Genomic DNA, 49,764 nt, shown 5'->3' on the forward strand with positions numbered 1-49,764 from the left:
CATCACGACGATCCACACCGCTCCGGCAAGCCAGGAGTGCGTCGACTGCCACGAGACGGCCGACGTCCGCACCATCCACGGCGCGACCCAGGCCGCCTCGTGCGTGGTCTGCCACGACGGGCGCACGCTGCCCGCGACGACCCAGTGCACGAACTGCCACGCCTACTCGCCGGTCGACACGAAGCACTACCCGACCGCACCGCATCTGGCGGTCACCGCTTCGGGCTGCAGCAACTGTCACAGCCTCGACCTCAAGACAGAGCACTTCAAGTCCTCGGCAGGGCCGGTCTCATGCGTCCAGTGCCACGAGACCTACGTGGACGCCTTCACGGCACCTTGGGACAAGAGCTGTGAGAAGTGCCATCCGACGAAGCACGGACAGCAGCAGAACAAACACCGATCCACGCGCACCGACTGCGCCGGAAGCGGATGCCACGTCGTCACCGATGTGGCAGCAATACACAGCGCTCTGGCGGATGGCGGGTGCAGCGCGTGCCACAAGAGCGCGACCTCGCCTGCCACGACGACCGACTGCGGAGCTGCCGGATGTCATCCGACCGCCACTCCGGGACACCACGAGTCACACAATGCAGCGACCTACAACCCGACAGGGTGCAAGGGCTGTCACTTCATGTACCTGGATGATGAGCACATCAAGCTCGGGATGACCTGCGACACGTGCCACAAGTCCACGAACACGCTCGTGAAGAGCGCAATCGCGAACCGCGACCGAAAGTGCCTCACTTGCCATCCGACCTCGCCGCACAACCAGCGCCAGGCCTACGAATTCGCTCCCGGCAATGCGTCGATGCACAGGGTGAGCGCTGACCTGCCCGGCATGCGGTCGACCTTCTACGTGAATGGCGGGACGTACACCTGGTCGCTCCCGCCTGCGAGTAGTTTCCTCAAGACGGGCTACGCGATCAACTCGATGGTCACGTGCGACTCTTGCCACACATACAGCGGCGCAGACGGACCGCACGGCGCTGCGATGAAGGTGAACATCGACCCTGCTTATCCCACTGTTTGGACGAGTTCAAAGCTCACGCGCTCAGGCAATGGCATGAACCCGTCGACGATCATCTGTGCCAAGTGCCATACGAACCTGGGCAGCTCAAATGGCGTCCACAACGACGGCCATCACGCGGGCGACTACTGCAATTCCTGCCACGTGAGCATCCCGCACGGCTGGGGCCGCCCACGGCTTATCGGCTACACGACCGACCCGGCTCCCTACAAGGCCCGGTCCGGCGGACTGATTGCCATGAAGCTCAAGAACTACTCGTACTCGTCGGGTTGGAACGAGAGTGACTGCTACGCGGGTTGCGACGACCACGAGAAGACGGTCAGTCCCATCTGGCCGAATTCCGGCACCGGGACTCCTCCTCCCACGACGGGCACTGTGACCGGGCGCATCACGGATGCAGCCACCGGTGCGAACCTGTCCGGAGCAAGCGTGTCGCTCTCTAGCGGAGCCACGGGCACAAGCGGCAGCGATGGCATGTACACGCTCACGAACGTCATTGCGGGCACGTACACCATGACCGTCAGCAAGAGCGGCTACGCTACGAAGACGCAGAGCATCACGGTGAACGTCGGCCAGACGACTACCGCCAACGTTGCTCTGACTACGAGTGCTTCCGGTGGGAATCTTGCCCTCGGCAAGACGTTCACAGCTTCACGCTTCGAGAGCTCGACCTACGCCCCGAACAAGGCCGGAGATGGTGACTCGGCAACGTACTGGTGGTCCAGGCGCGACGGCAAGAAGGACGACACCGAATGGCTGCGGGTCGATCTTGGTTCTAGCCTGAGCGTCTCGAGCGCCGAGATCCAGTGGTTCGGCGACTACTTTGCCAAGGAGTTCCGCGTCCACACCTCGACGGACGGTTCCACTTGGGTGAAGGTCTACGAGACGAGTTCGGGCTCGAGCGGCACGAAGACCGTCACGTTCAGCTCGCGTATGGCGCGGTATGTGAGAGTTGAGTGCCGTCGGACCGGCAACGATCGCGACACCGGATATGGTATCGCGGAGCTGCGGGTCTTCAAGTAGGGCGATAGGTCAACGGTAGGAGGGCTTCCCTGCCTCTTGCACGAACGTGGGGTCGGCAGCAGTTGTCGGCCCCACGTGACGTTTGCAGGGTTCTCTCGCCGACTCCGTGGCATCTCGGGCTTCCGTTTCGGCTCGTCCGAAGCCGCTGTTCTTGTCTTAATGCTGCTTCAACGAGCGGCTGCCGCATGATAGACTGAATGCGGCGTCCTCCGCGTCCGCGAAGCGAGGAATTGAGGCGGACGGCGCTTTGTGCTGGACCCAGGAGGAGCCCGGTCTTGACCGATCCGGAGGTCGTCATCGACGACATCGAAGCAATCATCGGCGATGATGCGCAAGGCGGCCGCAAGCGGCGCTCCAAGCGAACGCTGCTTCTGTTGCTCCTGCTTCTGCTCTGCGGGATAACGTCGATTCTCGACGTCTGGGTCGCGCGCGAACCCAACCGGGCGCGCTTCGTTACCCGCAACCTCGAATGCCTCCAGTGCCATACGGAGCTCATCCCTGACTTCTCCAAGTCCGCGGTGCACAACCCGTTCATGCTCAAGCAGTGCACGGTTTGTCACACTCCGCACGGCAAGGAGGTCGAGCGTACGACGCTCGCGGGGGCGTCCCGCACGTGGAAGCGCGCCCGCACGCTCATCGAATGGTTGCCGCTGAAATGGATCATCAGCGCATACGACAGTGTCGCCGGAGTGACGGACACGGATTCGGGCGGCGAGGTCATCGGGAAGCAGACCGAGCAGCTCAAGGACTCCGAGTCCCATCTCGTCGCACCCGAGACCGAGCTGTGCTGGATCTGCCATGGTGATCTGGGTCCGAAGCTCTCGATGTCCTACCAGCACGCGCCGTTCTCGGGCGGCTTCTGCACGGACTGCCACGACCCGCATGCCTCGGACTTCCGGGCTTTGCTCAATCAAGATGAGCGCGACTTGTGCGTCACCTGTCACCCGATAGGCCCCGAGCTCGCTCGCAAGCAGGTGCACCCACCTGTCGAAGGCAGGTTCTGCACGAACTGCCACGATCCCCACGCTTCGGACTGGCGCGGGATTCTCGTGGCGCGGCAGAGAGAGCTGTGCTTCCGCTGCCACCCGACGGTCGCGCTGCTCAGCCTCAAGGCCGTGCAGCACAACCCGTTCCTCTACGACAACTGCACGGGATGCCACGAGCCGCATGGCTCGGACTACATTCCGTTGCTCATCGCGAACCAACCCGGTCTCTGCTACATGTGCCATCCGGGGATACGGAACGACTTCCTCAAGAAGAGCCATCATCCGGTCGACACACTCAAGCTCAACTGCGCCGACTGCCACAACCCGCACGCGGCTGACTACAAGGCGCTGCTCATCGCCGAGGACAACAAGCTGTGCTACGTCTGTCACGCCGTGGCGATCAAGGCGACCTATGAGAAATCCGCGCACGTGGATACACTGTGTATCGAGTGCCATACGCCCCACGGCTCGGAGTTCGCTCCCATACTCCAGGAGCCGCATCCGGAACTCTGTTTCAACTGTCATCCGTGGGCTCGCAACAAGAACAACCACCCGTACCGCCCCGACCTCTACTACGACACCTACGCACGCAAGCGAATGACATGCGTGTCAACGTGCCATGATCCGCACGGAACGCTGTATCCAAAGATGATCCAGCTCCCGTACGGCGTGAAAGGGTATGGCCACGACAATCTGTGTCTCGCATGTCACAAGGGAGTCGGGAAGACATTCTGATCTGCAGCGACCATCTTGCACGTGTACCCCACGAAGGGTGTGACCCCGCGTGACCCGCATCTCGTTCGATGGTTGGAAGGATCCGGCCAGACGTTCCCGCTACGTCATCTGGACAGGCGTCAGCGTGCTCGTGCTCGCGGCGGTTGTTGTTGTCGCGCTCGGGGTGACCTCGACCTACTGGTTCTGCGCCAACGGTTGCCACAAGGTGCAGGACGACACGATCACCGCATACAATCGCTCGTCCCACTCGGAGATATCGTGCATGTCCTGCCACATGCCCGCGAATTCGGGGCCGGTGACGTTCCTGCTCCACAAGGCCACGGCGCTCGGTGAGCTGTATCTCACGGTGACTGGCGGCTACGAGCTCCCGCTCAACGGGGAGTCGGCCGTGGCGCTCGAGATGCCCTCGGCGCAGTGTACGCAGTGCCACAAGGAAGATCGCGTCGCTACGCCCTCGGCCGGGATCATCATCGACCACGCCGTTCACGCCGAGAACGAGGTCACGTGCACCATCTGCCACAACCGCGTCGCGCATCGCGAGGACTTCGATCTCGAACTCACTGACCCCAAGACGGGCGAGCCCAGCCGCAAGCACGACGACTTCATGGAGATGACAGCCTGCTTCCGCTGCCACAGCCTCGAGAAGGACGCCCGGGCGCCGGGTGCGTGCTTGGCGTGTCACTCGGCCGACTTCGAACTCAAGCCGGCGAACCACTTCGAGCCTGGCTTCTACCAGCTTGGCGGCGAATCCGAAGGTCACACGAAGCTTGCGAACGCGGCCCTTGCCGCAACCGGCGAACCCACGGCCACGGCCGAACCAACGGCGGCACCCGTTGCGCACGAGGAAGGTGAGCTGCCCACTGTCTCGAGCATCTTCTACTGCGAGACCTGCCACGCCAAGGAGTTCTGTACGAATTGCCATGGGCTCCCCATGCCACACCCGACGGACTTCAAAGAGGGCCACGGCGGATTGGGCAAGAGCAAGCCCAAAGTCTGTGCGAACTGTCATGCGACCGGCGGAGAGAGCACGCAGGGTCTCGAGTTCTGCAATTCCTGCCACCACCCCGAGAAAGACCCGCTCAGGTCGTGGATCAGCCAGCACTTCGTAGTCGTGCGAGAGAAGGGCGCCCAGTCTTGCTTCGATTGCCACAATCCGACATACTGCGCCGAATGCCACGTCAGGTCCATCCAGTAGGAGGGTTCGCCGTGATAGCGTCCGGTATCCTCTTCCGTGTCATGAATACCGAAAGGCCCTGCCATGTCTACTGACCCGCGCGAACGCCAGGTGCGGCGCCTGTTCTTTGCTGCGAGCGTCCTGATCATCATCGTGCTCGTGACCGTTGCGGCCGGCGCCTGGTACCTGCTTGCCGCGCGGGCTCCACGGACCCAACTCGAATCCGACCTCGTAGCGGCGCGCGCGGCGGTGCAGTCCAAGCCGCAGGACCCCATCGCGCACGAGGACATGTCGTTCGTCTACGTCCGCATGGGACGGCAGAGCTCGGCCATCGATGAAATGAAGACGGCCGTGAAACTCGCACCCGACAACCCTCGCATAAGGACGAATCTCGCCTTGCTGTACGGTCGCTACGAAATGCACGAGGAGGCGATTGCTGCCGCCAAGGACGCGATCAAGCTCTACGATCGGGCAGCGCCGGCCTACTTCGTCCTGGGGAAGAGCTACGAAGCCCTCGGAAACCTCACCGAGGCGCGCAAGGCACTCGAGCGGGCAGTCGAACTTGAGTCCGCCGACGCAGATTCCCGTTTCGCTCTCGGCCAGGTGCTTCTCGACCTGGGCAAGACCAAGGAAGCCGCCGAGCAGTTCAAGATCGTCAAATCGCAGGTGGCGGAGTATCCGGGCATCGATGAAGCGCTCGCCAAAGCCGGCGTCGAAGCTGCGGACACCGCCAAGTGACCATGAAGGAGCACAGCGTGTCGGATTTCGACGGAATAGGGACCATCGAACAGGATCGTGCCGCCGACGAGGACAAGCGTCTCAACAGGCAGCGTCGCGCCCTCCTTGCTGTTGTCGTTCTGCTGCTTCTGATCCTCTGCGGCACGATGTCGGTGTTCTTCTACCTCGCCCGCCCCATCCAGTCCGTCGATCAGCCTCCTGCCGAGGAGGGGTGGACCTTCAAGACGTCCATAACGTCGTGGGGAGCAGGACCGTCCGACCAGCTGCTAAAGCCCCAGGGAGCTGCATACGGCCCGAACGACGAACTGGTAGTCAGCGACTACAACGTGCGTCCGCGTATCCTGGTCTTCAAGAAGGGAGATAACGTTCCGGACCTCGTGTTCGGGGAGTTCGGCAGCGAGCCCGGGCAAATCGGTGGTTCGTGGTCCCTGGCGGTTGATTCGCAGGGAAACATCTACTCTGCGGACAACCGCAACTCACGTGTGCAGGTGTGGAACGCGCTCGGGGAGCGCTTGAGGGAGATTCCGGCGCGTCACCCACAGACCGTCCGAGTAGTGGACGACGCCCTGTACGTGGGCGAACAGGGATCGGTGGCAGTCTTCTCACTGGAAGGCGACTTGATCGATCGCTTCGGTGAGTTCGGACGCAAGGAAGGCCAGTTCGATCGCATATCCGGTCTCGACGTCGACGCCGATGGAAGTATCTACGTGGCGGACGGCCCGCTGAACCGTGTGCAGAAGCTCGACAAGGCCGGCAAAGTAGTCTGGGTTGCAGGTACTGTGCCGACGAGTATGAACGAACGCGAGCGCCTGTTCGACTTCGCAGCCGATGTGCGGCTTGCGGGAGACGGGAACCTCTATGTTCTCGAGGGCCTTCGCAGCCGCGTGGCCGTCGTCGATCCCAAGACCGGCAAGGTGCTCAGGACCCTTGGCGAGCGTGGGCAGGAAGACGGGCAACTACTGCAGCCCAAGCAGCTGGCGCTGGACTCCACGGGTCTGACCCTCGCGGTCACGGACACGTTCAACGACCGCGTGCAGATCGTATACCTGGGTTCAGAGTCTCTTCTCGACCGCCTTGCCGGGCCGCGCCGCGTGGGCGAGTGGCAATCGTGGTTCAGCCCGCTCACAGTATGCGGTATCCCGCTGGCCCTGATTCTTCTCATAATCATCCTCGTATTTGTGTCAGATCGTGTTGCACGTGCCCGGAGAGACGGGTACAATTCTGATGGAAGCTAAAGGCGCGGGGAAAGCGCCTTCGGCAAGGACTCATTGCTCGGCGCGTGAGCGCCGATAATAGCCATGAGTACATCAACGCGGAGGAGGTGAACTGCATGAGGAAATTTCTGTTCTTGGCCCTCGTGTTCGTTTTCGTGATGGCGTTTGCCGGCGTGGCTGTTGCCAACCCGGACAGCTGGAACCCACCCGGCCCGACCTACCGTGACCCGGTGACCACTGGTGCGTCGCCCGATTCGCCGCACGGCAGCTATGCCACGACGAACGACGAGTGCGAGATTTGTCACAGCCCCCACCAGGCCGGTACCGCTGGTAGCACGTACAAGTTGCTGCGCGGCAACAACGCCGCGTCTGCGTGCGACTACTGTCATGCCAACGGTGGCAAGGCCGGAAGCCCGTACATCGTCTATGTCGTTGGCGGCGTGAACAAGATCAACGACCTGAACGGGCACGAGATCGACGCGTATACCGGTGAGGTGCCGGACGATCTCACCAACGGCGTCGACACGGTTATCGGGGCGACACTTGACTGCTTCGACTGCCACTCGGTCCACGGTGCGCGCACGCTCACCACCGCTCAGTTTGGCGGCAGCGTCAACGGTCTGACCGCACTTCAGCTGCCGACCGCCGCGATCCTCAAAAGGGCTCCGGGTGGGGGAGCTAATGCGACCAACATCAACGAGTGGTGCGATTCCTGCCACACGGCCAACCTGGTGACGGTCATCGACGGCATATCGCACTACATGGGTACCCGCGGTGCAGTCCTTTCCACTCGCGGCAACATCGAGCTGGCAACCGTCGACTCGGACGACTGTTCGGATTGCCATAATCCTGATGGCATTACGGGCGACGACTACGTCTGGCCCCACAACAGCCGTGGTGAGGGTCTGATGGAGTGGACGTCGGCTGGCGGCGGTCCGGGTGTGGGTACTCCTGTTACCCGCGCTACCATGGACGCCAACTGCCTTGCGTGTCACAGCGGCATCATCGGCAGCATCTACTAGGTCTTGCTCTGATATGTCGCATCTGTGGGGCCCCTCCTTGCGAGGGGCCCCACTCCTTGTGGCCTGTTGCGCACTCCGTTCGTGCCGAATCTCCGGCCGCTCGGGAGTGATAGAATCGCTCGACGCGTCAATCCGTTCGCCAATCCTCACGGGACGGTCGTGGTGGAGGACCGCCAACACGAAGAGCTCCCGGACGGGGAGCCCAACAGCATGAGTCTGTCATCGCCCCGGCGCCGCCGGTTGACGGTGGCTGCATACGCGCTTGTCGGCGTCCTGGCCCTTGTGCTCGTCGTCCTCGTTTCCGTCGGTATCGGCGGGGCAACCGGTGCCGGGTGCTCGTGGTGCCACCGCGAGCCCGCCCAGGTCACCGAGGAATCCTCCAGCGCGCATGCGGCCGTTGCCTGCGCGCGCTGCCACTCGTACGGCGCAACGGGCCGGGTCAGCCTGGGCGTGCACGGGATCAGCGCATCGGTGCCAGGTGTTGGCTCCTCGGCGGTTGGTCCGGTACGGCAGGGGGCCTGCCTGGACTGTCACAAGGACGTGCTCACACGTGTGTCCGAGGGAAATGGTCTGAGGATGGACCACCGGACGTGCGTTGGGCCGCACGAATCGTGCGCCGGCTGTCACGGAGGGTCGCTACACGAAGCACTCGGCGGTCCGCCGCGCGTCGTGACCATGGACGAGTGCCTGGTCTGCCACGTCTCGATCAACCGAACCGAAGGCTGCTCGCTGTGTCACGTCGGCCGCCGCGAGGACGCCGGGCTACCTACCCCGTGGAAGGTCACCCACGGCATGGAATGGGAGAAGACCCATGGTGCGGGGGATCTCAGCACGTGCCGCTATTGCCACTTCGAAAGCGATTCGTGCACGGGGTGTCACGTGGACATGCCACATCCCGATCGCTGGCCATCGCTCCACGGAAAGGGCGTGGACAAGGCCCGCGCCACGTGCACGCCGTGCCACCAGAACGCATTCTGCGACAGCTGCCATGGGATGGACATGCCGCACCCGGCTGACTGGCTCCCGACCCACCCCAAGCACACCGACGGATACGAAGATCCGTTGTGTACCCGCTGCCACTTACGGGAGGACTGCACGGCCTGCCACGTGGCGCACACGCATCCGGGCAACATTCGGGGCAAGGAGGGTGCGCGGTGAACCTCCAGGGCTTCGGGCTTAACGACCTTCTGAACACCGTCGTCAACGTGGTGCGAGATCCGACGGCCAACCTCACTGCCGCCGTGCTCCTGCTCGCTGCGCTGACCATCGTACTGCTGATTCTCGTGCTTCTTGCGCTCGCTGTGATCATGCGTCCGGCCAGGACCGAGCACGCTCCACTGATTCCTGCTGAGAGAAGCCCGGAGGACTTGCGAGGACTCCGTCACCGGCGCGATATCGTGGCCCTCGGCATCCTTGCTTCCGTGGCGGTCGGCCTCGGGATCGGGTACGTGCAGATCGTGCGCACGGGCGCGTGCTTGAGTTGCCACGCCTCGAGCGCGGACGTATCGACCTCGTGGAGCGAAGGCGCGCATGCAGGCGCGGAGTGTTGGGACTGCCATGGCGGGGGAACTATCGCCAACGGTCTAGTGGCGCGAATGGAGTATGTGCGCTGGGTACGCTCTCCAGTCGACCCGGCCAAGTCGACTCGCCGTGCGTCGGTGGTGGGCGCGGCGTGTTTGAGATGTCACGAGGATGTCCTTGGCGAGCTTGTCGAGACTACGGACCTCAAGATGAGCCACGCCGAGCCGTACGACGCCGGCTACGAGTGCACCGACTGCCACAATCAGGCCGGGCACGCCGTGCGCTTTCCTCGCAAGGGCTCGCGGATGGCCCTGTGCCTGGACTGCCACGACGGGAAGAAGGCGGACGCGACGTGCACCGTCTGTCACGTCACGGATGTCTCGCGAATCTCCGGAACGCCCCCGGAGCGTTTTCCGAAGGTCGAACTCGGCCCACCGACGGACTGTCGGGGGTGCCACTCCATCAAGACGTGCAACGACTGCCACGGTCTCGAGATGCCTCACCCGCGGCAGTTCGCTACGACGGGCGCCCACGCCAAGCAGGCGGGCTTCGAGAAGCAGCGCCTATGCACGAAGTGCCACGACATCAAGGGGTTCTGCAACAGGTGCCATCAGTTCGGCGAGGCGCACGGTGGAGCGTCCTGGCGCGCGGAGCATGGATCGCAGGCGAACGCGGTAGGGCGGGCATCGTGCATTGCGTGTCACCACAGATCGAAGGACTTCTGCGCGCTCTGCCACAAGTAGGTCGTGGCGCCCTGGCCGTTCAGCCTGCGTCAGGATGAGGCGCATCACGGTAAGGCTTCAGGCGTGCGTGGTACACTGACCTCCATTCAGCCGTGGACCCGCGGTTCTGCCTGCGCCGCATCCCATGGGACCCCACGTCGACAGAGAGTGCCTGGGTCTATGTCGCGCGTCGATCTTGTCCTGCTACACGCTCCTAGCGTCTATGATTTCCGCGAGACTTCGATCATGTTCGGACCCGTTTCGGACATGGTGCCGTCGACACCGATCTTCGAGATGTATCCGCTCGGCTTCACGACGATCGCCGAATACATGGAACGGCACGGTTTGCGCGTCCGCATCGTGAATCTCGCCGTGTTGATGCTCAACCGGCCCGATTATGACGTCGAAGCGGCTATTCGCGACATGAACCCGGTGGCGTTCGGGATCGACCTGCATTGGCTGCCGCACGCTCACGGGTCGATCGAGGTCGCCAAGATCGTCAAGAAGCTCCATCCGGACACCCCGGTGATCTTTGGCGGGCTTTCGGCATCGCATTTTCATGAGGAACTCGCGTCCTACGACTGCGTCGACTATGTCGTACGAGGTGACTCGACCGAGTACCCGATGGCCCGGCTCATGTTCGCGCTGAAGGGGAAGGGGCGCGTCGACGACATCCCCAACCTGACCTACACCACGCGCGACGGTTCAGTGGTCTCGACGCCGTTCAGCTGGGTGCCGGACGACATGAACGACATCTCGCTCGACTACTCTTTCAACATGAAGGCCGTCATCCGCTATCACGACATGATGGGCTTCGTTCCGTTTCGCGATTGGCTGCAGTACCCCGTCTGCGCGTCCCTGACCTGCCGCGGCTGCACGCACAACTGCGTGACCTGCGGCGGAAGCGCGTATGCGTTTCGCAACCACTTCGGTCGCGAGAAGGTGGCCTTCCGCGACCCGGAGTTGCTGGTGCGCGACATAGAGCACATCCAGCGCTACATCCCGGGTCCGATCTTCGTGCTCAACGACTTCCTTCAGGCGGGCCGGGACTACACGGCCGCGTTCATTCGCGGACTGTCCAAGATCAAGCTGCGTAACCCTATCGGGTTCGAGTTCTTCAAGCCCCCGCACGAGGAGTTCTACGAGTTCCTGAACGAGCACTTGCGCGACTACTCGGTCGAGATATCGGTCGAAAGCCACGACGACGCCGTGCGCGCTGCCTTTGGCAAGCATCACTACACGACTGCCCAGGTCGACGAGACCGTCGCCGCGGCGCTGCGCAACGGGTGCAGCCGGTTCGACCTGTACTTCATGACGGGCATCCCGACTCAGACCCCCGAGTCGGTTCTCGAGACGCCCGACTACATCGAGTCGCTCTATTCAAAGGTCGGCAACGATCCGCGGCTGCTGTGCTTCTCCTCGCCTATGGCTCCGTTTCTCGATCCGGGCTCGATGGTCTACGACAACCCCGAGAAGTACGGCTACCGGCTACTCGCCGACACTCTCGAGGAGCACCGTCAGCTGCTCGTGCAGCCGTCATGGCGCTACATCATGAACTACGAGAGTGAGACGCTCTCAAGGGCCGAGATGGTGGAGACGACCTACGAGGTCGGCATGCGCCTGAACCGCCTCAAAGGCAAGCTTGGCATCATAGAGCCGCAGGTTGCAGCCCGGACCGAGGAGCGAATATCGCAGGCGCGCGCCGCCATGGCCCGGATCGATGCCATCTTGGCCGAGGAATCGCCGGCACGAGACCGCAAGCTGGCTGCTCTGAAGACCGAGATAGACCGCCTCTCGGAATCCACGGTGTGCGAGAAGTCCGAGCTCAACTGGCCCGCGCACGTGAGCCCCTGGAATGTCTGGAACGTCGTTCTGTTGTGGCTGCATGAGGAACTCGCTAACCTGTTGAGACTGCGGCGGCCCGTGGCGGTCCTGCAGCCGACTGGCGAGACCTCGGAGGCCTGATGACCGAGTCCGGCGAGGAGCCGAAAACTCCGGCTCCCGGCGAAGCGACAACCGAGCGCGTGCATGGGATCTTCTCCGGCATCGCCGACAGCTACGACCTCTTCAACCGGCTCTCCAGCCTGGGCGTGGACCGGTCGTGGCGGAAGACGGCCGTCGAGGCCGCCCACCTCGGTCATGACTGCCGCGTGCTCGACATATGCGCGGGGACCGGGGACTTGACCTTCGAGCTCGCGGAGCGGGCGGAACCGGCAGAGGTAGTGTGCACGGACTTCGTTTCCGAGATGCTTGCGGTTGCCGAAGGGAAGGCCAAACGCTACACCGGCCCGACGAAGCTCACGTTCTCGGTTGTTGATGCCCAGGAGCTGCCATTTCCGGATGAGTCATTCGACGCCGTTACCGTCGCCTTTGGCGTGCGCAACCTTCCCGATCGCGCCGCGAACTTCCGTGAGGTCATGCGCGTACTCAAGCCCGGCGGGCGATACGTAGTCCTGGAGTTCTCCCGGCCGCCACTTTGGCCTTGGCGACTCCTGTACCATTTCTACCTCCGAACCGTCATCCCGACCCTGGGTGCGGTGCTCACCAGAGATCGCGGCTCCTTCCAGTACCTGAACGATTCGATTCTGCGTTTCCCGAACCAGGCGTCACTCGCGGCAGAGCTGCGAGCTGCTGGTTTCTCGGCCATCACATGGAAGAACCTCACCGGGGGCATCGTGGCCGTGCACACTGCTGTGAAGTAGGGCGCTCGCGGACCTCAATCGTGCAAGCTGCGGTAAGATAGGCTCTCCACCGTTTCCAGGAGGAACACGATGCTTCTGACCGCACGCTATGTGCTTCCAGTCGCGACACCGCACATCGAGCATGGAGCCGTTCTTGTTCGCGGTGACGAGATCGTAGAAGTCGGAGAAGCCGACGCCGTTCTTGCATCTCATCCAGAGGAGGAGGTCGTTGACTTCGGTCTCGCCGCGCTGATGCCGGGCTTCGTCGACCTTCACACCCACCTGGAGTTCTCCGCGATGCGCGGGCTCGTCGATGATCTTCCCTACTCGCAATGGAAGCTCCAGCTCATGAGTCTCGAACAGCGTCTGGACATGCAGGACTGGGATGACGGCGCGCTGCTCGGGGCACTCGAAACACTCCAGTCCGGCATCACGACCGTCGCTGACGTCAGCGACTCAGGGGCATCTGCGCGAGCGGTGACTGCCGCGGGCATCCGCTCCTTCGTCTACCGCGAGGTCTCGACAATGGAGAAGGCGCGCGTTCCACAGGTCATGCAGGAAGCCTCCGAGGACCTGGCCGCCTGGCGCGACCTCGACACCGAAGGGCTTCTGACGGTCGGTCTGGCGCCGCACTCTCCGTACAGCTGTCATCCGGAGCTGTTCTCGCGCGTGGCGGAGATGGCCACCGCCGAAGACATGCCGATCTCGACTCACCTGGCGGGCTCGAAGGACGAGTACGACTTCGTGAAGTACGGCAGCTCCAGGTTGGCGGTCGACTTCCGGGCTCTATACGGCGACGACCAGGCCGGATGGCTGCCAACGGGCGTCAGCCCGGTTCGCTACGTGCTCCAGTGGGACCTCTTGGATGCTCCCAACGTTCTTGCCGTGCACTGCACCCAGGTCGACGACGCCGACATAGAAGTCCTGGCCGATCGCGATGTCGCGATAGCGCACTGCCCCCGCTGCAACGCCAAGCTCGGCATGGGGATGGCGCCCCTTGGCAAGTTCCTGCGCAAGGGTATCCGCGTGGGCATCGGCACCGACTCGCCGGCTTCGATCAACACGATGGACATGTTCGACGAGATGCGCATCGGACTGCTGTTCCAGAGGGCTGTAGCAGGCCACGAGGAGTTCTTCGTCGCGCACCAATTCGTCAAGCTCGCCACTCTTGATGCCGCCCGCGCTCTGCGCATCGACGACCGGGTGGGATCCCTGGAACCCGGAAAGCAAGCCGACATCATCGCGGTCGACATGTCACACAGCCACCAGATACCTACCCAGCAACCGGACAGCACGCTCGTGCACACGGCGAATCAGGAGAACATCCTGTTCACGATGGTTGCGGGGAGGGTTCGCTACAACCGGGGCGTGTGGAGCACGCTCGATCCGGAGCGCCTGGGCGCGCGCGCTGACGAGCTCCGGATCAAGCTCCGCGGGTAGATGCGGGAGACGGGCAGGGTATCCAGTGTGCTTGACGGGGTGGTTGACGTGCTCATCCAGCCATCCGAGTCGTGTGAATCCTGTGGAATCTGCAGTGAAGGTGCGGGCGGACTCCGGCTCCTCGAAGGTGTCGATGACCCCCTCGGTGTTCAGGTCGGCGACTCCGTGCTCGTTGAGACGCCTGGGGCTGCTCGACGACGCGCGCAAGTCCGGCTATACCTCATCCCGGTTGCTGCCCTTGTGCCGGGTTACCTGGCCGGATTCTTGCTCTCGACGAGGATTGGCATCAACCCCGATGTCGGCGGCGCGCTGTGTGCCCTGCTCGCCGGAGCCGTTGCACTTGCGACCGTTCCAGACAAGGCGGCGGGCCCCCAGGATGGTCCCGTGGTCCGTGCTATAATCGCGCGAGGTTATTCGCCCGATCCCGCAGGCGATGCGGGTTCGCAGGACAGCATTCCGAACTAGGAGGACACCACACGTGAGCGATCAGGACTTCTTCTTCGACGAGGACGAGAAGCCGGCCGACGGGACCGTCGAGAAGCCTTCGGGCTCCACGAAGAACGCGTCTGGGGCAGCCCGCGCGAGTCGTCCGGCGGCAGCGGCTGCACCGGGCACCGCGCAGAGCGTGACGGTTACCGTGGCCGCTCTCATCGGAGTCATCTCGCTGCTCGTCGGCATCATCATCGGCATCCTCATTCCCGCAGGTGGATCGACCGTGAGCACGCCGACCGTCTCTCCGGGTGCGGCAACCGCACCGCAGCTGAGCCCCGAACAGCTTGACAGCGGCGCACTGCCCGAGGGACATCCATCTGTCGGTGACACGGGTGCTGCGCCAAGCGGTGAGGAAACGGCGCCAGTCGAAGACACCGGCAACTAGACACATAGTATCGCCGCGTACGGGCCCCGGCGGCATGACATCGGGGCCCGTACGCGCGCTATGACCTTTGGAGGCACGGAACCGTGGCCCTGAACAAGAAGCAGACCTCGCTAGTCACGAAGATCGGCATCGGCCTCGTGGCCACGCTTCTCGTGCTGTCGTTCGTGCCCTGGAACTCCGTGGGGTTCTCCGGTTCGGGCGGCACGTCCGGTGATTCGGGGACGGGCAAGCTCGATACCATCGCGGCGAAGCACTCCGCGGCCATAGCTGCCTACGATCAGGCTCTTGCGAGCGAGCCTACGAGCTACACGGTGCTCGTGAACCAGGGCAACAGGTACTTCGACTGGGCGCTCGATGTCCAAGGAGCCGTCGCAAGTCAGGCGTCGCTCACCGGTGCCGACCGGCCCATGTGGTTGTCGGCCACGAGCTACTACGAGCGGGCTGTCGCCGTGAAATCGGGCGACCCGTCCCTCACCACCGACCTTTCGATCGCCTACTACTACACCGGGCAGACCGACAAGGCGATTCTGACCGTCGAGCCGGTCTTGGAGGCGAATCCCGATTTCGCCCAGGCGTTCTTTAATGCCGGGGTGTTCTACAACACCGCCGGGCAGTCGGTGAAGGCCGTCGCTGCCCTCACCAGGTATCTCGAGCTCGATCCGCAGGGAGCGTCCGGCAACAGGGAATTCGCAGAGCAGACGCTCAAGGAAATCGCTTCTCCAAGCACTCCGGCGACCACGACGCCCTAGTTCTAGTTCTCGGTGCCGAGAACCGCTTTCGCATCGCTGACGGAGCCGGCCGTCGAGAAGATGCCGTTCAGGCGCGTAAGCGACAGGATGTTGTCCACGGTCTCGTTGGTGACGAGAACAAGGCGTCCGCCTTGCGCGCCGTACTCCTTGGACAGGCTTAGAAGCAGCCCGAGACCGGAGCTGTCGAGATACTCGAGCTGGGAGAGATCGACTATCGTGGACGGCGGGTGGGACTTCAGGATACGGTCGATGTTCATGCGAAAGGCAGCGCACTCGCCGTAGTCGAGGTCGCCGCTCAGTGTGAGCTGCCAATAGGACGTTTCTTGTGCAAGATCTATCGTCAGAGACATCGACGCCCCTTCGTGAGGTGTTCAGGAGAATGGTACCCAAATAGGTGTCCAGTGTAGCGCAGCGGGCTCCGGTCTCTTCACCGGTCTCTTCACGCGGCGCAGGCAGGTAGCTTGGTTCGAGCGGATATCCCACGGTACAATGCGTGAAGTGGGTCAAACAGACCGGAAGGCGAGACTCCCGATGGAACTCGATATCTCCGTGGAACTTGACGGCACCACATGCATCATGACACTCGAGGGCGAGGTGGACATCTATACCGCTCCGCGCCTCAAGGAGAGTCTGATCGAGAACCTGGAGTCCGGGTGCGCGAACGTGCTCGTTGACCTCGAAGGAGTCGGATTCATCGACAGTTCCGGCCTGGGAGTGCTTGTCGGGGGGCTGCGTCGTGCCAAGGAGAAGTCCGGCACGGTACGGCTCGTGTGTACCCGCGAAAACGTCCTGAAGATCTTCAGAATCACCGGCCTCGACAGGGTCTTTCCTATCTTCGCGAGCGTCGCTGAGGCTCGCGAGTTCTGAGTATCCTTGCAGGGGGGCATCCCCCGGCATAGACTGCTTTCCACGGCCTTCGGGCGCTACGGTCGACCGGCATCGGACCGATGGGAGTGTGCACGCCAGGTGTTCGGCATCAGTGGCCTTGAGTTGATGATCATCGTGGCGTTCGCGCTCGTCGTCTTCGGCCCGGACAAGCTGCCTGAGATGGGCCGAACGGTCGGCCGGTTCATGCGCGAGTTCAAGCGCACTCAGGAGAGCATGGAGGCGATGATCCGCGCCGAGGTGTATGGCGAGCGCCCGACAGAGGCCAAGAAGACTCCCGCCGCGAAGCCCGCTCCCAGCGCCATGGAGTTCGAGGACGAAGAGGAGGAAGAGGAGTAGCGCCTCGCGCCTCCGGACACGCATATGCCCATCGGACCCAAGCGCATGCCCTTCCTCGACCACCTCGAAGAGTTCCGCAAGCGGCTGGTCATTGTCGTGATCACCATCGCAGTGTCCTCCACGGCCCTGTACTACTGGTCATGGGACATGCTCGATATCATCCTCAAACCGATTCTGCCCTACATCGGCAAGCTCAACGTGTTCGGCCCTTTCGAATCGTTCACGTTTCGGTTCAAGGTCGCATTGTACGGAGCCCTCGTCCTTACGAGCCCGATACTCATCTGGCAGGTGCTGGCGTTCTTCCTGCCTGCGCTCAAACCCAAGGAGCGACGCTACTTCGTTCCGACTTTCATCGCGGGCGTTGTGCTGTTCATAGCTGGAAACGCATTTGCGTACTACGTGATCCTGGATCCGGCGTTCAAGTGGATGCTGGGGCAGGTGGCGGGTGGGTCCGTCGAGGTCTTGCCCGATGCATCGAAGTTCCTTTCGGGCGTCACCCTGCTCATGCTCGGTTTCGGGCTTGCTTTCGAGTTGCCCGTCGTCGTCTTCTACCTCCTCCTATTCGACTTCATCTCCTACAAGAAGCTTCGCGCAAGTTGGCGGGTCGTCTACGTTCTCCTCATGCTCGTGGCGGCCATAGCCACTCCCGACTGGTCGCCGGTGACGATGGGCGCGCTCTTCGCGGCACTCATCGCGCTGTACGAGGGTAGTCTCGGACTGGCACGCCTGGTGCTGGCGAAGCGAATTGCGCAGCAGAAGGCGATGGGTCTCTAGGACCCTGCCGAGGAGGCTCCATATGCACGAGATGGGTATCTGCAACGGAATCCTTGCGGCCGCGTTCGACGCTGCCAAGGAGCAGGGCGCGACACGCATCACCGAGATCCACATCAGCGTTGGAGAGCTCTCGGAGGTCGTGGACTACGCGCTCCAGTTCGCCTTTGAGTCTCTGAGTCCCGGGACCATGGCCGAGGACGCAACACTGTTCATCGAGTCCATATCGCCCAGGTCGCGCTGTTTGCAGTGCCAGACGGAGTTCGATCACGGGCGTTTTGACGCGATCTGTCCGGAGTGTGGCAACCCGTTCAACGAGGCCATCCAGGGCCGGGAGTTGCGCATCGACAGCATCGAGGTCGACCTTCCCGATGAGGAGTCCGAGACGGACGCCGGGTCCGAAACCCCTGCGAAGGAGCGGTAGCCGTGGAAATCGACATCTCGAAGCCGATTCTGGACCGCAACGAGAGGCTTGCTGCCGAGAACCGGACGCTCTTTGACGAGAAGGGCGTCTTCGTCCTGGATCTCATGGCAAGCCCCGGCGCCGGCAAGACCTCCACGATACTTGCCACCATCGCCGTGCTACGCGACCGGTACCGCATCGCGGTCATCGAAGGGGACATCGCCAGCAGGGTCGACGCGGAGAAGATCTCCGCCCACGGTATCCCGGCCGTGCAGATAAACACCGGCGGCGCGTGCCACCTCGAGTCCGACATGATCGGTCGCGCCATCGCCACCCTCGATCTCGATGAGCTCGACCTTATCATCATCGAGAACGTGGGCAACCTCGTCTGCCCGACCGATTTCTACCTCGGGGAACACGCCAAGGTGATGATCCTGTCCGTGCCGGAGGGCCACGACAAGCCCTACAAGTACCCGAACATCTTCGCCATATCCGAGGCGGTCATCCTCAACACGTACGACACGCTCAGCGTGTTCGATTTCGATGAGGACGAGTTCCGTACTGTCGTGCGGTCGCTGAACGCCGCGGCCCCCATCTTCCCGACGTCTGCAACGAAGGGCGACGGCATCGACGCCTGGGCGGAGTGGCTGGCCGGGCGGATCGAGGGTGTCCGGGCGGCCGAGGCCTAGCACGCGCGTGTCCTTGGCAGGGGAGAGAGTAGGCATGGAGGGGCGATGATGGACCGCAGCGAAGCATTCGCGCTAGTGAGCCAGGAGATTCCGAACCGCAATCTCGTGAACCATTGCGTGGCGGTCGAGGCGATCATGGAGGCGCTGGCGGTCCACTTCGAGCTCGCCGAGGAGGAGCAGCGGCGCTGGGCGCTCACCGGCTTGCTGCACGATCTCGACTACGCCGAGACTGCCGAGGATCCCGATCGCCACGGCTACGTGACGGCGGAGATGCTCGGCGACCGGGTGGACGACGGAATCGTCCACGCGATCCTTGGTCATGCCGAGAAAGCACCTCGCGAGTTGCCTATGGACCGCGCACTCTACGCTGCGGATCCCACGACGGGTTTCATCGTTGCGGCGGCCCTCGTGCGACCCGACAAGTCCCTTGCGAATGTCGAGGTGCGCTCTCTGAAGAAGCGCTGGAAGGAGAAGGCGTTTGCGCGCGGCGCCAGCCGCGATCAGATGGCGACATGCGAGTCGATCGGGCTTTCCCGCGATGACTTCCTTGAGCTTGCGCTTCGCGCCATGCAGGCCCGCGCGACGGAAATCGGGCTCTAGGGCTTCGGCCCCGCGGAAAGACGCCGGATAGGTTCGGGGTTGACCGCGCAGTATATACTTCCAAGAATGCTGCCGCCCGACCTTCGAACGGACACCCTGTATGCGACTCGTTGTTTCCGAAAAGAACATAGCCGCCCGCCGTATCGCCGAGATTCTGGCGGTGGGCAAGCCCACGGCCGAAAAGGTCTACAACACGCCGGTCTACAAGTTCAGGCGTGATGGTGAGGACTGGGTCTCCATCGGACTCAAGGGCCACATCCTTGGCGTGGACTTCCCCGAGCGGCTCGTGCACGAGAAGGGTGCCTGGTACGCCGAGTGGGAGGAGGGCGTCCGGACGCCGACGACGTTGCCGGAGAGACTGGCAGCGCCGCCCTGGCCGGCACCGGTCAGGAAGCCGTTCTCGGCCGACGGCGTGGACCTCAAGCAGTGGAGGTTGCAGTCCCTGCCCTATCTGGTCTGGACGCCTGTAGGGAAGCATCCGACCGAGAAAGAGATCGTCCGGTCGCTCAGAACACTGGCGAAGAAGGCCGACGAGGTCATCATCGCCACCGACTTCGACCGCGAGGGCGAACTCATCGGCGCGGACGCGCGCGGCCTTGTCCGCGAGGTCAACTTCGACGTGCCTGTCTCGCGGGCACGCTTCTCGGCGATCACCAATGACGAGATCGAGCGCGCCTTCGGCGACCTGGGGCAGGTGTCGGACGAGCTCGCCGCAGCCGGTGGAGCGCGTCAGGACATCGACCTCGTCTGGGGCGCCGTGCTGACACGCTATCTGACCAAGGTGCGCTTCTCCGGAGTCGCTCGTCCCCGCTCCGCGGGACGCGTGCAGACCCCGACCCTCAAACTCATCGTCGACCGGGAGTTCGAGCGCGAGGCGTTCGTGCCGGAGACATACTGGACCGTGAAGGCGGTCTTCGCCAAGGACGGCGAGGAGTTTTCGGCGACGCACGCGACTGAGCGCTTCAAGAGCGAGGACGTCGCGACGAAGGCGCTCGATGCCGCCAACAGCGTTCTCGGCGACGGGGCGAGTCCCGACGGCGGCAAGGGTAAGGGCAAGATCGCCGAGGTCACGACCTCTCGCCGCACGGTGAAGCCGCCGACGCCGTTCAACACCACCGCGCTGCTCACCACTGCCGCCGCAGAAGGAATCGCGCCGGCGCGCACGATGCGTATCGCCGAGTCCCTATACATGGACGGCCTCATCTCGTATCCGCGCGTGGACAACTCGGTCTACCCGCCGAGCCTTGATCTCATCGGCATACTAAAGACGCTCGACGCAGTCCCCACCTATCACGAGCACGTCGGGCGACTGCTGAAGCGCGGCAAGCTCACGCCCACGCGCGGCGCCAAGGAGGCGACCGACCACCCGCCGATCCACCCAACGGGCGCAGCCGATCCCGAGAAACTCAAGCCCGAGGAGTTCAAGCTCTACAACCTCGTGGCGCGGCGCTTCATGGCCACGCTGTCGGACCCGGCGATTCTCGAGTCCACGAAGGTTGGTATCGAGGTCGGAGGCGAGACCTTCAACGCGCGCGGTGACGTCGTCGTGACGCCGGGGTTCCGCGCCGTCTACCCGTACGGCCTCAAGAAGGAAGAATTCCTGCCGGCGATGGCGGAGGGCTCGGTCGTCGACTTCGGTGGCGCGAGCATGGAAGAGAAGCAGACGCAGCCGCCGGCCCGCTACTCACAGGGCAAGCTCATCCAGGAAATGGAGAAGCGCGGGCTCGGTACGAAGGCCACCCGGCACGACATCATCCAGACGCTGTATGACCGCCGCTACGCAAACGGCGATCCCATCGAGCCCACGTGCCTTGGTCGCACCGTGATCGAGGCGCTCAGTCAGTACGCCGAGCGCATCACGACACCCGGCATGACGGCAGAGCTCGATGCCGAGATGGATGCCATCGCCAACGGTCGCGATGAGCGAGCTCGGGTAGTGAACCACTCCCGCGAGCTTCTTGCCGGGGTGATGGAGGTGCTGTTGCCGCGCGCCGAGGACGTCGGCGAGATGCTCAAGGCCGCTGCTACCGAGGACGCGAAAGTCGGCACCTGTCCCAAGTCCGGGCACGACCTGCTCATCAAGAGCTCGGCCAAGACAAGAAGCCAGTTCGTCGGTTGCGCGGGATGGCCCGAATGTGACGTCACCTACCCGCTGCCCGAAGGTGGTATCGAGCCCGTCGAGGAAGCGTGTCCCGAGTGCGGCACGCCCCAGGTCAAGATCGCCCAGTTCAAGCGCAAGCCTCTCGTGCGCTGTCTCGACCCCCAGTGCGCGACGAACAAGGTCCCTGAGACCGCGCTCGGCGCGTGTCCGGTCTGTGCCAAGGACGGTCGCGAGGGTCTTATCACACGACGCGTCTCCCCGCGCACCCTCAAGCAGTACGCCCGATGCACCAACTACGATACCTGCGGGAGGTCCTACCCGCTGCCCCAGAGTGGCGACATCGAGCCGACCGGCGAGATCTGCGAAGCCTGCGGGTCGCCGGTCATCGTTGCGATAACGCGCAAGGGCCCGTGGCGCGTGTGCCTCGACCCGGAGTGCCCGACGAAGGACAAGGCCGCCAAGGACGCCTCCAAGGCCGCCAAGGGCGCGAAGGGCGCCGCGAAGGGCGGCAAGGCCAAGAAGCGCTCCTCGTCCTCGGCAGGCAAGAAATCGTCCTGAACGGGTGAAGCCCGGCCGCACGCGGGCATGAAGTAGGTGTGGACCGCCCCAGACGTTCGGACGGGGAGCAGTCATGCGGATCGGAGTCGTCCAGCACACGCTTCGCGCATCTGCCGAGGAAGACGCACGCGCGCTCGGTCTTGCAGCACAGGCTGCGGTCGATGCGGGGGCGGAGCTATTGGTCTTCCCCGAGGTCTTCTCGCTTCACGATCATCCCGCTCGCGATGTCCTCTCCGCCGAACTCGAGCAGTTCTCGGACAGCCTGAGCTATCTTCTTCCACACGTGGGACCCGATTCGCGTTCGTTGAGGTTCGCGGCTGCAGAGCTTCCGGGCATCTCTGGCCGCCTTGGACGCGTGGCGCTGCTGTATGGCGATGCGTGCATGGACGCAGCCGAGCTTGAGGCGGCCGCCGCGGAGCGGCCGGCGGTGCTCGTCATGGCGCCGCGGAGCGAGTCCGACCTCCAGGCGGAAGCGGTGCTCGAACTTGCGCTGAAGCTGTCTGACTCGGCTGCAGGACTGGTGCTGGTCGCCGAGCCCGACGGGGCGGAACCCGGCGAGCCGGGGCATGGCGGGAGCGTGGTCATTCTCCTTGGCCAGGTGCTGGCCGAGGCCGTTGGCGGAGACGACCTGCTCGTGTTCGACGTGCCCGAGCCGGTGCCCCAGCCGACTCCCAGGGAGCGGCTTCCGGCCGTGCCTCCCATGCTCGCCCAGCGCGTCGCCCACCATGCCGGCCGCAAGCTCGCCGTGGACTATCCGGCGGAGCTTTCGTAGCCTTGCAGCATGGTAGAATCACCTAATCAGTGTTGGCGGCCCGAAGAGGGCCGTCCGCGCGTCAGGGGGACAGTCCGTTTCGCGAAAGGTCGTCGATGACGTATCCGAAGGTCACCGTGGTCGGAGCCGGTCAGGTGGGTGCCACAGCGGCGTTCCTGATGGCGACGAAGCAGGTAGCCGATGTCGTTATGGTCGATGTCGCCGAGGGACTGCCGCAGGGCAAGGCGCTCGACATGATGCACGCGAGGTCGGTTGAACAGTTCGGCCCGCGTGTGAGCGGGACGAACGACTACGCGGACACCGCACGCTCGGACGTGGTCGTGATCACGGCGGGCCTGCCGCGCAAGCCCGGCATGACCCGCGACGACCTGCTCGCCGCCAACTCCGCTATCGTGCGCTCGGTCGTCGGCTCCGCGCTCGAAGCGTCCCCGGACGCGGTGCTCGTGTGCGTCACGAATCCGCTCGACATCATGTGCTACCTTGCCTGGAAGCTCTCGGGCCTGCCGGCGACCCGCGTCTTGGGTATGGGCGGCGTGCTCGACTCGGCGCGCTTCGCCTACGCGATCGCCGAGGCGACCGGCGCGCCCATCGCGTCCGTGCGGGCGCTCGCGTGCGGTGCGCACGGGGACGCCATGGTGCCGCTTCCCGGGCAGTCCACGGTCGACGGGCGCCCGCTTGCAGAGATACTCTCTGCCGTCGACATCGCCGCTCTCGTCGAGCGCACGATCTTCGGCGGGGCGGAAGTCGTGGCGCTGCTGAAGACCGGGAGCGCCTTCTACGCGCCCGCCGCGTCAGTCGTGAGCATGGTCGAGGCGATTCTCGGCGACACCGGCGAAACGCTGCCGAGCTGCGTTCACCTCTCCGGACAGTACGGCATCGATGACGTGTACATGTCCGTGCCCGCGACGCTCGGACGAGAGGGTCTGCGCGCGGTGCCCGAGCTTGCGCTCTCCGCCGAGGAGACCGAGGCGCTGCGCGCTTCGGCGGCCACCATCGCCGAAGCTCTCGACGCGATGGGACTGCGGGGCTGACGTGGTCGACTCCGCCGCCATCGCTGTAGCAGTCCGGGACGCCATCCGGCGTGCCGCGACAGAGCTGCGACCCGATGTGGCCCGGGCGCTTCGGGATGCCGCCAACAGCGAGCGTTCCGAACGCGGGTGCGCGGTCCTTGGCCAGCTCATTGAGAACTGCGAGATCGCGGCGCGAGATGCGGTGCCGCTTTGCCAGGACACAGGCACGGTGTGGGTGTGGATCGAACTCGGGGCCGAGGAACACGTCGGCGGCGACCTGCAGGGTGCGATCGATCGTGCCGTCGCGGAGGCGTACGCGGACGGCGCGCTCAGGATGAGCGTGTGCCGTGACGCGCTGCTGGACCGGGCCAATACGGGAGACAACACGCCGGCGTTCGTGGACGTGACCGTGCGCCCGGGCAAAGGCGCCCGCGTGCACGTGATGCTGAAGGGCGGCGGCTCCGATAACGCGTCGGCGCTCGCCATGCTCGACCCGTCGGCGGGGCTGGACGGGGTGCGGCGCTTCGTTCTCGAGACCGTGCAGGCCAAGGCGAGCGGCGCATGCCCGCCGGTGGTGGTTGGCGTGGGGGTAGGGACGACGTTCGACAAGGTGGGCTCGCTGGCCAAGAAGGCGCTCCTGCGCGCGGTCGGGGAGACCAACCCGGATCCGCGTCTCGCGGCGCTTGAGCGTGACCTGCTTGCCGAGATCAACGCGCTCGGCATAGGACCCGGCGGACTCGGCGGCGACACGACCGCGCTGGCGGTACACCTGGCCAGCGCTCCCTGCCACATCGCCGCGCTCCCGGTCGCTGTGAACATGGGATGCAGCGCGGTCAGGTCGGTGAGCGTCGATGTCGGCTGACATGCGGCAGGGTAAGGGCCTCGAGCAGGCCGGGACGACCGTCGGGGTCTCGGCAGGCGCCTACCGAAGGCTTGCGCGAAACCCCAAGTTCCGCCGCCTGTGGCTCAGCCAGTTCGTGAGCGGGACAGGCGATTGGCTCGTTATCGGCTTCCTGATGCCGCTCGTGACACGGTTGTCAGGCGGCTCGTCGTTCGCAGTCGCCGGCATTCTCATCGCCAAGATCATCCCGGCGCTCGTGTTCTCCTCGGTCATCGGGGTGTTCGTGGACAGGTTCGACCGGCGCAGAACGATGATCGCGGCCGACGTGGTTCGCTCCGTGCTCGCGCTGGGGCTCATCGCCGTGGCGGGTTTCAGTCCCGGACTGCAGCTCGCGCTCATCTACATCGTCGTGCTGCTCATGGAGACCGCGTCGCTGTTCTTCTTCCCGGCCAAGAACGCGCTCATCCCGTACCTGGTCGAAGATGACGACATGCCTGCGGCCAACGGGCTCTCGTACACGACGCAGCAGGCGAGCATGCTGGTGGGACTCGCCGCGTCCGGCGCCATTCTCGCAGGGTTCGAGGCGATCGTGCATGCGGTGATGTCGCTCGATATCGTGCTTGTGGACACGCTCATCGAGTTCTTCAAGCCCGCGCTTCTCGGCCCGCGTGCCGGCGTGTTCCTCGACTCGCTCACCTTCCTCATATCCGCCGTCGCGATCCTTGGCATACGGGTCAGGGCGAAGGCACCTTCCGAGGACGGCGCTCTCGACCTGTCGCTTGTGGGCAAGGACGTCGTGGAGTCGTTCCGCTTCCTTGGCCAGCACGGCGAACTCAGGGGCTTCCTTGTGACGATCGGGATGGCGATCCTCGGAGGCGGGACGATCATCCCGGTGGGGCTCACCTTCGTGCAGCAGGAGCTTTCCGGCTTTGGACCGTTCATGGGCCGCAGCGAGCTCCTGCAAAGCCTTGCCGCTTCGCCCCAGACGTTCATGCTCGTGTTCCTTGCACTAGGGATGGTCGCCGGGGCGCTTGTCGTCCCCCGTCTGGCCGGTCAGCTATCGCTGCAGCTGCTGTTCCTTGGCGGTGTCGCCGGGTTCGGCGTGGCGATGTTCGGTTTCGCGAGTTCCGGCACGTACGGCGTGGCGGGCATCTTCGCCGCAGTCGCAGGACTGTTCATCGCGACCGTGACCGTGGCAGGGAACACCTACGTGATCTGTACCGTCGCCGATGAGATCCGCGGGCGTGTGTTCACAGCCCTCGAATCGGTGATTCGTGTCTCACTCCTGCTCTCGATGATCGTCATGGCCCCGATAGGCGACTTTGCGGCGAAGATCGTGAGGCGCATCGTGGAGTTGCAGGAGATGAATCTCAGCAACGTGACGGTCTCGGGTTCGCAGGTCGCCCTGCAGCTCGCGTCGCTGATCGTGCTGGCTGCGGCCGTGTACGCCTTCCGCACCCTGAACTGGCGGACTGCTCAGGAGCATGCCGATGCGTGACCCGGTCGACATACGGCTGCCCGCCTCGCGAAAGCAGCTCGCATCGCTTGCTGCCGGTGATACGGTGGCGCTCAGCGGACCGGTGTTCACGGCCCGCGACACGACCCACGCGCGGCTGGTCGCCGAGCTTGAGGCCGAAGAGCGACTTCCGTATGGCCTGGCGGGTCAGACGCTGCTGTACGCGGGGCCGACACCCGCGGCGGCCGGACGTGCGGTGGGCTCGGTCGGGCCGACGACTGCCAGGCGTATGGATTCGTACACACCGGCTCTTCTGGAAGCGGGTATCGTCGCGATGATCGGCAAGGGCGCTCGCGGCGCCGCCGTCATCGAGGCGTGCGCGCGTCTTGGGGCGGTCTACTTCGCAGCGGTGGGCGGTGCGGCCGCGCTGCTTGCGACCCACGTCCGTGCTGCGGAGATCGTCGCCTATCCTGAACTCGGCACAGAGGCGCTGATGCGCCTGGAGCTCGACAAGTTCCCTGTCTTCGTGGCGATCGACACGGCCGGCCACGATCTCTACTCAGAGGCGCCCGAGGACTGGCGTGGGCGCGCCGGAGCCGGAGTTGGTGAGCGATGACCGCCAGGGGAGTTCTCATCACACTCGAAGGCGGCGAGGGCTGCGGCAAGTCCACGCAACTCAGGTTGCTCTCAGACAGGCTGCGGGCGGCGGGATTCACCGTCACCATCGTTCGTGAACCCGGCGGTACCGCCGTGGGAGAGGCCGTGCGATCGATACTGCTGGATCGGGATCATGAAGGACTGGACTACCTTGCCGAACTTCTGCTGTACGAGGCCAGTCGTGCTCAGCTCGTCGCGCAGGTCATTCGACCGGCGCTGGCCTCGGCCGGTATCGTCATATGCGACCGCTTCGCTGATTCCTCCACCGCCTATCAGGGCTACGGTCGAGATCTTCCGCTCGATGAGGTGCGGGCACTCAACAGGGCAGCCACAGGAGGTCTGGTGCCGGACCTGACGATCGTGCTCGACGTCCCGCCCGAGGTCGGCCTGGCGCGAGCGTCGAGGGAGTCACAGCCCGATCGACTCGAGGCGGAGTCGGTGGCTTTCCACGAGCGTGTTCGCGAGGGCTTCCTCGAGATCGCCGCCGCAGAACCGGAGCGGACGGTTGTCGTGGACGCGAGCGGTTCCGTCGCCGATGTCGCAGCGCTCGTATCGAAGGCGGTTCGCTCCATACCCGTCATCGGAGTGGTCTTCGGAGGTACGGACGAATGAGTCGCCCTTGCGTCTGGGACGACATCATCGGCCAGCAGAGGGTCGTCGAGCACCTGAGGACCACGGTGACCACGGAAGCCGTCGGTCATGCCTACCTGTTCGTCGGAGCTCCGGGAGCCGGGAAGAAGACAGCGGCGAAGGCGTTCGCATGCGCGCTCTACTGCCACGACGACGGATGCGGTGCCTGCTCGACGTGTTTTCGCATCAAGAAGGGCTTCCACCCCGACGTCCACATCATCGGTCCGGAGGGTGCGGCCACCTACATGGTCCCCCAGATCCGGCAGGTGATCCACGATGTCGGTCTGAGGCCCGTCGACGGCGACCGCAAGATCTACATCATCGAATCGGCGGACACGTTCAACGACTCTTCGGCCAACGCGTTCCTCAAGACTCTCGAGGAGCCGCCGGACGACGTGGTGATCGTGCTGCTTGCGCCCTCTTTCGACTCGGTGCTGCCTACGATCGCGTCCCGCTGCCAGATCGTGCGTTTCCGCCGCATTCCACCTCAGACCGCCGAGCGCCTGCTTGTCGAACGGACCGGCGCGCAGCCCACCGAAGCGCGCGCCGCTCTCGCCGCGACCGGCGGCGTTCTGTCCCGCGCCAAGGAGTTCCTCGCGTCGCCCTCTCGCCGGGAGGCGAGGACCGCGATGTTGCGGGTGCTGAAGGACCTTCCCGTGATGGACGGCCACGACGTGCTGCGCAGCGCTCGCGAACTGCTTGCCGCCGTCAAGGCGCCGCTTGAGGAACTCAAGGAGATCCACTCTGCCGAGGCGCGCGAGCGCCAGGAGTTCCTCGGCACGTCGCCTGGAAAGGCGCTGGCCGACCGGCAGAAGCGGGAACTGACCGCGCGCGAGAGGGAGGGCGTTCACGAGGTTCTGAGTATCGCGGAGAGTTGGCTGAGGGATTGCTTGGTCATGTCACAGGGCGTGGGTGAGTTCGTGTCGAATGACGACGCTTCCGACGCCATGGAGGAGGTGGCTGCGATCATCACTCCTGCGGCTGTGAGCAAGGCGATAGCGGCTGTGAGGGAGACTCGGCGGCGCATCTCGTATAATGTGAGTCCCCAGCTGGCCGTCGAGGCCATGCTCTTCGATATCCAGGAGGTTCTTACGTGCCCACGGTAGTGGGAGTCAAATTGCGTCTCGCGACGAAGGTGCTCTACTTCGATCCTGCAGGCACAACCCCAGATACTTCCGACCACGTTGTGGTCGAGACAGAGCGAGGTACGGAGATAGGTCAGGTCGTTGAGGCGCCGCACGAGGTCGCCAGCGCCGACCTTCCCGCTGCGCTCAAGCCCGTCGTGCGCGTTGCCGACGAGGCTGACCTGGCGACCGCAGCCGAGCTGCGCGAGCGCGAAGACGAGGCGATGCCCATCTTCCGCGAACTTATCGCCAAGCACGGTCTCGACATGAAGCCGATCGACGTCGAGTACCTCTTCGACGGTGCCAAGGTCATCTTCTACTTCTCTGCCGAGGAGCGCGTCGACTTCCGCGAGCTTGTCCGTGAGATGGCTGGCCGCGTGAAGGCGCGAGTGGACATGCGACAGGTCGGAGTGCGCGACGAGGCCCGCATGGTCGGGGGCCTAGGGCACTGCGGACAGATGCTGTGCTGCGTCAGGTTCCCCGGCGAGTTTCAGCCGGTGTCGATCCGTATGGCCAAGGAGCAGGACCTCCCGCTGAATCCCTTGAAAATCAGCGGCCTGTGTGGAAGACTCATGTGCTGTCTTCGCTATGAGTACGACGCCTACAAGGACTACAAGTCCCGGGCACCCAAGCGCGGAGCGATTATCGAGACCCCCATCGGAGCTGGCAAGGTCGTTGATCTCAACACCCCTCGCGAGACCGTGACGATGCGGACGCAGGAAGGCACGACGCTGACGGTTCCGCTTTCGGCGATGGAGTGCGGCTCGGGCAAGGGTTGTCCATGCGTCGTTCGCCAGGAAGCGCTCGAAGCGGCGGGTGTCGCTCTGCCGGCCTCGATCGCGGCTCCGGCACAACGCGAGACTGCCGAGGAGAAGCCGGCCCGAGATCGCGGCAGGGGACGGCAGTCGGATCGGCCTGGCAGGCGGCCGGAGAAGTCCGGCCAGAAGGCGGCCCCCAAGCCGGTGGACAAGCCGACCGAGGGCAAGAGCGAGCGCAAGACCGAGGGAAGGACCCAGCCAAAGGGCGAAAGCGAAGGGGCGGCACAGCCGAAACCCGCAGCCCGGAGGCGGAGGCGTCGCCGCAAGCCATCCGGCGGCGAGGCCACACAGGACGGCTAGAACGATAGTGCGCCGACGTAGCTCAGCTGGTAGAGCAACGCACTCGTAATGCGTAGGTCAGGGGTTCGAGTCCCCTCGTCGGCTCCAGGTAGTTCACCTGCGGAAACACACCGTTTCGGCAGATACAAGAGGCCCGCAGGATTCACGTCTGCGGGCCTCATGCGTACTATCCGTGCGCCTATTTTGCCGCACGGGCCTCATTCCGGGCCTCTCCGAGCGCTTCCACGGCCTTTCGTTTCCGAGTGTCGAAGGCGTGGGCGTAGGTCTTGAGCAGAACGTCCGGGGAGTGCCCTGTCATGGCCGCGATCGTCACGGCGTCGAATCCGAAAGCGATCATCTGCGATACCCAGGAGTGCCTCAGAACGTGCGGCGCGATGTGTCCGAGCGTGTTCCGCTCCGCGACGGTCCTGAAAGCGACCGAGAACGCCTCAGGAGTGATGAGAGGTTTACCACCACAAGATGAAGATCGTGTCACTTGTGGAGCGCGACGGAGGGCGCCGCTCGTTCCATGTTGACAAGGTGAATCCTGCAACCATCACGCCCATCCGGTGCAACAACATCCTGGCTGAGTCACGAGTCCATACTGACGAGTCCTCGATCTACTGGCGGATACGGGTGGACGAGAGGTACTATCTCTTCATCAGTTCAACGTATGCCGACTCGGAGGCAGAGCTTCGTGCCGTGATTTAGGCAGTCATCGAACTGGACTGCATCCCGGTTGACATGGAGCTGCCTCCTGCAGCGGAGCCTGGGGTTGACGTTGCCGCCATCAGAGGGAGGAGCAATCCATGAGGATTCGAAACGGACTCCGCAGGCGTGCCGCCCTAACCTCCGTGGTGATGTTCTGCGTCGCACCGTTGCTGCTCTCCGGCGTAGCCAGCTCGGCTGCGCTCGACCCGGCCTCCTCGACCCTGCTGGGAACCACGACGCGCGTCTCTGTGGCCTCGGGTGGTGAACCGGCAAACAACGTGGCGATGCTCTGCTCCATCTCTCACAACGGACGATACGTAGCATTTGCTTCGAATGCTTCCAATCTAGTCCCCGGCGACACGAACGGGACGTGGGACATCTTCGTCCGCGATTCCCTGATGGACGTCACCAACCGCGTCTCCGTGGCCACGGGCGGTGCTCAGGCAGACTACATGAGCTGGGACAACGCCATCTCCGCCGACGGCCGCCATGTTGCGTTCACCTCACATGCGAGCAACCTTGTCCCCGGGGACACCAACGATGTCCTAGATGTGTTCATGCGTGATATGCGATCCGGTGAGACCACCCGCGTCTCGACAGCCTCCGACGGCACCCAAGGGAACTATGCTTCAGGAAGCGCCGGGGGGTTCAACGGTGAGGTCGCGATCAGCGCCGACGGCCGCTATGTCGCGTTCTCCTCTCAGGCCTCCAACCTCGTTTCGGACGACACCAACAGTGCCGAAGACGTCTTCGTGCGAGACACGCTTGCGGGCCAGACCCGCCGCGTCTCAGTGGCGTCGGATGGAGCTGAAGGAAACGCTCAGTCGGGCAACCGCGTCGGCCTCGCCATCTCCGCCGATGGCCGCTACGTCGCCTTCGCGAGCGGCGCCACCAACCTCGTCCCGGGCGGCACGACGAGGTACAGTGTCTTCGTCCATGACACCGTGGGCGGTGTGACAAGGGTGGTCGGACCGCTGATCGGACCGCCGGACGGTTACGGTTCTGCTACTGCTGGTCTGGCCATCTCCGATGATGGACGCTACGTGGCATTCGCATCTACTGTTTCCGACCTCGTCGTCGGCGACACGAACAACGCCCAGGATGTCTTCGTCCGCGACATGCAGGCCGGCGCCACCACTTGCGTCTCGGTGGACTCCGATGGCCATCCTGGAGGCGCACCCTCCGGCTACTACACCGGCATCGGCATCTCCGCCGATGGCCGCTACGCTACCTTCGCGAGCTACGCATCGAATCTCGTACCCGACGATACAAACCACGAGATGGACATCTTCGTCCGCGATACGGGGACCGCTACGACCACTCGTGTGTCGGTAGCATCCGACGGTACACAGGCCAACTACTGGTCTGGTGGGGGAGACGCTGTGTACTGGATCACGGGTGGCCCTGATATTTCGGCCGACGGCCGCTCTGTGGCGTTTCTGAGCAGAGCCTCCAATCTCATCCCCGGCGGCACGAGCGGCATCCAGGCCATCTTCGTCAACGAGGGCGTACGAGACGGTGACTTCTTGCTTTCAGAGGAGTCGTCGACCACGACGAGCACCGTCGCCACGCTCCGTTCAAGGACGGCGACAGCGGATGCTCTGGCCGCCAGCGGCGACCTCACCGGCACCGTCGAATTCGAGGGCCTGGAGCTCGTCACCGTCGAGACCGGTGCTTTCGCAGACAAGGGATTCGTGAGCGCCCGATGGCGCGCCACTCTAGAGGGCGTTGAGTACACGGGGGAGTGGTCGGCACTCGTTTCGTATGAGGAGGGCGCGAGGAAGTACCGCTTGCGAGGGATGTTCGACGGCGATCTGCGGGGCACGGTTGACGGGTATCTTGCAGAGACGACGTCAACCACCGGCGTATTCGACCGATACACAGCGACGTGGCGGCTCACGAGCGGCGGCGCCCTCCTCGTCTCGGCAGCCATCGGCGTCGAGGGCAGCTTGTCGTATGACGGACCTGCGACTGACTATCCATCGACCGAACTCGACATTGAGCAGATCGCCATGCGCGGCTCGGTCTACGGATCCAACGGCGGGCCGCTCGGCGCCACGCTCACAACTGCCCGAATCACGGACCCGGCCAGTCCGTTCACCGGCAAAGGCTTCACCATCATGTCGTACGTCTGGGGCGGAGGTTCCGGCCAAGGGTGGGCAACCGTCCGTCCAGATTCCCTATATGCTTCGACCGAGGCAAGGGGGATGCTCAGCGGACCGCTTGCGGGAAGCATCGAGGGACGCTTTGACGAAGGTACATTCCGGGGGACGACTCAGCGAATCGATGCGGGCCGTCCGCCTCAGCCGGAGCTTAGGGCGAGGATTATTGGGCCGGAGCGTGTCAGCCCCGGCCAGACGGTAGACTACGTCGTGGAGCTGCGCAACGACGGCTTGCTCCCGGCGAAGGACGTGAGCGTCGTCCTTCTGCCCTCCGGCTTGGGCGATCATGTCTCGTCGACTGACGGCGGCGTCTACGATGGCGTGCTGCACTCGGTGCGATGGGATCTCATCGAGGTTCTGCCCCGCTCGACCGTTCGTTTCTACTACCGCACGACGATCATCTGGGGTTTGCCGAACGACGCCCCACTCGGATTCAGCTCCGCGGCACTTACGCACGACGGGGCAGATGCGCTGCTCGCCCACCACACAGCGCCTCTGAGCCGCGAGCAGATGAGCGCCGGAGAGCTGCTCTGGGGGGTTGCAGGGAATGTCGTCGGCGTTCCGTTTGTCGCTGTCAGCGAGTTGTTCGGGGTCAGCCAGCTGATGCCCGACGCCGTCTTCTACTACATCGCGAAGCGGCTCAACATGGCCATCTTGGAGGCCGACGAGACCAATCTCGACTCCCTCATCAGATATCGGGATGCAGTGCTGACGCTCTTGAATAGCTGCAGATACGATGCTAGCTACATTGCCGATCACTACCCCGCTGGCTCCACTCTCAGGAGCATCATCATTCAACTGAGGCAGGATAGCGGAGTCACGTCACTGAAGGCCGACACGTTCTCCCACGCCAATGCCGCCCGTGACCCCAACGCGATGTCGGTCACTCCGACCAGCGCCATCCTGCCCGGGACCATGCTCGAGTACACGATCGACTACGAGAACGAGGGCGAAGGCACCGCCTACGGCGTCTACATCACCGACGTCCTCGACGAGGACCTGGACGATTCGACGCTGTCGATAGGCGGTGGGGGCACGTACGATGCACCGACTCGCACAATCACGTGGTTCATCGGCGAAGTCGGCCCCAGTGAGAAGGGCCAGCGCACGCTGAGCGTCAGCGTGGAAACAAGCTGCGTCTCGGGCGACGAGGTCATCAACTACGCGACCGTGCACTTCCCGAGCGTGCCGGAGGTGACTCCGACGAATCCGACCGTTTCCCGGGTCGAGACCACGCGTCCGACTACCCCGACGGTCGTCGATGATGGCTCATACACGGCGACAGAGACCGTTGTGCAGGCGACTTGGTCGGCCGCTGATCCCGAGTCGGGGATCGCGGAGTACCAGTACGCGATCGGCACGGCGCAATACCCCGCAGCTGGCTGGAATAGCGTGTCGGACTGGACTTCCGTTGGGACCGAGACCGTCGTTGCCGCGCAAGGGCTGTCTCTCGCAGATGCCGGCGTCTACTACGTTTCCGTCAAAGCGCGCAACGGCCTCGACATGTGGAGCGACGTCGGGGTCAGCGACGGCATAATCGTGGACGTCTCACCGCCGGTTCCGGCTTCTGACGCCACAGCTTCCTACATGGGTGTCGCCACCGTCCACATCACCGCCACAGACACAGGTTCGGGCGTGGATTGGATTGAGTACGTGCTCGACTCGGCTGCCCCCGTCCGTATCGACGGAGATGCTGCCTCCTTCACGGTCTCTTCGGCAGGAAAGCATACCGTGGCCTACCGGGCGGCGGACGCCGCGGGCAACGTTTCCGGCACCGTGTGCAAGACCTTCACGGTCGCCACGACGGCTGAGGAAGCCGAGCGCGTTTCGAGCAAGACGCGCTACTCCACCGCGGTCGCCATAGCCCGCAAGGGTTTCGACACCGACCCGACCACTCCCGGGACGCAGTGGGGAGGGGTGACACACGTCATAATCGCGTCGGGCGAGGACCGTGCGGCGGCCGACCCGCTTGCCGCCTCCGGTCTCGTCTGGGCATACGACGGCCCGCTGTTCCTCGTCTCTTCAAGAGATGTGCCGTCCGAGGTCGAGCAGGCCGTGGCCGAGATCAAGACCCAGGCGGGAGGCACCGTCACCGTACACATCGTAGGCGGCCCCGTGTCCGTGCCCGAGGCGCGCTACACCGAGCTGTCCAAAGCCGTGGGAGGCGGGCTCGCCAAACACAGGCTGCTTTCCACTGGGGGAAGATACGACATGGCCGCAACGATCGCGCGTGAGATGCGGAAGGCCAACGGCGGGGTGGCTCCAGAGGTCGTGCTCATCGCGAACGGGGCTGACCCGGCGAAGTTCTTCGACGCGCTCGCGCTCTCGCCGATAGCCGCGGCAAAGGGATATCCCATCCTGCTCGTCTCTGCAGGCTCGGTGCCTTCCGCCACGATGCGGGTGATCGACGAGTTCGACCCCGATCTCATCGTCATCGGCGGCGGGGTCAACACGGTGACCTCTCCCGTCCAGAAGGCGCTTGCCAAGAAGGCGCCTACCGAGCAGTGGTACGTCGGCTCTCGCTACACCACCGCCATCCGCATCGCCGACAAGGCTGTGGCGAAAGGCTGGCTAACCCGTACCATGACGGGCATCGCGGCCAAGCTTCCTGATGCGCTTACCGGAGGCGGCGTGGTGGGACGCGAGGGCGGCGTGTTGCTCATCACCGATGGGGGGAAGCTCACGGGCGAGGTTGGCAGCTGGCTTTCGGCTCACAAGTCGGAGATTGCGCGATGCTACGTCTTCGGCGGGCCGAACTCGGTGACGCAGGGAGTGCTCGACGCCATCGAGGGGAAGCTGGACTAGTCCTGGCACTGCAACGGTGCGCATCTGCAAACAAGACTGCAAACATGCAGGACACAACGAAACGTGCCTTGACGGTGCCAGACGTGACGAAGCTTCAGAAGGCGCCGTGCTAGACGGTTCTAGACGTGTCTACACAACACCAGACGTGACGGAGGGACAAGAACTCGAACACCGTTACGCCGGTTACCCCGGTCTCGAGGGTTCGAATCCCTCCATTTCCGCCAGGACGAACGCAACGGGCCGGAACTCCTGGAGTGCCGGCCCCGGCATCGGGCGGCGCGAGATAGAATCAACATGAACGGCGCAAACCCGCCGCCCATGCCGTGACACGTTAGCAGTATGCCGCCACTCGCACGCAGGCAGACTGTCCCATGGGCTACGCGAGGATCTCGGCCACGCGACCCCGCATGGCAGCCTCGAACTTGGCCCAGGAGAGATCGCTCGCAGGTTGGCTGATGCAATCCGCTGTCAGTCCCCCGTCGCCGGTTACGAACCACGCGGCGTTGTAGAGACGCCTGAGCACGAAACGTCGACACATCGTGACGGCCCTGTCCTGGTAGGAGGAGTTCTTGAACTCCTCATCGACGGGGAAATGCGACTGGCGCACGCTCACGGGCGACCTCGAGCCAGGCTCATCCTGCATCAGGAACACGTAGCCCAGCCACGGCGGCTTCACGCCCAGCAGGCCCTTCTCCGCCGCTTCGAGCAGATCCGTCGCGTTGCCCACGGCTTCCTCGGCGCGGTTATTCATGTTGTTGCCGTAGCTGCCCAGAATCGACTTGAGCTCGATTGCCACCACCACGACGCCGTCGTGAACGGCCACCACGTCCCAGCGTTTTTCGGGCCGGTAGTAACCCGGCAGCTCCACTCTGCTGTCGCGATAGATGCTCGACACGGGAAGCCCGGCGTCCAGAAGAACGGACTCAGCCAACTCCGCGAGTGGATCAAGGTGTTTGCCGCTGGTGACCCCCGCCCTCAATCCGGGGTCGGTGCTGCCTTTGTCGCGGGCTCTCTGTGCCGCCTCCGCCCGCACGCTCCAGCAGCGGACAACGGCGTCCTTGAAGTCCCGACTCGGCATCGCATCCCTCTCAATTGGGCACACCGTTGATTCCATACGCCTCCAGCGAAGCGGCGGTCGCCGCCGCGACATCGCGCTCCTCGAACGCTTGGCCCAGCCGCACCTTCAAGTCGAGTGGTATGTCTTCGGGTCTCGGAACACGGATGAGCCGCAGGTACTGAGCCTGAAAGCGCAGGGTTCCACCTCTCATGCGAACAGCGTACGACGACACGAAGAACTCAGCCACCCGCGAGAGCAACAAGCCTCCCAGCACCTTCAGATCCCATGCGTCTGAGGTGACCCAGTACAGGTTGTGGTGCGGGTAGTAGCTGCCTTCATCCAGCACCGGCTCGATAGTCATCTTCATATCCTGGAAGAGCAACTTCGGTCGCTCACGCAGTCCGGGCATGACCTTGTCGATCGTCCGATACCAGCGGCCTCCTTCGCTCTTCTTGGCAATGTGCCGCTTCGAGAGTTGCGGTTCGTGTGTCTGAAAATACGACCTGAGCTTCGGGTACTCCTGCAGCGGCACGAGCGTGCCATCGGCCGCCCACGGATTCACCAGCCACGTTCGATGCCCCTCGACACGGCCGGAGGTGATGTCGCCCGTCTTCACCAGGGGCAACAGGCGATCGGATTCGACGGCGCTCGCATCGGACGTGACGAAGACATTGTCTGCGCCGGTCGCAATGCCGATTCCCACCTTTGCGCCGGTCTCTTCGAGAAGCGGGAAGCGCGCTTCGAGTTCACGTAGCAGAGTCAAGCTCTCGGGCGTGCCTGTGGGCCAATGCGCATCGGTATGGAACCAGTCGCTCAGGACCGTAGCCGCGAAGTCGGGGTCGCGAACCGGCTCGCCTCCGTTGTTGGACCACGCCTCTAGGCGGCTGGCCGCACGGGCATCGAAAGTGGGGCATGCGATCGCATAGCGGACTCTCGCCTGTCGGCCCCTGCCAATAATCGTCACGGCAGGATATGCAGAAACCTCCTCGGCGAAGGCATCCACTCCGTGCATCTCGTAGACTGCCCGGACGTTGTACTCCTCCGTGACCAAACGGCGCAGCTTCTTGCCGTATCCGTTGCGCATCCAGCGATCGGCACAGATGAAACAGAGGGCTCCGGCCGGCTTCAGCGAACTGAGACCGACCTCAAAGAAGCCAACGTAGATGTCGCTGCCTTCCGTCATAGTTGAGCATGATCCGACGTATTTCGCCCTCAAGTCCCTGGGAATAGCCTCAGCTCGGATGTACGGCGGATTGCCTATGACAAAGTCGGCCTCATCTCGGTCGTGGCATCGCAGCAGATAGTCGTCGCATGTGACCCAACGCTCCGCCAGCGAGATAGCCACCTTGCGTGGCCATCCCTCCTCGCACAGCCACCTCTCGACCGCTGCTCTGCATGTCTCGACGTGCTGAGTCTGCAGGTCGAAGGCACGGATGCCATCGGCAGCATCGGCAATGTCCAGACCGCGCAAATGACACGCGGCAGACAGGCGTTCGACCATCGGCAGGAGGAAGGCGCCGTCGCCACACGATGGTTCCACAGCCACGCAGCGAGAGAGATCCCGATCGGGCGTGTAGCCACAAAGGTCGAGCATGAGCTCAACCATCCAAGGTTTCGTGAATACAGCACCATGCTCTTGAACAGACGCCATCAAAGCCTCCACATCGTCACCTCATAAGAATAGTCTGAACCCACGCACTTACAACTGCCGAGCATGGCACTGGGCTCTTACCCGCGGCTTACCGAGGTCTTCCAGGAACCGCTCGTGGCAACTGCTAGCCAGGAGATCAACTCGACTCGCTTCGCTCGCGAGTTGTCTCCAATACGTTGGACGGACCCGGGGCAGGATTGTTGTCCGGAGGATCGAGGGCGAGCCTGCGGCCTACATTGGAGACCTCCGGTCGACTCGGTTGGCGCACGTATGATCATAGTCAGCCCAGCAGGACGAACGTGAGGAGGGTTCATGGAGAAGAGGACCCTTGTGGTCGTGGCGGCGATTGTGGCGGTTCTTCTTGGCGTGATGCTTGGCACGGGTTGCCGTGGGGTGGTCGGCGACCAAGAGAGCAAGCCTGCGCCAACCAGCGTGGAGCCACCGGCGGACAGCGTGGAGCCACCGGCAGACGAGAACGCAGGAGCCGACATCGAGACTGACGAGGGCGTGACAGCTGGCACGGAGCTCGCCGGTCTTCGGCTGTATCCGGATTCAGCCCAAGCGACCTACACGAAGTTCGACTTCAAGGAAGGAGACGCTCAGATTCACATCCAGATAGACGTTGTGGCAGACGGGACCGAGCAAGAAGTGATCGCCTGGTACCAGGGCAATCTGGCAGCCGAGCTGGCGCGACGGGGGTGGACGGCCAGCACCATCGAAATGAACGCAGTACCTGGAGACAGCAGCGTGCGGGAGACGTCGATCATGTGCAACAAGGACTCGGACAGCTTGGGGGGTACGTTCGTGAATGTGTTCTTTGAGAAGTCGACAGGCACGAAGACGCCTGTGACAATCGTGTATCAGGGGCCGATGCCTGCTAACTAGGCGCCCGCCTGCGCACCGCACCGGTCGTCACGAGACCGTGCCGTCCAACAACGGCATCCAGACGGACGGCGCTGCGCGCCGCCGCTCATGCCGAAACACGTTATGCGCACACGGCTCAATTGGGGAGGGGAAGATGACGCAGCACCAGGACGGACAGGCGGAAGCCAGGGAACGCGGCGAGGTTGTTCTCCCGCCAGCTCTTCGACCACTTACTGAAGCCGCCCGGAATGCGTACGAGACCTGGGTGGCTGCTCGAGAGGACGATTCGTTCTTCTCCGTAGACGGCCTGGACGTGGCAGAGCTGGGGCTACGCAAGGCCCTGGAGGAGCTCATCGACGAGGCAACGGCTGTCGGCGTCGATCCGCTTGGGATGTCGGCGGCTGCTCGCCGCGCATTCCCAGAGGCGGTCGGGATCATCGAGCGGATCGTCGCCCAACCTGAGCGGACGGCTTGGCCCGACGCGGAGGTGAACGCAGATCCTCGACTGGTGGGCATTGGCGGATGGCTGGTTCTGCCAGCGATTGGACTCGTCTTGGGTCCGATCGTGAACCTCGTCATGTTGATGTCCGGAGGAGGGTCCGTGCCACAACTTGCTTTGCGCGGAGGGTGGCTGCTCTTGGCAGTCTTCGCTGCATTCCGCTTCTTCGGCAAGAGGACCGATGCGCCGCTCTTCATGATCGCCATGTATGTTGCGGGGTTCCTCATTGGGCTCATGCCTACAGCGGAACAGGCCGCAGAAGTGCGAGCCTTCACGCTCGTGCAAGGCTTCATAGGTAATGGCATTTGGATTGCGTACTTCGCGGTTTCCAGGCGCGTGAAGGTAACGTTCGTCAACTGATTGCACAACGTATTCCTGCGGCGTAAGCATCCTCGGCCTGAGGCGACTGCATTCCGAGTGCTACGCGCACCGCCAATCCGGGTGGTGCTACCCGAACCTTGGGAGGGCCAAGTCCGAACCGCCGTAGTCAAATGGAGACCACACGCGGGCCGCCGGTGCTAACCAGAGCTTCGACCTGGCAAGACTCGGCACGGAGAGCTACGCTCTCCCAAGGCGAGGCGGTGCCTCGCCTTGCAGGTCAAGCTCAAACACGTTGGGCGCAACAGGGGGAAGGAGGCACCGTGTACTCGGGAACGGACGCCGTGGTCGATGTCATTCTGTCCATCGGGTTCCTTCTGTCCATTTGGGGAGTGTGGATCGCGCTGTCCGGCAAGTCCATGGTCAAGGGGCAGCAGTTGACCGCTACGCAGGCACGCACGCAGGCGGCGTTTCTGATTGCGCCAACAGCGGTGAACTTCTACGTGACCTTTGCCGGACTCAGAGGGGTGCTCGGCCCAGTAGTAGCCGTGTTGGTCGTAGTCTGCTTCGTGGCTCAGATTGTCTACACGAACCGCGCGGTTGGAGACGTGACTCTGGACTTGTTCGATGACTTGACGCCAGCGGCCCAGCAGCCTGATCCACAGCCGGCGACAAGCCCGATATCGCGTCCTGACAGTTCCCCCTCCGCACCGAGTGCGGCGCAAGTCCCTGCTCCGGCCTGGTGTCCTGACCCTACGGGTCGTCACAGCCTTCGGTACTGGGACGGCGCGATCTGGACACACCACGTGGCGACCGACGGCCGGCAATCCGTCGATCCGCTGGATGCTGGGCCAGTCCCTGACGGCCGGGGTCCCGCGGTAGCGGGGCAGCCCGAAGGTCCCATAGGGGGGATCGTGGAGCAGGACGCGGGCGACCGCACGATGCTCCCGTCATCTCTTCGGCCGCTATTGGATGAGGCGCAGAGCGCCTACGGAGTGTGGACCAGCCTAGATCGCGATGACTTCTTCTCCAAGGATCGCGTGCCCGTCGCTGAATCGGCCATGCAACAGGTCCTTGAGCGGTTCGTCGCTGGCGCGATCACTGCAGGCATGGCTCCGGACGACGTGTTCGCCGCTCTCCGTCGGAGGTTCCCGGGAGCAGTCGGTCACGACTTCTTTGAGAGGACCGTCTCCTCTGAGGCCGAGTTCCGGACGGCACAGGCTGCGAGAGCGGAAACCAACCGCAACACAGCGCAAGGAAGGAGGTCTTCGGTGAGAGAGCCCGCCGGTGGTGGATTGGAGAGCCGCTATGCGTCGATGTCGACTGAGGAGTTCGCCCTTCTCGAACGGGAAGACCTGACTGCGGAGGGGCGAAGCGCGTACGACCGAGAAGTCGAACGGCGCAGCAGTCCAGAATGGGCTGCACAGCAGGCATGGGAGGATGACGAGATCGCTGTACTGCAGCGCGCCGCGGAGGAGTCCTACTGGGGACCCAACCGCTCAGTTCGTACTCTCGCTCTGTGGGGGGCCGTGAATCTTGGTTTCGGGCTCCTCGTCTCTGCGCAGAACCAGACAGTGCTCGACGGGCTTCAGACTCCAGGTTTCGGCATCTACTTCCTCCTCTACTCGGGCCTCGTCTTGGGTGCAGTCATGCTGGCGTTCGCGGCCTTTGGGCTTGTCAAGAGCGGACCCGAGATCGTCTTCATCGAGGGCTTGATGCTGATCGTCATCGGCGTGTTCAACATGTCACACGAATTCCTTGCCAGTGCTGCACTGAGCACGTATGGATACGCATTCTCGATTTCGTCAAGCCTGTGGTGGGCAGCGATTGGACTGGCGCAAGTCGTTTGGGGAGCGCGGCGGCTGGCGTGGTGGAGACGGATGAAGACGGCGGCGGTGGCGGTCACTTCGGATAGTGAGATTGACCCAGTCCCACCTGCTTGGCATCCCGACCCCACTGCTCGTCATGCCCTACGGTATTGGGACGGTACGAGCTGGACCGGCCACGTGACTGACGGCGAGCGGCAGCGGTACGACCCTCTGCCCGAAGCTGCCTCTCGCATTCAGGAGGTCGAGACGAATACCCATGCTGGCGCCCCATCGTCCGCTTCCCCTGCGTCGCCGCATGAGAACATCGACGTGATTCCCACTCAAGGTGGCTCCCCGACGCAAGAGGCCGCACCGCCCCCGCCTGCTTGGCATCCTGATCCCACGGCTCGTCATGCCCTACGATACTGGGACGGTACGAGCTGGACCGGCCACGTGGCTGACGGCGAATGTCAGCAGTACGACCCTATTCTGGCACCAGCGCCGGAGTGCCGCGGTGCCGGATCACGTTGACGCAATCGTCGGTGCGCCCAACAATGGTTTCCACCTGACTCGCTTCGCTCGCAGGTGAAGCCAAACACGTTGGGCAGACCGATGAGTTCGCACGCGATTGGAGGGCTCCGATGAGACCGCTGTCCGTCGTGCTCGCCTTGGCGTGCGCGCTCAGCATCACCGCCAGCGCTTGCACACCGGCGCGACCGCTAGCAGTGCAAGGAGCGCCGACGGTCACCGCCGGGAGCGTCGGACGCGAGACGAGCTCCTCCGACATTCCTTTCGACGAAGCAGCGGTCCTCTCCGGGCACGCGAAGGGGTTTGCTCAGTACAGTCAGATCGTTCATGGGATGACGTACAAGCAGGTAGCCAAGATCATGGGAGCACCGAATCCGCCATCCCGCTACGCCCCCGACACATCTGCGTACGAGAGGGTCATCGGGAAGCGCTATCTATGGGGCGGTCGCGACTTGGAGGAGCCAACGATTATCGTGTCGTTCAAGAACGGCGAAGTGGACACGAAGCACTTCGACTGCTCCGCTGCGGCGACTCTACTCTGGAAGAGAGGCGCCGGACTCTCCTCTACGAAGCTGAAGGGAATCATGAAGGGAATGGACCCCGGGCAGGTCCGGAGAACCGCGCGAGTGCCAATCGCTCCCCAGTTCCTTTGGGGCGACCGGACCGTCACATTCTGGGACGCCAAGGTCACCATCATCAACTGACGCGCACCCGACAGTAGGACTTGCGTTGGCTGTCTGAGTTCAAGTTTGAAGTGCAACACTTCGCCTTCCGAAGCGACTTCCTACGATCGTGCATAGCATTCCTCCGGTGTCCGGTAGCCGAGGTGGGCTGGCCCCATTCGCAGTACCGCTCAGCGAGTTAGGGCCTCCGGTTTCCCCTCCATCGTAGCGAAACCTCTCACGCCGCGTCCCATGATGCCGCGAACTGCTCAGGGGTCATGTAGCCGAGCGAGCTGTGCGGATGCTCGGTGTTGAACTCGATCCTCCATGATTCGAGGACCACGCGGGCGTGCTCGATGCTCCAGAACTCGTTCATGTTCAGGCACTCGTCACGCACCCGGCTGTTGAACGACTCGGCGAAGCTGTTCTGCCACGGCTTCCCGGGTTCGATGTGATGCGTTGTCGCTCCCTGGGTCTCGAGCCATTCCGTGAGCTCGAAGGCGACGAACTCGGGACCGTTGTCACTTCTGATCGTCGAGGGCTTGCCACGCACCGCGAACAACTTGGCGAGCACGCCCTTGACCGCGGACGACGTGAGCGAGCGCGCCGGCACGATCGCGAGCGCTTCCCGCGTGAACTCGTCGATCACGGTGAGGATCTTCATCCGGCGCGCGCCGCGCTGCGGGAGCCGAATCTTCCCGAGGCGCATCTGGCCGGCCCCGAGCTCGACGTACGCCTGCTCGTCGATCACCGCGCTGACCTGGTAGAGGAGCGCGGGCGCATCCAACAGAGACTGCGTTGGAACATCCATGACCTCGAGGTCGGGCTCGAACTGCCTCCGCGGGTGCTCGACCGCTACGGCTGGACCGGCTCGAGGGTGCGCTTCTGGCGCTGCCCGACAGCGTCCGGTGCCGCATCGCCGTCGAACAGGTCGGGCGCTGTCGCGCGCTCACCGAAGAGGTCCGCTCTCTCGAACGCGAGATCGAGACTCTCACGCTAGAGCTCATCCCCGAGCTTCTGGCCTTCCCGGGCTGCGCGGCCATCGGTGCGGCACACCTCATCGGCCAGACGGCAGGCGCTTCGCGATTCGGAAGCGAGGCGGCCTTCGCCATGCACGACGGCACGGCTCCTCTGCCGGTGTCCTCGGGCAAGTCGACACGCCACAGGCTCAACCGTACCGGGAACAGGAGACTCAACTCCACCATCCACATGATCGCGATCACGCCGATCCGTACACACCCGCCCGCGATCGCGTTCATGGAGCGCAAACGGTCGGAGGGGATGAGCAACCGCGAGGCGCTACGGTGCCTGAAGCGCCACATCTCGAGGGCGGTCTACAAGACGATGGTGAGGGCTGAGAGCGCGCGGGCGGGGCGGGTGCTCGAGGTCGACTTCATCACCGATCCGGTCGCTGTCGCGGTGTAGAGTTGACATAGGAGCAACAGCGGGCGGCGCGAGCTAGAATCAACATGCGCGGCGAAACCCGCCGCTCATGCCGTAACACGTTGGCCGTCACCTCCGCCGCAACGATGCTAGAATGTTCAACGTCACGCGTTTCGCGTGCGACGCCGTTCGGGGGGGGGGTCTGTATGGGACGCATGGCGATGTCTCGCGCTTCCAGCCGCCACCACCCGTATGCCCTGCTCTTGCTGTTGGGCGCGGCTGCACTTCTGTTCGGTTTGGGCATGGTCGCTTGCGGGCCAAAGTCGCCTGGCCCCGTGGAGCGCGAGGCGCAGCAGTCAGTGGAGTCATCGGTTCCTACCTTGCAGGAGACCACGGCCGCCCCGAACGTACCGGCCACCCAGCCTCCTCACGCTGCGGAGCCGCCTCCTCGTCCGAAGCCCACTGCTGTCTCAATCACGGCTCCCACAGCCGGTGAGGATGTGGACGCCCAATACGGGGTCTCAGGAGTAGCTCCTCCGGGCGATGGAGAGCGGCATCGATTGTTGGTGCAGGCGGTCACCACCGGCAAGTACTTCCCCCAGGGCTCGGATCTTGTCATCGATCCCGAGACCGGGGACTGGCTGCAGTCCTGCTACTTCGGCGACGTGGGGCGCAACGTAGGCGAGTCGTTCATAGCGATTGTCGCGCGCGTGAGCGACGGCGCGGCGAATAGTCTCGATGCATTTCAGGACGAGTGCGATCGCAAGAACGCTTGGCCTGGCATGACGTCGCTGCCCTCCGGCGTCGAGATCGTCTGCCGCGTCGAGGTGCGGCGCCGCTAGGAGAACGGCAAAGGACATGGACGCACTACTGCGCTTCCTTGCGGGGCTCTCACCGCGCTACGCTATCGCCTTGGTCGGACTTATGTGCTTCGCCCTCAGTGTGGCGGGTGTCCTCCCGCTCCCAGGTACGAAAGGCTGTAGAGTCCTCAGACTAGTCTTGTGGCAGCGCCTGGCGTTCGCCGCAGGCGCGATCATCTTCCTGTGGGTCGCGATATGGCAGCTGGACACCCCGCCCGTCGCCATCGCCATCAACCGGCCGAGCGAAGGCGCATCCGTCGAGCGTAACGAGATCATCTCCGGTACAGTGCGGTCGCTGGATGCCAACGAGTGCTTGCGCCTGTTTGTGTTCAGCGGCGACACAGACCTGTACTACCCTCAGGAGCGCGAGTTTGAATCCGGACGCGATGGGAACTGGAACGGCATGGCGCACTTCGGCGAGACCGGAGACGGCGGGCGCAGTTTCGCTCTCATCGCTGCTGTGGTAGACCGCGGAAGCGCTGCTGCGACCAGTGGGGCCATAGGCGGTCGGACCAGCACGGTCGCCCCTCTCGGGAATCTGCCCTCGGGCATCATCGACAGCTGTAGCGTGAAGGTCAGACGCAGCGCGAACCCGTGACGGCTAACCAGGAGATGGAGCGGACAATGCTCTGCATTGCCGCTCATCTCCATTGCGCTAGGTGAAGGGCTTTTTGCAGCAATCTCTGGCTTGGACCTTGTGTACGGAATCCGGTGACGGGTAGTATGTACTTGTACGGATGTCGTACACGGTGGCGGGAGGCGGACACATGGGCGGTGACGCGCACCTCGGTCAGACACTGCGTGGATTTCGCGAATCGCGGGGTATCTCTCTCAAGGCGGCAGCAAGAGCACTTGGTACCGAGCGTCACGCAACAGTCTCTGAGATTGAATCCGGTAGAAGAAGCGCCAGCTTCGCGGAGATGGTCAAGTTAGCTGAAGCGTACGGGCTCACTCTCCCTGACGTCCTCGATGCGGTCGCTGGGAGACCGGATGTTCTTGAGGTCTCGGTAGCTCTGCCTCGAGCCGCCGGTTCTTTGGAGGATGTAGATCGAGCCGCAATCGCGCGGCTCGAGAAGCTGGCAAGAGACTACGTCTCGCTGAAGTCGGTAGTGGAATCGTGAGTCCTGCGTTCTACATCCAGGCAGAAGCGCTTGCCGGGGAAGAGCGGCGGCGCCTGGGTCTCGGCGATGACCCAGTGATCGATGCACGAGCATTGGTCGAGCAACAAGGGGTTCTCGTCTATGTGACCCCGATTCCTGGTGGCTCTCTGTCCGGCTGCTTCGTGGTTGTTGCGGGTGAGCCCTGGATGATGGTCAACTCAGCACATCCGCTCGGTCGCCAGCGTTTCACCATTGCGCACGAATACTGCCACTCGCTTGTCCATCGCGACTTGGGCTTCGTGGTCTGTGGTCGCGAGAAGCCCCCGCATGAGAAGCTCGCGGATGCCTTTGCTGCGGCGTTCCTCATGCCGGCGGTTGGTGCGGCAACCTTCTTCGCGGCGGATCTAGGCCGTCCCAAGGTCGACGCCCAGAAGGTCGTCGACTTCTGCTATGCCTACGGCGTGAGCTACCGCGCAGCCGTCTATCGGCTGCACAATCTGAGGATCATCACCGCCCCGCATCGTGACGCGCTCCTTGAGGAAGCTCCCAGCCGAGTGGCCGCCTCGATGGGCTATGATCTGCAAGACCCGACGTGCCCCTTCTACGCCACGAATCCTGACACTGGTCGGGCGTTTGATTCCCTGCCTCGCGGCTATCGTTCCTTGGCAATCAGTGCGTTTGAGGACGAGCGCATCTCGGAGTCCAAGCTTGCTGAACTCCTGGGCGTGGACGTTGACGACCTTGACAACATTCTCGATCCTGTCGAGGTCGACGATGTCCTCGTCGGATGATGGTGAGCGATATGTTCTCGACTCATGTGTCGTCATCGACTTCTGCGGTCGAACGGACAATCTCCAACACCTGATAGCCCATGTTGGTGATGCTGCGCTCATCACCTCAGCAGTCGAGGACGAGCTCAAGCGTCTCCGCGAGAAGCAATTCCCCTTCTTGAGCAAGTTCTTCGAGCTGGTTGAATGCGGCAAGGTTCAAGTTGCTGATCCCGATATCGCGAACGAGACTGCTGAAAGAATCATCAGCAAGTGGACGCGGAGCTTCGGGGCTGGCGAGGTGTCTTCCGCAGCCCTTGCGGCATCGCGTGGATGGATCTTCGTGAGCCAGGACCTCGAGCCAATGCGACAGTTGCGACTCTCGGAGACCATCTTCATGGAAACGACCAGTGACATACTGAAGTCGCTGACCCGACAGCGCGCAATCACGAAGCAGCAGGCCACTGAGATCCAGGCAGCAATCAGGAGATCCTCGAAGCCTCGGCGACGTCGGTGAACTCCCGGCGCCTGGTGCGATGTGAAGCCCAGACTCGGCGCGCGGGATAAGCTTCTCCCGAGGCGGGGCGGGCCTCGTCTTGCAGGTCAAGCTCAACAACGTTAGGCCAAACCTGGCGGGCGGGGTCTCGGCGACTGCCACAGGAATCGGCCGCTTTCGGAGTCTGCAGGACGCGAGCACGTTGTTGCAGGAATCTGAGAAGTGTGATATCGGTGATGCGGGGCAACCCACACTTGTCGCAGCCCGCAGGCCTGCGTTCCGCAGCTGTGTTGCGCCAATAGTACACGTTTACGGGGTCTGAGCTGTGGAAACGGGCGCGAACACGCCGACACGGCGTGTATCTAGGGGTCGGCGTTACCGCAGGTCAGGAGCTTGCGGGTGCCGGAGTGAGTTCGTGGATCCGGGGCGGCTCTGGAAGCGCGAGCTTGGCGAGGATGGCACGTTGGGGGGCGGTGATCTCGGTGCGCTGACTGAAGGTGCCGGCGGGACCCCGGAAGGTGCCGATCCGCATGCGCTGAAGCTCGTGGCGGATATCGGGCCAATGTCCGCCACACGTGGTCTCGACGACGCGGACCATCAACAGGGCCAGCCAGCACAGCAGCACATGGGCGCGGATGCGCTCCTCTTTCCGGTGGTAGACCGGTCGCAGGTCGATGATCTGTTTCATGTCCCTCCACCCCCGCTCGACCTCGAGCAGCTGCTTGTAGCCCAGCGCTATGTCCTCTGCCGACAGCGTGGGATCGGAGCAGCGCAGCAGGTACTTGCCGTCGAGCTTGCTCTCGGTCTCGACCGCGGCCGCGTTGACGCGCAACAGCCCACTGGGTGTGACCCGCAGGAAACGGTTCAGACCGGGCTTGGTCGAGATCACGCCACGCAGCTCCGCCCGCTTGGTGGCGGTGAGCCTGTCCGTGCCGGCGATCGTGTCTTGAAGACTCGCGACGAGGCTCGCGCGCACGGCGGCGTCCCGCACGGCTCCTTCGGGGTTGTGGCAGATGATGAAGCGCTCGTGCTCCGAGATGCGGACCTCTTTGACGCGCAGGTTCTCGGCGACGGTCCGGTAGCGGCCGGCCCGCGACAGGGCGGCGGTGGCTTCGGCCGAGCCCGAGCGCAGCTTCTCCCCGATGATGTAGTGGTGGTCCCCGCGGCGCAGGAAACGGCGATTCTGTGCTGAGGAGAACCCCCGATCCGCGACCCAGACGATCCGCGACAGCGTCCAGTCCCGCAGATCGTCCTTGGCCTGGCGGATCAGGGCGGAGTCAGACGTGTTGCCCGGCCAGCACCACGTCCGCACCGGGATCCCCTCCCTCGTGACCGCCATGCCGATCACGACCTGCGGCAGGTCGCCGCGGTGGTCTTTGGACTTGCCGTGGGTACGGAAGCCCACGGTCGAGGCGGCGTCGGCGGCGTCCGCGTCTTGGAGAACACGGCCAAGCTCGTCCCTCGCGACCGGCTCGTCGGCCTCGTCGACTTGGAAGTAGGTCGACGTGGTGTCGAAGAACAGCAGGTCGACCTCCAGATCGAGCAGGTTGGCGACCTGATGGAACACCTCGCGCTCCAGCTCCGGCGCGATCTGGAGCAGCCAGTCCATCGCCCGATAGCACGCGTCGTCGGTGGTGCTCGGCATCCCCTCGATCGCGACGTCCTCGCAGACCCAGTGAGACGCGGCGAGCTTGGACGACGGGGCCAGCGCCCGGTTCGCGACGAGAGCGAAGAGCACTCGCTCGGCGGAGACGTCGAGCCGGCGCCCCGCAAGGAGTCTGCGCATCACGGAGTCGATCCCGAGGCGGTGCCACACTCCTTGGAGCACCCAGACACCGCCCGAAGGCCGGGACTCGAGATACGAGAGCCCCTCGGGGGCGGCCGCCGTCAGAGCGGCATCCGGATCCAGGAAGCGCGACACCGAGCCGATCAGACGCCGCAGGGCCTCACGGTTGGCGTCGTCCTCCCGGCCGAAGTTGTGGATCACGGTGACCTTGGAGCGTTTGGCCACCGGGTCCCACACGTTGTGGGCCAGCTGCAGGTAGCGGACGACCGAGCCGTCCTTGTTCTTCCGTGGTGTCGTCCGCAGGTACATGACTAGACAATCCCACATATGCACAGGCGGCACAACCCGTAATCTGAGAAACGTGTATCTATGACATTTCGCGTTTCCTGCTAGGCTGCAAGCCTTTGACCTGCGGTTTCAGTGTCAGACATGGCCCAAAGACCGGATTAGCTGCGGAACGCAGGG

General features: G+C 63.8%; 47 protein-coding genes and 1 tRNA gene. 42 read left to right on the forward strand and 6 right to left on the reverse strand.

The window, feature by feature from the left end; genetic code table 11:
- The 14 genes from Q8K99_08595 to Q8K99_08660 all read left to right on the forward strand — a co-directional run.
- A partial coding sequence (locus Q8K99_08595) for a discoidin domain-containing protein (GenBank protein MDP2182611.1) occupies positions 1-2,050 on the forward strand: 2,050 nt, incomplete at its 5' end.
- A 275-nt stretch (positions 2,051-2,325) separates the two neighbouring features.
- Positions 2,326-3,771, forward strand: a complete 1,446-nt coding sequence (locus Q8K99_08600) for a cytochrome c3 family protein (protein ID MDP2182612.1) — start codon at positions 2,326-2,328, stop codon at positions 3,769-3,771.
- A 49-nt stretch (positions 3,772-3,820) separates the two neighbouring features.
- Positions 3,821-4,966, forward strand: a complete 1,146-nt coding sequence (locus Q8K99_08605) for a NapC/NirT family cytochrome c (protein MDP2182613.1) — start codon at positions 3,821-3,823, stop codon at positions 4,964-4,966.
- A gap of 63 nt (positions 4,967-5,029) precedes the next feature.
- Entirely contained in the window at positions 5,030-5,683 is a 654-nt protein-coding gene (locus Q8K99_08610; GenBank protein MDP2182614.1) for a tetratricopeptide repeat protein, read from the forward strand.
- A 17-nt stretch (positions 5,684-5,700) separates the two neighbouring features.
- Positions 5,701-6,918, forward strand: a complete 1,218-nt coding sequence (locus Q8K99_08615) for a hypothetical protein (GenBank protein MDP2182615.1) — start codon at positions 5,701-5,703, stop codon at positions 6,916-6,918.
- Positions 6,919-7,013: 95 nt separating this feature from the next.
- Positions 7,014-7,919 (forward strand): hypothetical protein, encoded by a 906-nt coding sequence (locus Q8K99_08620; GenBank protein ID MDP2182616.1) that lies wholly within the window; start codon positions 7,014-7,016, stop codon positions 7,917-7,919.
- 210 nt (positions 7,920-8,129) lie between these two features.
- On the forward strand, positions 8,130-9,077 hold the full coding sequence (locus Q8K99_08625; protein ID MDP2182617.1) for a hypothetical protein: 948 nt from the start codon (positions 8,130-8,132) through the stop codon (positions 9,075-9,077).
- Positions 9,074-10,183 carry a cytochrome c3 family protein gene (locus Q8K99_08630; GenBank protein MDP2182618.1) on the forward strand — a complete coding sequence of 370 codons (1,110 nt, stop codon included), beginning with the start codon at positions 9,074-9,076 and terminating at the stop codon, positions 10,181-10,183. Before Q8K99_08625 ends, Q8K99_08630 begins: the two co-directional genes overlap by 4 nt.
- A 159-nt stretch (positions 10,184-10,342) precedes the next feature.
- Positions 10,343-12,127, forward strand: coding sequence for a TIGR04190 family B12-binding domain/radical SAM domain protein (locus Q8K99_08635; protein ID MDP2182619.1), 1,785 nt, complete (start codon positions 10,343-10,345; stop codon positions 12,125-12,127).
- Positions 12,127-12,864 (forward strand): bifunctional demethylmenaquinone methyltransferase/2-methoxy-6-polyprenyl-1,4-benzoquinol methylase UbiE, encoded by a 738-nt coding sequence (gene ubiE / locus Q8K99_08640; protein ID MDP2182620.1) that lies wholly within the window; start codon positions 12,127-12,129, stop codon positions 12,862-12,864. The genes Q8K99_08635 and ubiE overlap by 1 nt, the downstream gene beginning before the upstream one ends.
- A gap of 69 nt (positions 12,865-12,933) precedes the next feature.
- Positions 12,934-14,283 (forward strand): amidohydrolase family protein, encoded by a 1,350-nt coding sequence (locus tag Q8K99_08645; GenBank protein ID MDP2182621.1) that lies wholly within the window; start codon positions 12,934-12,936, stop codon positions 14,281-14,283.
- Between the two features lie 27 nt (positions 14,284-14,310).
- Entirely contained in the window at positions 14,311-14,748 is a 438-nt protein-coding gene (locus Q8K99_08650) for a SoxR reducing system RseC family protein (protein ID MDP2182622.1), read from the forward strand.
- 13 nt (positions 14,749-14,761) lie between these two features.
- Positions 14,762-15,160 carry a hypothetical protein gene (locus tag Q8K99_08655; GenBank protein MDP2182623.1) on the forward strand — a complete coding sequence of 133 codons (399 nt, stop codon included), beginning with the start codon at positions 14,762-14,764 and terminating at the stop codon, positions 15,158-15,160.
- A gap of 83 nt (positions 15,161-15,243) precedes the next feature.
- Entirely contained in the window at positions 15,244-15,909 is a 666-nt protein-coding gene (locus Q8K99_08660) for a hypothetical protein (protein ID MDP2182624.1), read from the forward strand.
- A 2-nt stretch (positions 15,910-15,911) separates the two neighbouring features.
- Here Q8K99_08660 and Q8K99_08665 read toward each other — a convergent pair whose 3' ends face one another.
- Positions 15,912-16,259: an STAS domain-containing protein gene (locus Q8K99_08665; GenBank protein MDP2182625.1), complete on the reverse strand. Its 348-nt coding sequence runs from the start codon at positions 16,257-16,259 to the stop codon at positions 15,912-15,914.
- A 181-nt stretch (positions 16,260-16,440) separates the two neighbouring features.
- Between Q8K99_08665 and Q8K99_08670 the strand changes: the two genes are divergently transcribed.
- From Q8K99_08670 to Q8K99_08745, 16 genes are all read left to right on the forward strand, one after another.
- Positions 16,441-16,776, forward strand: a complete 336-nt coding sequence (locus tag Q8K99_08670) for an STAS domain-containing protein (protein MDP2182626.1) — start codon at positions 16,441-16,443, stop codon at positions 16,774-16,776.
- A gap of 99 nt (positions 16,777-16,875) precedes the next feature.
- Positions 16,876-17,133: a twin-arginine translocase TatA/TatE family subunit gene (locus Q8K99_08675; protein MDP2182627.1), complete on the forward strand. Its 258-nt coding sequence runs from the start codon at positions 16,876-16,878 to the stop codon at positions 17,131-17,133.
- A 24-nt stretch (positions 17,134-17,157) separates the two neighbouring features.
- On the forward strand, positions 17,158-17,907 hold the full coding sequence (tatC, locus tag Q8K99_08680) for a twin-arginine translocase subunit TatC (protein ID MDP2182628.1): 750 nt from the start codon (positions 17,158-17,160) through the stop codon (positions 17,905-17,907).
- Positions 17,908-17,929: 22 nt separating this feature from the next.
- The gene (gene hypA, locus Q8K99_08685; protein MDP2182629.1) at positions 17,930-18,328 is read left to right on the forward strand and encodes a hydrogenase maturation nickel metallochaperone HypA; all 399 of its coding nucleotides are present in this window, start codon (positions 17,930-17,932) and stop codon (positions 18,326-18,328) included.
- Between the two features lie 2 nt (positions 18,329-18,330).
- Positions 18,331-18,996: a hydrogenase nickel incorporation protein HypB gene (gene hypB, locus Q8K99_08690; GenBank protein ID MDP2182630.1), complete on the forward strand. Its 666-nt coding sequence runs from the start codon at positions 18,331-18,333 to the stop codon at positions 18,994-18,996.
- A gap of 45 nt (positions 18,997-19,041) precedes the next feature.
- Positions 19,042-19,596, forward strand: a complete 555-nt coding sequence (locus Q8K99_08695) for an HDIG domain-containing protein (GenBank protein ID MDP2182631.1) — start codon at positions 19,042-19,044, stop codon at positions 19,594-19,596.
- Between the two features lie 100 nt (positions 19,597-19,696).
- Entirely contained in the window at positions 19,697-22,255 is a 2,559-nt protein-coding gene (locus Q8K99_08700; protein MDP2182632.1) for a DNA topoisomerase I, read from the forward strand.
- Positions 22,256-22,328: 73 nt separating this feature from the next.
- Positions 22,329-23,027: a hypothetical protein gene (locus Q8K99_08705; protein ID MDP2182633.1), complete on the forward strand. Its 699-nt coding sequence runs from the start codon at positions 22,329-22,331 to the stop codon at positions 23,025-23,027.
- Positions 23,028-23,122: 95 nt separating this feature from the next.
- On the forward strand, positions 23,123-24,058 hold the full coding sequence (gene mdh, locus Q8K99_08710; protein ID MDP2182634.1) for a malate dehydrogenase: 936 nt from the start codon (positions 23,123-23,125) through the stop codon (positions 24,056-24,058).
- 1 nt (position 24,059) lies between these two features.
- Positions 24,060-24,899, forward strand: coding sequence for a fumarate hydratase (locus Q8K99_08715; GenBank protein ID MDP2182635.1), 840 nt, complete (start codon positions 24,060-24,062; stop codon positions 24,897-24,899).
- Complete coding sequence (locus tag Q8K99_08720; protein MDP2182636.1) at positions 24,889-26,376, forward strand: MFS transporter; 1,488 nt, start codon at positions 24,889-24,891, stop codon at positions 26,374-26,376. Before Q8K99_08715 ends, Q8K99_08720 begins: the two co-directional genes overlap by 11 nt.
- Positions 26,363-26,950: a FumA C-terminus/TtdB family hydratase beta subunit gene (locus Q8K99_08725; GenBank protein MDP2182637.1), complete on the forward strand. Its 588-nt coding sequence runs from the start codon at positions 26,363-26,365 to the stop codon at positions 26,948-26,950. Before Q8K99_08720 ends, Q8K99_08725 begins: the two co-directional genes overlap by 14 nt.
- Entirely contained in the window at positions 26,947-27,603 is a 657-nt protein-coding gene (gene tmk, locus Q8K99_08730) for a dTMP kinase (GenBank protein MDP2182638.1), read from the forward strand. Before Q8K99_08725 ends, tmk begins: the two co-directional genes overlap by 4 nt.
- Positions 27,600-28,727 (forward strand): DNA polymerase III subunit delta' C-terminal domain-containing protein, encoded by a 1,128-nt coding sequence (locus Q8K99_08735; protein MDP2182639.1) that lies wholly within the window; start codon positions 27,600-27,602, stop codon positions 28,725-28,727. The genes tmk and Q8K99_08735 overlap by 4 nt, the downstream gene beginning before the upstream one ends.
- The gene (locus Q8K99_08740) at positions 28,715-29,863 is read left to right on the forward strand and encodes a stage 0 sporulation family protein (protein ID MDP2182640.1); all 1,149 of its coding nucleotides are present in this window, start codon (positions 28,715-28,717) and stop codon (positions 29,861-29,863) included. Before Q8K99_08735 ends, Q8K99_08740 begins: the two co-directional genes overlap by 13 nt.
- Positions 29,864-29,874: 11 nt before the next feature.
- Positions 29,875-29,950, forward strand: a tRNA-Thr gene (locus tag Q8K99_08745).
- Positions 29,951-30,041: 91 nt separating this feature from the next.
- Here the strand turns inward: Q8K99_08745 and Q8K99_08750 are convergent.
- Entirely contained in the window at positions 30,042-30,338 is a 297-nt protein-coding gene (locus tag Q8K99_08750; GenBank protein ID MDP2182641.1) for a tyrosine-type recombinase/integrase, read from the reverse strand.
- Here Q8K99_08750 and Q8K99_08755 point away from each other — a divergent pair.
- Both Q8K99_08755 and Q8K99_08760 read left to right on the forward strand, forming a co-directional pair.
- Complete coding sequence (locus Q8K99_08755) at positions 30,323-30,553, forward strand: hypothetical protein (GenBank protein ID MDP2182642.1); 231 nt, start codon at positions 30,323-30,325, stop codon at positions 30,551-30,553. The two genes, Q8K99_08750 and Q8K99_08755, sit on opposite strands and share 16 nt — an antisense overlap.
- Positions 30,554-30,651: 98 nt before the next feature.
- Positions 30,652-35,520, forward strand: coding sequence for a cell wall-binding repeat-containing protein (locus Q8K99_08760; GenBank protein ID MDP2182643.1), 4,869 nt, complete (start codon positions 30,652-30,654; stop codon positions 35,518-35,520).
- A 376-nt stretch (positions 35,521-35,896) separates the two neighbouring features.
- Here the strand turns inward: Q8K99_08760 and Q8K99_08765 are convergent, their stop codons facing one another.
- Positions 35,897-36,598, reverse strand: coding sequence for a PaeR7I family type II restriction endonuclease (locus tag Q8K99_08765; protein MDP2182644.1), 702 nt, complete (start codon positions 36,596-36,598; stop codon positions 35,897-35,899).
- Positions 36,599-36,608: 10 nt separating this feature from the next.
- Positions 36,609-38,228, reverse strand: coding sequence for an Eco57I restriction-modification methylase domain-containing protein (locus Q8K99_08770; GenBank protein ID MDP2182645.1), 1,620 nt, complete (start codon positions 38,226-38,228; stop codon positions 36,609-36,611).
- 312 nt (positions 38,229-38,540) lie between these two features.
- Between Q8K99_08770 and Q8K99_08775 the strand changes: the two genes are divergently transcribed.
- From Q8K99_08775 to Q8K99_08790, 4 genes are all read left to right on the forward strand, one after another.
- Positions 38,541-39,113 carry a hypothetical protein gene (locus tag Q8K99_08775; GenBank protein MDP2182646.1) on the forward strand — a complete coding sequence of 191 codons (573 nt, stop codon included), beginning with the start codon at positions 38,541-38,543 and terminating at the stop codon, positions 39,111-39,113.
- Between the two features lie 133 nt (positions 39,114-39,246).
- A complete protein-coding gene (locus Q8K99_08780; protein ID MDP2182647.1) occupies positions 39,247-39,951 on the forward strand; it encodes a DUF2569 domain-containing protein in 705 nt (234 codons plus the stop codon).
- Positions 39,952-40,232: 281 nt separating this feature from the next.
- On the forward strand, positions 40,233-42,248 hold the full coding sequence (locus Q8K99_08785) for a DUF2510 domain-containing protein (protein ID MDP2182648.1): 2,016 nt from the start codon (positions 40,233-40,235) through the stop codon (positions 42,246-42,248).
- Positions 42,249-42,358: 110 nt separating this feature from the next.
- The gene (locus Q8K99_08790; GenBank protein MDP2182649.1) at positions 42,359-42,949 is read left to right on the forward strand and encodes a hypothetical protein; all 591 of its coding nucleotides are present in this window, start codon (positions 42,359-42,361) and stop codon (positions 42,947-42,949) included.
- A 196-nt stretch (positions 42,950-43,145) separates the two neighbouring features.
- Here Q8K99_08790 and Q8K99_08795 read toward each other — a convergent pair whose 3' ends face one another.
- Positions 43,146-43,718, reverse strand: a complete 573-nt coding sequence (locus Q8K99_08795; protein MDP2182650.1) for an integrase core domain-containing protein — start codon at positions 43,716-43,718, stop codon at positions 43,146-43,148.
- Between the two features lie 206 nt (positions 43,719-43,924).
- On the opposite strand from Q8K99_08795, the gene Q8K99_08800 reads away from it, so the two are divergent.
- The 6 genes from Q8K99_08800 (at position 43,925) to Q8K99_08825 (ending at position 47,534) form a co-directional block, all read left to right on the forward strand.
- Positions 43,925-44,332 (forward strand): transposase, encoded by a 408-nt coding sequence (locus Q8K99_08800; GenBank protein ID MDP2182651.1) that lies wholly within the window; start codon positions 43,925-43,927, stop codon positions 44,330-44,332.
- Between the two features lie 164 nt (positions 44,333-44,496).
- Complete coding sequence (locus Q8K99_08805) at positions 44,497-45,132, forward strand: hypothetical protein (GenBank protein ID MDP2182652.1); 636 nt, start codon at positions 44,497-44,499, stop codon at positions 45,130-45,132.
- Between the two features lie 16 nt (positions 45,133-45,148).
- Positions 45,149-45,748 carry a hypothetical protein gene (locus tag Q8K99_08810; GenBank protein MDP2182653.1) on the forward strand — a complete coding sequence of 200 codons (600 nt, stop codon included), beginning with the start codon at positions 45,149-45,151 and terminating at the stop codon, positions 45,746-45,748.
- Positions 45,749-45,917: 169 nt separating this feature from the next.
- The gene (locus Q8K99_08815) at positions 45,918-46,271 is read left to right on the forward strand and encodes a helix-turn-helix transcriptional regulator (GenBank protein MDP2182654.1); all 354 of its coding nucleotides are present in this window, start codon (positions 45,918-45,920) and stop codon (positions 46,269-46,271) included.
- Positions 46,268-47,041 (forward strand): ImmA/IrrE family metallo-endopeptidase, encoded by a 774-nt coding sequence (locus tag Q8K99_08820; protein ID MDP2182655.1) that lies wholly within the window; start codon positions 46,268-46,270, stop codon positions 47,039-47,041. Before Q8K99_08815 ends, Q8K99_08820 begins: the two co-directional genes overlap by 4 nt.
- A complete protein-coding gene (locus Q8K99_08825; GenBank protein ID MDP2182656.1) occupies positions 47,025-47,534 on the forward strand; it encodes a hypothetical protein in 510 nt (169 codons plus the stop codon). Before Q8K99_08820 ends, Q8K99_08825 begins: the two co-directional genes overlap by 17 nt.
- A 364-nt stretch (positions 47,535-47,898) precedes the next feature.
- Here Q8K99_08825 and Q8K99_08830 read toward each other — a convergent pair whose 3' ends face one another.
- Positions 47,899-49,608, reverse strand: coding sequence for an IS1634 family transposase (locus Q8K99_08830; GenBank protein MDP2182657.1), 1,710 nt, complete (start codon positions 49,606-49,608; stop codon positions 47,899-47,901).
- Positions 49,609-49,764: the final 156 nt, after the last annotated feature.

It is taken from the genome of Actinomycetota bacterium, assembly GCA_030682655.1.
In the GTDB taxonomy this organism is placed as follows: Bacteria; Actinomycetota; Coriobacteriia; order Anaerosomatales; family JAUXNU01; genus JAUXNU01.

Coding starts and splice junctions, on each gene's coding strand:
- Q8K99_08610 (MDP2182614.1), top strand. CDS start 5,030: ATGTCTACTGACCCGCGCGAACGCCAGGTGCGGCGCCTGTTCTTTGCT.
- Q8K99_08620 (MDP2182616.1), top strand. CDS start 7,014: ATGAGGAAATTTCTGTTCTTGGCCCTCGTGTTCGTTTTCGTGATGGCG.
- Q8K99_08625 (MDP2182617.1), top strand. CDS start 8,130: ATGAGTCTGTCATCGCCCCGGCGCCGCCGGTTGACGGTGGCTGCATAC.
- Q8K99_08635 (MDP2182619.1), top strand. CDS start 10,343: ATGTCGCGCGTCGATCTTGTCCTGCTACACGCTCCTAGCGTCTATGAT.
- ubiE (MDP2182620.1), top strand. CDS start 12,127: ATGACCGAGTCCGGCGAGGAGCCGAAAACTCCGGCTCCCGGCGAAGCG.
- Q8K99_08645 (MDP2182621.1), top strand. CDS start 12,934: ATGCTTCTGACCGCACGCTATGTGCTTCCAGTCGCGACACCGCACATC.
- Q8K99_08665 (MDP2182625.1), bottom strand. CDS start 16,259: ATGTCTCTGACGATAGATCTTGCACAAGAAACGTCCTATTGGCAGCTC.
- Q8K99_08670 (MDP2182626.1), top strand. CDS start 16,441: ATGGAACTCGATATCTCCGTGGAACTTGACGGCACCACATGCATCATG.
- tatC (MDP2182628.1), top strand. CDS start 17,158: ATGCCCATCGGACCCAAGCGCATGCCCTTCCTCGACCACCTCGAAGAG.
- hypA (MDP2182629.1), top strand. CDS start 17,930: ATGCACGAGATGGGTATCTGCAACGGAATCCTTGCGGCCGCGTTCGAC.
- Q8K99_08695 (MDP2182631.1), top strand. CDS start 19,042: ATGATGGACCGCAGCGAAGCATTCGCGCTAGTGAGCCAGGAGATTCCG.
- Q8K99_08700 (MDP2182632.1), top strand. CDS start 19,697: ATGCGACTCGTTGTTTCCGAAAAGAACATAGCCGCCCGCCGTATCGCC.
- Q8K99_08705 (MDP2182633.1), top strand. CDS start 22,329: ATGCGGATCGGAGTCGTCCAGCACACGCTTCGCGCATCTGCCGAGGAA.
- mdh (MDP2182634.1), top strand. CDS start 23,123: ATGACGTATCCGAAGGTCACCGTGGTCGGAGCCGGTCAGGTGGGTGCC.
- Q8K99_08720 (MDP2182636.1), top strand. CDS start 24,889: ATGTCGGCTGACATGCGGCAGGGTAAGGGCCTCGAGCAGGCCGGGACG.
- Q8K99_08725 (MDP2182637.1), top strand. CDS start 26,363: ATGCCGATGCGTGACCCGGTCGACATACGGCTGCCCGCCTCGCGAAAG.
- tmk (MDP2182638.1), top strand. CDS start 26,947: ATGACCGCCAGGGGAGTTCTCATCACACTCGAAGGCGGCGAGGGCTGC.
- Q8K99_08735 (MDP2182639.1), top strand. CDS start 27,600: ATGAGTCGCCCTTGCGTCTGGGACGACATCATCGGCCAGCAGAGGGTC.
- Q8K99_08755 (MDP2182642.1), top strand. CDS start 30,323: ATGAAGATCGTGTCACTTGTGGAGCGCGACGGAGGGCGCCGCTCGTTC.
- Q8K99_08760 (MDP2182643.1), top strand. CDS start 30,652: ATGAGGATTCGAAACGGACTCCGCAGGCGTGCCGCCCTAACCTCCGTG.
- Q8K99_08765 (MDP2182644.1), bottom strand. CDS start 36,598: ATGCCGAGTCGGGACTTCAAGGACGCCGTTGTCCGCTGCTGGAGCGTG.
- Q8K99_08770 (MDP2182645.1), bottom strand. CDS start 38,228: ATGGCGTCTGTTCAAGAGCATGGTGCTGTATTCACGAAACCTTGGATG.
- Q8K99_08775 (MDP2182646.1), top strand. CDS start 38,541: ATGGAGAAGAGGACCCTTGTGGTCGTGGCGGCGATTGTGGCGGTTCTT.
- Q8K99_08780 (MDP2182647.1), top strand. CDS start 39,247: ATGACGCAGCACCAGGACGGACAGGCGGAAGCCAGGGAACGCGGCGAG.
- Q8K99_08790 (MDP2182649.1), top strand. CDS start 42,359: ATGAGACCGCTGTCCGTCGTGCTCGCCTTGGCGTGCGCGCTCAGCATC.
- Q8K99_08795 (MDP2182650.1), bottom strand. CDS start 43,718: ATGGATGTTCCAACGCAGTCTCTGTTGGATGCGCCCGCGCTCCTCTAC.
- Q8K99_08805 (MDP2182652.1), top strand. CDS start 44,497: ATGGGACGCATGGCGATGTCTCGCGCTTCCAGCCGCCACCACCCGTAT.
- Q8K99_08810 (MDP2182653.1), top strand. CDS start 45,149: ATGGACGCACTACTGCGCTTCCTTGCGGGGCTCTCACCGCGCTACGCT.
- Q8K99_08815 (MDP2182654.1), top strand. CDS start 45,918: ATGGGCGGTGACGCGCACCTCGGTCAGACACTGCGTGGATTTCGCGAA.
- Q8K99_08825 (MDP2182656.1), top strand. CDS start 47,025: ATGTCCTCGTCGGATGATGGTGAGCGATATGTTCTCGACTCATGTGTC.
- Q8K99_08830 (MDP2182657.1), bottom strand. CDS start 49,608: ATGTACCTGCGGACGACACCACGGAAGAACAAGGACGGCTCGGTCGTC.